The sequence below is a fragment of the Rhodanobacter sp. K2T2 genome (assembly GCF_013408815.1).
Classification (GTDB): domain Bacteria; phylum Pseudomonadota; class Gammaproteobacteria; order Xanthomonadales; family Rhodanobacteraceae; genus Rhodanobacter.
The window spans coordinates 1-57,671 of the sequence record NZ_JACCCA010000001.1 but is presented as its reverse complement, the minus strand read 5'-3'; the positions used below and the strand labels follow the sequence as shown (position 1 = coordinate 57,671).

Sequence of the window (57,671 nt, the reverse complement as noted above, 5' to 3'; positions counted from 1 at the left end):
CGGTGATGTTGCCCATCGCATCGTACGTATAGGCTGTAGTACGCCCCAAGGCATCAGTGACTTTATCGATCAACCCGGAGGGTTCGCGTACATACGTCGTGGTCTGCGCCAACGACGTGCCATAGCCATAGGTATCCGTGGCCGGATAGTGACTGGTCGGGTCGAAAGCCACCTGCTCCTGATGGCCATTCGGGTCCGTAACCAGCGTTGTGATGACGTTGTTGTTGCTGTCGGTGGTATAGCCGAACTGGTAATAAGTACTGTCCGCGAACGTTTGCTTGGTAACACGCCCATTGGTGTCGTATTGATTGGTGACCCAGATCGTGCCGCGCCGATCCTGCATGGTGAGCATGCGATGGTTACTGTCGTAGGTGTACTGCTCCGTGGTCTTGTCCGGATAGGTCACCGTAGCTAGACTACCGGCCGGGTTATAGGCATACCCTACCGTGCGGTTCGCATTGTCCACGGCGCTGGTGACCCGATTGCTGCTGTCGTAGTTGAAGGTGATCGAGCGACCGCTGGGCGAAGTGACCTGATCGATAAGGCCACCGTTGTAGGCGAGCTGCACCTGGTTGCCATAACGATCGCGCATCCATTTCAGCAGATTGGGCACGTCGCTTTGGAAACCGTACGCGCTGCCGTCCTTCAGGGTGATCTGCCAGTATTCGCCGATCGCTGTTCCCGTGAAGAATTGCAGGGTCGCGCCATAGAAGGCGGAGTTAGTGCCGGTGTGCTCCCACACATCCCCGGCCAGCGGCCAGTTCGTCGCCGTGCCGCTGACGAGGTTGAAGGCAATACCCTGACCGCACGGCAACACCAGCTGTGGCGTCGTAAAGTTGTTGTTGCCGTAGAGGTGGATACCAAAGTTGGAATTACTGCCGACCCCAAACATATGCGAATTGCTATCGGCTGAGGTGTAGGCGCGGGTCAGCGACAACGGCATGATGTCGTTGATCGACAGGTCATTCCATTGATGGAACATGATGCCGGTCTGCAAGTCTATCGGACAGCCTTTGCTTTGATTGTTGAGCGTCTGCGCCGTGGCCGCATTAGCATTGGAGAGGGAGGCACCGGCCCCCAATGCCCAGACCAGCGCCACGCCCGGATCCGGTGCCAGCTGTTTGGCATCGGCGGTGATGTGGCCGCCGCCGTACATCTGCCAACCTTCCTTGACGCCATACACCCAAAAATTGCCCACTGCGTTCGGTTTGGCGTGACCATAGTTTGGATAAACCACCCGGATGCCTTTAGACGCCGTCGGCGTCAGACCCTGCACCACCGCATCGCCCGGTTGGATGGTGAAATACATCGGAAAGTTGTCCGGCAGCGGAAACGGCGCGTGGTCGACTGGCGTGGGTACGATGGCAATATGAGTTAAGACATGACCTTCGCGATCCTTGAAAACGGTACCCGCGGGCACGTGCAATTCGAGACCAGGCATGTCTGGATGCGTCAGCACCACTTCGCGACTGGTCGGCGACGGCAGCGTAATCTCGTCGCGCGGCAGCACGCGCGGCAGGTACATCACGTACGGCATGTGGACTATCGTTCGGCTCTTGAGGTCCGCTCCGACGAGGAATCGCCCGTATTGCGTTTCACCGTGGCTGGCAGTGCGTCCGTCCACAAACACCTCCTGCCGTCCTGCCGGTAGACCGCTGAGTACGAAGAGGCCCTGTGCATCGGTACGCGCCTTGAGATCGCCCACACTGACTTCGACATTGGCGACGGGTGTTTCATCGATCTGCCGAACCTGACCGATCAGCGCCGTGGTTCCCTTGGCAAGCGCGGCTTCGCGCTCGCGGGTATCGGGCAGACTCTGATGCGGTCGATACAAGCGCCAGTGCCCGCCGGTAGCATTCGGTGCATTATCCTGACCGGGGTACCAGGCGCCATCGCGGACAACACTGTGTTCGCGGCACAAGCTATCGACCTCTCGATCGATACAAGTTGAGCGGCCATTGCCAGTCATCAAGACCAGCGGCGGCAACGACACCTCATTAGCGACAGCAGAGGAGGGTTGTGGCCGCCCGCCCTGTCCAGCCACGACCACCCCGGTCGCCGTGGCCCGCGCTGTGGTAAAGCCAATCGCTTTGTACGGCACGACAATACCGGTCGCGGTATGTAGCCCCTTCACGAACAAGGTATAGCGCGAGCCTGGATACAGATCATCCGGCAGTTGCACGAAGGCCAGACGCCCCCCTTCGGCACCGGTTACATGAACTGACACTGCGCCCTCGGGCCCCAACAAGGTGACGGTCTTGGGATTCAGCTGGCGCACATCTACAGGTGTGGAGAAGCGCAATGCGAGCGGGCCCTGGATAGGGGCGGCCGTCGCCTCGGCGATGGGCAGACTTGCCACCACGGCAGCGGATGTTGCGGCGATGGGTGTGTCCGGTGTTGCGCCGGTCGGATCGTAGCGCACGGTGGAAGGCACGGCATGACCTTGAACATCCACGCCGCCTTCGATACGTACGGAACCATCGGCCTGCAACTGGGCGCTGCCTTCCAGGCGCGGACCATCGTGCACAGCGGCGAGCACCGTGTTCTGGCGGGACGTCGGTTGCCACAGCAGCGCCCCGGTCGCAGGCACGCCTTGCGCTGACCAGCCCCCGGTCATCAATACCCGACCATCCGTCATCACGGTCAGGGTGTGGCCGGCGCGGGCCGGCAGACCCAGGGCGTCGGCCGGTGCAAAGCGGCCCGTGGACGGCTCGAACCATTCACCAGTACCGCGCACCTGACCGCGCCCATCGATGCCACCCCATAACAGCACCTGGCCGCTGGGCATGACGGTGATGGAAGCAAAACGGCGTACTTCCGACAGCGATACCCGATGTCGCGTCGCCCCATCAATGACATACGCCAGGCCTTGCGCGCCATGGACTTCGAATGTACGGCCGTCTGGCAACAGCGTACGGGTGACTTCAGACGATGCCGGCAGCACATAAGTGTGACCGGCGCTGCTGATACGCGTCGCTAGCGGCAGCGTGCACAGGGCCAGTGCTGCCGCACTCAGCGCCATTACGCAGAGCCCGCTTGCCACCCCCCGCACGCCCCACGTCTTCCCTTGTGCCGTCATCATCGACTCCTTCGAACGATTACGCGTTGGTCAACACGTTCTGACCAAAATGGTATGTTTCGCCTAACACGCTTACTGCGGAACGAGTGTCAGCTGCGCGCCGCCGGGCTGCCCATAACCGGTGTAGACCAGTAGGGTGTAAACGCCCGTGGCCGGCAGGTTTGATAAATTCAGCACCGTGCCCGACCCGCTGACGTCGGCGGACGCGTAGTAGTTTGTCGGCGTGATCGCCCCTGTGTCTGGACGATATACGTCGACATACACAAACTGTCCCGCCGGAAGGTTGACGCCGGACAAGTTCAACGCGACTGCTGCGCCCGCGTTCGCGCTGAAGGTCAAACGCTGCACCTGCCCGGCGCCCAAAGCGACCGTCGTTGGTGTGTTCGCCGCCAGTGCCGGCCCCGTGGCGTCGGATTCGAGAATCGCGTTGAAGCTCATCGTGCTGCCCGCACTCGGCGAATACACCACGACCGAGTCATTACCTCCTGGCAAGTTCCATAACGGGAGTCGGCAACCGCTTCCCGGATCGTCCACGTTGCACATCGTCGAGGCCACATAGTTCCCGTTAACGTCGTACACATCGGCTGTCACGGACGTCGCGCTCGATCCTGCGATCGTCAGCCCATTAAGGGTCAACTCTAGATTGGCGCTTTGATTGGTCGCGAACGACAGGGTGACGTTTTGACCAGCGGTCGTCGTGGCGTAGCTATGCGATGTACCGGTCGTAAGCAGGGTCCCTGTCGCCGCTGCCAGTAAACCCAGCTGGGCCGAGGCCGGCTCGCCATAGCCCGTATACACCCTTACCAGGTAGCTACCGCTTACTGGCAGGCTGGGCAGATTCAGGGCGTTGTTCGAGCCGGTGCTCTCGAAATAGGCATAGTAGGAACTGCTCGAGGTGATCGCGCCGACATCCGGGCGATAAATGTACGCGTAAAGGTACTGCCCTGCTGGCGTCGTGCTTGCGCCCGACATATTCAGGGTCACTGCATCGCCCGCGTTCGCGTTGAACGTCAGGCGCTCCACCTGACCAGCTCCAAGGGCAACGGATGTTGGCGCGTTGAACGTCATGTTCGGTCCCAACGTATCGGACTGAAGCAAGGCTTGGAAGCCGATCAGGCCCGTGCTGCCACCGGGCGTCAACACTACCGAATAGGTTCCACCCGGAAGGTTGTACAAGGACTGCGTACAACTCGCTCCCGGGTTCGATGCCGAACACGAGGCGCTCGCCACCGAACTTCCAGCGGCGTTGTATACGTCAGAGGTGAACGAGCCGCTGATGTTGTTGAACGTCAGCTCTAGGTTATTGCCTGGATTGGCGGCAAAGGACAGATAGACGTTCTGGCCGTTCAGCGCGTTGGCATAACTTTGCGCCCCGCCGTTGGTCGTCAGCGTCCCGGTCATGCCGGGCGCCAGGGTCAGTTGCGCCGAACCCGGCTCGCCATAAACGGTGTAGATCCTCACGAGATAATTGCCGCTGACGGGCAAGTTTGGCAGATTCAGCAGCATGTCCGAGCCGTTGCTGTAGAGCGTGGTGTAGAACGGAGTGCTCGCATTGATCGCGCCCGCATCCGGACGAAACACGTCGGCCTCCACAACCTGGCCCGCTGGGCTCGTGCTCTGGTTCGACAATTTCAGGAACACAGTATCGCCCGCGTTCGCGCTGAAGGTCAGACGCTCCACTTGTCCCGAACCCAGGTTCACGGTGGCCGGAGTACTGGCTGTGAGCGCCGTGCCGACGACATCGGGTGACAATTGGGCGTTGAAACTCATCGTACCGCTTCCGCCCGGCGGCGCTATCACCACCTCATACGTTCCTGCCGCCAGGGCGTAGAGCGGAAGCCGGCAGCTGTCGCCCGGATTATTGGTGTAGCAGCTCGTGGAACCCACGTTGGTGCCGACACCGTTATACACGTTCACCGAAACCGCCGTTGCGCCCGAGCCGGTGAAGGCCAGTCCGGTCACGGCTAATTCGAGATTGTTGCCTTCGCTGGCTGCGAACGACAGATTGACGGTCTGATTGGCGACTGCGGTGGCGTAGTTCGTGCTGGTAGCCGACAGCGCACCTGTCACGCCCGATACCAGCGTCAGCTGCACGGAACCCGGCTCGCCGTAGGATGTATAGACCTTTACGGTATAGGTGCCGCTTGCCGGGAGGTTCGACAGATTCAGGGTACCGCTCGAACCTCCGCTTACGTTAGTCGACGTATAGGCATTGGTGGCCGTAATCGTGCCCGTATCCGGGCGATAGACATAGACAAAGACGGCCTGTCCTGTCGGCGTGGTACTCACGTTGGACAGATTTAGGGCCACCGTACTGCCGGCGGTGGCGTTGAATGTCAGGCGCTCTGTCTGCCCCACCCCCAAGGTGACCGTCGTCGGGGTATTGGTTACTAGAGCGGGGCCGACCACATCGGGGCCAAGCATCGCGTTGAAACTGATGGTACTGCTTGCGTTGGGCGACGATACCGTTACCGAGTAAGTGCCGGCCGTCAGGTTCCATAACGGAAGCCGGCAGCTATTCCCGGGGTTACTCGTATAACACGTGGTCGAAGCGACATTCGTGCCCGAAGGACCGTATACGTTGACCGCGGCCGACGTCGAAGTGGATCCCGTTATCGCGAGTCCGGTCAAGGTCAATGTTAGGGTATCGCCCTGATTAGCGTTGAAGCTCATCATGACATTTTGCCCCGCCGCCGCACCGGCCTCGCTTTGTTGAACGCCGTTATCCGGCAGCGTAGGAGTGCCATACACAGGGGGGGCGGCGGACACATCGGACTCTAGCGTCAATTGCGCGGAACCAGGCTCGCCGTAGACGGTGTAGAGCCTCACGATATAGGTTCCGCTTGCCGGCAGGTTCGGCAGGTTCAACGTGGCGCTCGAGCCACTGCTGTTTGTGGTCGCGTAGGTATTGCTCGACGTGACCACACCCGTGTCTGGACGGTACACATTGGCATAGATCGTTTGACCTGTCGGCGTCGTACTGACCCCTGACAAACTCAGAGCAACCGTGTCGCCGGCATTTGCGCTGAAGGTCAAGCGCTCTATCTGTCCCGTTCCCAAGCTAACTGCCGTTGGCGACCCGACCGTCAAAGCTGGGCCAGCCACTTCGGGTTCGAGCAACGTGCTGAAGCTGATCGTGCTGCTCGCATTCGGAGGCGACACCACCACCGAATAGGTGCCCGCGGTCAGATTCCACAACGTAAGCCTGCAATCGTTACCTGGATTACTCGTAAAACAGGTCGTCGAAACGATATTCGTTCCGGCAGCGTTGGTCACGTTCACGTACGCTGAATTCGCGGAGGATCCCGAAATCGCCAAACCGGCCAACGTCAGGTCGAGGGTGTCACCCTGATTGGCGGTAAAGGACAGATAGACGTTCTGGTTCACCGCACTGCTGGCGTAATTTTGCGATGAGCCATTGCTGGACAGTGTCCCGGCAACGCCGGACAAGAGGGTCAGCTGCGCCGAAGCGGGATTACCATAGGTGGTGTACACCATCACTGTGTAGTTTCCGCTCACCGGCAGCTTGGGCAGATTCACCGTGCTGCTTGGACCGGAACTCGTGACGTAAGCGTAAGGAGAACTGCCGGAAACGATTCGGCCGTTGTCGGGACGGTAGACGTAGGCATACACGGTCTGACCCGACGGCGTCGTGCCTACACCCGACAGATTCAGAGCCACCGTATCACCCGCGTTCGCGCTGAACGTCAGGCGTTCCACCTGGCCCGCCCCCAGACTGATGGCAGTCGGCGTATTGGCAATCAGCGCCGAACCGGTCACATCGGCCTCGAGCAGCGCATTGAAAGCCATCGTGCTGTTGGTGCCTGGTGGCGACACGATGACTGAATACGTCCCACTTGCCAGATTCCAAAGCGGCAGTCGGCAGCTGCCTCCGGGATTATTGGCATAGCAGCTTGTCGACGCGACATTGCTGCCAGCAGCATTGTATACGTTGACTGCCGCAGGACCGGTGCTGGTCCCAGTAATCGTCAGGCCGGTCAAAGTCAATTCCAGATTAGCGCCAGAGGTGGCCGTAAATGACAGATACGCGTTCTGATTGACGGCCGATGCGTAATTTTTCGACGTATCGTTGATGGGCAGAGTACCCGTCACCCCCGGTATCAAAGTCACTTGCGCTGAGCCCGGCTCGGCGTAATCAGTGTAGATCCTCACCGTGTAGGCGCCGCTTACCGGCAGGTTCGGTAGATTCAGCGATGTGCCAGAGCTGGCCGTGCTGACGTATGAGTAATAATTACCCGCGGTGAGCACGCCCGCGTCCGGGCGGTACACATAAACGAATAGCGTTTGGCCGGCCGGCGTCGTGCTTACATTGGCCAGATTCAGGGCCACCGTGTCACCGGCGTTCGCATTGAACGTGAGGCGCTCCGTCTGTCCCGAGCCCAAAGTCACGGTCGTCGCGGTGCTGGCGGTCAGTGCCGGCCCGGCGGCATCGGGTCCGAGCGCGGCATGAAAGCTAATGATGCTATTTGTCGATGGCGGGGAAACCACCACCGAATACGTCCCGGCGGCCAAATTCCACAACGTAAGCCGACAACTGTTTCCCGGGCTGGTCGTGTAGCAGGTCGTGTAGGTGACAAGCGCGCCGGAGGGATCGTAAACGTCAACTGACGCCGACGTGAGGCTGGATCCGGTGATCGCCAGACCGGTCAAGGTCAGGTCCAGGGTAGCGTCTTGATTCGCCGTGAATGACAAATAGACATTCTGATTGGCGAAAGTTGCCGCATAATTTTGCGACGTATTCGTGCTCGACAGTACGCCACCAGCACCCGGCACCACTTCAACCTGCACCGTACCGATCACGCCGCTCCCAGGTGCAATGATGACCTGATAAGTTCCCGTGCTGGTGGTCGGCATGGCACCCAGAGAGATTGGGCCGCCCGTAGTTGTACTGCTCGTGTAACTTGCCCCGGTGGGCGTATAGACGGTGTACGTCACTGCATGGCTTGCCGGTGTCGTCGTGGTGCTAATCACCTCAAAGGTGAGCAGCTGATTGGCGACGGCCTGGAACAGCACACGCTTGCTCTGCCCTTGCACCGAGGTGACTACGGTGGCAGAAACACCGGTGCTTAATGTTGTATTGGTTTCTACGCCTACGGATAACTGCGCTCCCGCGCCATTGGGCGTAAAAGTGGCGAGGTAGGTACCGCCCTTCAGCTGCGGCAGATGGATCGTTGGTGATCCGGACGATAGGTTGCCCTGTTGGATCACTACATTTCCCGGGGCATAGATCGTGTAATTGATGCTGCCGGTCGTGGTAATGGCACTTGCCTGCAAGCTTAGCCAACTGCCAGCGGTACCATCGAAGGTCACCGCGCCGGTCTGGCCCGATGCACCGATGCTCAGTGCAACAGGCGATCCGTTGAGCGCGGCATTGCCGCTGCTGACCACATTGGTTGCATTAAGACCAGTGGGCAGAATGACGATAGGGAGCGCACTCGTCGCCTGACCGTAAGGCGTTTGCACCACCACATGACCGCTGACAGCGTTATTGGGTAGGACGAATTGCAGCTGAGCGTCGGTCGCTGACGACAAGGTCACGCCAAGCCCACCTGCAAGCATGGTCGTATTTCCTGGCACCGGATATAGATGCGTACCGGCCACTGTCACAGTTCCACCAACCGCCGAAAAAAGCGGGGTGACTTGCGCAATGCTCGGCGGCAACCCGGTGCTATCCACCACGAACGACGTGGCGCTTGTTGCCGTTTGGCCACCCACGGTGACCGTGATCGGACCGCTACTGGCACCGACCGGAACACTGGTAACCAACTGCGTGGCCGTTGCCGACATCACGCTAGTTGTGCTGCCGTTGAAGCTCACGCTGTCATTAGCCAGCGTGCTACTGAACCCCTGTCCCTGAATGGTGACCGGGGTACCGACGTTGCCATGCGCAGGACTGAAGGTGAATACAGCAAGTTGCCCCGCCGAGAGTACGCTGCCGATCCGTACCAAGTTGCCTAGAGTGTCGTAAATGTAGGGCGTGCTGGTGCCATCGCTCTTGGTGATAGCCACGAGACGCCCATTGGCGTCATAAACATAAGTATTGGCTGGACTAGCGCCGGTGACTTGCGCCTCAGTCACGCCCAGACACAACAAAAAAAGGCTCCACAGCAGCAGGCGTATGACGACGCGCGCAGAAACCCACCCGCGTAGCGGATATTTCCTTTTCGCGGGCAAAGACATCAAGGCGATATCTTCGACAACCGCTGATCGCTCGTCCTGCGATTCCATACGCACACTCCCTTCAACCAATCCTCAGAAGGATTGATCGGATTGTCGACGTGGTACTCCCTAGAGGGAAATGTCCTCTTTTCCCTACCTGTAGCAAAGCACAGTTTCCTGCGCGTTGACAAGCGCAAAAAGCTCTAGAGCAAGTTCGACAGTATTTCCATGCGGTGATACTTCGAATAAGGTTAAGCAACTTTTGTTTTTGGCTGTGAGTTCCATAAAACGTCACACTGGTGGACGACATCCCCTCGCACTAACCTAGCGCTTAGAAGGAACTTATGAATCGATCAGGATTACTTGCGGGTACGTGGGCTTGTTTGCTCGGCCTAGCCGTGGCCAGTTGCAATCATCAAGCGGCGGACAGCTCGCTTGCCACACCCCCTGCGGCGAGTGCTGCAGCGTCCCCGACCAAGCCGGCTATCTCAGCCGATGACACGACGTGGGGAAATTATCTCGCCGCGCAAGGCCATATCCATGTGAAAGACGTCAGCATGCACCCTTATATTTACGTGATTCCAGGCGGAGACAGCCCGCAGGCCGACACGCGTCGTCAAGAAGAATCCGATTCGATCAGCCATGCGGTCGGCCCTATTCTGATACCCGGCGGATTACTGATCATAGGCGGACCCAGCGCTCAGCAAACCAGCGCTTTCATCACCGCGTTGTCCAAGCAGCTGAAAGCGGATGCACTCAGAGGGATCGTCGTCTTGGTGGTGAGCGAGGCATCCCAGGAAAAGGTCGTTCAAGGCGCGCTCAAACCCACCGGCGCGACGATTCGGTTCGTTGCGTTTTAACGCAGGGGATGTCCGGCCACATCGTCATTGGCGAATCATCAGAACCTGCCAACGAAGACTACTTACGTCGTTCATGATCACTCCACGCGCGCTCGGTCCATGGCTCGTTCTGTTTGTATTGGTCATTGGGGGTGGCTGGTGGGCGGCGCAACGAAAATTAACTACCTCCTCCCCGAATTCGCTCGTCGCGCTGGGGCAAAAACTGTTTAACGATCCGCACCTCAGTGCTGATGGCAACGTACGCTGCGCTTCGTGCCATATTCTCGAAAAAGCATTTACTGACGGTCGACGCGTAGCGATAGGCATCAATGGACGAATCGGTACTCGCAATACGCCAAGTCTGGCTGCCATCGGTGCGTCGACGACGACGTCGTTCTTTTGGGATGGCCGACGTGCGGCGTTAGAACAGGCCGTGCTGGATCCACTGACCAATCCTGTCGAAATGGGGCTCCATGACAACACCGTAGCGGTGGGCAAACTCGTCAATGACGCGGGCTACCGTGCTGCATTTTCGAGTAGCTTCCCGGATGCCGCGCCATTTATCACATCAGCGCACATTGCCGCGGCCTTATCCGCCTATGTCCGTTCTCTGAACCAGCGCGCGAGCGCCTTTGATCGCTATCAGGTGACGCACGATCCCTCCGCGCTTAGCGCTCTAGCGAAACAGGGGTTAATCCTTTTTTCGGGTAAAGCGCAATGTGCCGAATGCCATCGGCTGGATGGAACACCTGTCTCGCTGACTGACAACGCCTATCATCGCACCAGTGCAGAGCCTAGCGCTGTAGAGCAAAATCTGCCGGCGTTGACACAGGCGGTGATTGAACGTTCGTTGCGCGATGCCGATATCGGCCGTCGTGTTGCCACGCACGTTGACGAAGCACAGCTTGGTCGCTTCAACGTCACATTAAATCCCGGCGATATCGGTCTGTTTCGTACACCTTCACTGCGCAACGTGGTGTCAACGGCACCTTATATGCACGACGGTAGCGTGCCGACGCTGGATGAGGCGATCGACCGAGAGGTTTATTACCGGAGCCTGCAATCGGGCCATCCCCTCAATCTGAGCGTAATGGAGAAGCAGGAGTTGAAGGCCTTTCTTGAAGCATTATAAAAGGGCCGCCGAGCATTCTTTGCTCGTTGCATCTCCACCGAAGAAGCCATCAGGATTTGGCGAAGATGATCTTTGAATCAGCGGCGTCGCTGTAGTCACAATCTGCCGGGGAGCTACTCATTCAGCTGCGCGAACTGCTCGGTGAAGCCTATCGCCGAACCCGCGAGGGCTTCCAACGCTTGCAGCACATACAGACCGGAACAATTGCCAGCGGTTAACGCTTTCCAGCAGGCCACTCAGGTTGGGTCGGTCAGGTAAGCATCTTTTCCGACGATGACCAGTTGCACACAACCGAGGTCGATGGAGGAAACGCATTGCCGGGTGCGTTCGATAGGGAGCATAGGCTCAAAACGAGGTGACGAAGGGCGTAGCTTAACCGCCATACTCTCAGCCGATGCGACGGGCCCACTTCAAAATCAGTCCAGCTCACCAGGGCGACAACGATATGCACCTTTCCGGAATGCCTCGACCCCCTCGACGACACCGGCGTTTTCCCGCCGACTGCCGTCCAAGTTATCCCATTGAAGCCATCCGCTCCCTACCTCGTTTGAGCGGGCGCCTCGCCTGGTTGGTGGCCGATCTAGGACAACAAGCGGGTTCAGTCCTCGTGATCTGGGACGAGGCGCTATGGTGCTTGGTGCGACGTCACTCACCAGTAGACGACTTGTCCTCAAACACGTCCTTCGTTGCCTTCGCGGTCTTTTCGATCATGTTGGCGGCTTTAATAGCCAGGCAGCTGACGGAATCTCACAGCCACCTGCGATAACAGCGGCTTATCGGATCGATTGCTAAATCCCCCTCCCCCGCGGAGGAGAGGGTAAACACATCGCGATGGTCGATCAACGACATTAAGCGTCAATCCTCGAAGTCCCGTCTAACGAAATGTCTCTAGTCAACGATACAAAGTCAGCGCGCTTGCCATCTACTGAATGAGACTTTTGCACATAACCGCCCGTGACCGCCGCGCACTGTCGATGAGTCTGATCGCACACTTAGCAGGTCTTCAACGGCGGCGATGTCGGCGGGATGACATGGATGGGGCATTTGCCCGAACCGTGTGGAATGGAAAAGCCCTGGCAATTCGCGGTCCCCGGGGTACACGCCGTGACATAGCTCGATGCATTGGGCTGCTCCTGCCCGCTAAAGCTCGTACCTGATTGCTGCAACTGCCATTGACAGAAAAGTTGACCGTCATAGGGCAGGTAATTTTGGACCGACCAGAGTTTTGTAGACACTCAGTCGCTGATTTGCGCGTAGCGCCGTTCTAACTCGACAGGCGACAGGTCGCCATTTGAACTGTGGCGACGTTTGGGGCTGTAAAACATCTCGATGTCGTCGAACACGTCAGCCCGTGAAGCCTCTTTGGTCGGATAAATCTGCCGTCTGATCCGCTTGCGCTTGAGCAGGCCAAAGAAGCTTTCCACGGGCCCGTTGCCGTGGACGTTGCCTCGACGGCTCGTGCTGGACACAAGACCATGCGCCTTCCGGAAGCTCTGCCAATCATCGCTGGTATAAAACCGAACCTTAGTCCGAGTGAATCAGGACACGAAGTTTAGGCTGGCGCCGCCAGACCGCAGAAAGCAGCGCCTCGCAAGACCAGGTCTGTATCCGCCCGATCACGCATCGCCCACCTGACAAGCCCATTCTCGATCCAGCCAGTGTATAGGAGGCGTGGTTCGCTATTTTTCGAAGGTCGAAGGTTATGTCGGTCGGGCGCTGTCGCCTGCCTAGATCGTGTAGCTACGAACCCGCCTCGCAGGACTCAAGGTTGACTTCGCAACGCACAGTCTACGTTCGGGGATCGTGACCGAGACCAACCGTTGGTTCGTGTCGTAGTCGACGATCATGCAAATGACCGAGCATTGCGCGGTCGCCAGCGCGATGGGTTATTTTCAGGCACGCTCAGCGTCAGATAACCCCGCCACTCGATTGCAAGTATTCGCAGGCGTTTAGCATAGGCCTTCGACTTCAATTCATGAATCCTAGTCGGCCGTTGACTAAGTAACGATCGTCATCTAATCTCACGTAACGATCGTTATTTAAGTTTTGGCACTCATAAACGCACGTCACGTGATAGCAATTTCTTACTGGAAGCCTATAGGCATCTCTAAACCGAGCGTCTTTATAAAGTGAGTGTTCTGCGTATACCGGAGGCCAATTGATGACCAGCCTAGTAGTGGTCAGATCATTGTGGAGTATCTTTTCACGAAGAAGAACTATTGAAAAACCTTTCAGTTTTACCATTTGTAAAGTTTTGTTGTTCGATTAAAAACGTACGGAATGACGATTCTTGAATTTCATTACTTGCTGGAATCAATGTGATGCCGCCAGATGTAGGATCGAAGACATCTCCACTTCCTGAGTTGATTCAGATGATATGGGGATTTATGGCTAGCCAGGCTATTTATGTTGCGTCTTGCCTTGAAATATTTGATTTTTTATCAAATGGTGAAAAGAGTTCTAATGAACTAGCCATAGATTGTGAAGTTAGCGCGGATGCACTGGGTAGGCTGCTAAGCTTTCTCTCCTCGTTAGACTTGTTATTCGAGAATAGTAGCGGGCATTATTCTCTTACTGAACGTGGCGACTATCTACGGTCCGGCCATTCACAATCTATACGAGGTATGGCTTTGCTCTATGGGCAATCTTTTTTCTGGGAACCTTGGGGCAACCTGCTAGAGACGGTCAAAACTGGGAAGCCCGCCTTCGACAGGATCTATGGCGAGGGCTTGTTTGACTACCTTGAGAAAAACCCATCTGCAGCTGCGATCTTCCATATCGCCATGGAAGGTGGCAGCAAGATTAGCTTGCAGTCGGCCCTCGACGCCTACGATTTCTCCATATTCGAGAAGATAGTGGACGTGGGCGGCGGGTCGGGGGCGTTTCTGCGCGGCATCTTGAAAAAGAACACGCGGTCAAAGGGAGTGTTATGCGACTTACCTTCTGTTGTGGAGAGGGTTAAGTCAGAAGATCTACCATCTAGGATTGAAGTAGTCTGCTCCGATATGTTCGTATCAGTTCCCAAAGGTGGGGATGCGTATATATATAAACGCATTCTGCACGACTGGGACGACGATGAATCAGTGCGAATTTTGAGTAACTGCCGCAAAGCGATTGTTCGCCACGGACGACTTTTGGTTATTGAGTCCGTACTGAAACAGCCTGGCCAAGCGGATCCCTCGCGTTGGATGGATATAAATATGCTGGTTATGCTTACAGGACGAGAGCGGACCGAGGAAGATTACCGGCGTATATTCAAAGCAGCGGGTTTTACATTAACGTGTGTGACGTCTATCGGTCGGGAATCGATCGTTGAAGGACGTCCGTATGAGTAAATGAGATGGCCCGGATTTGACGGACCCCTTTGAATGGGGACAATCCCCCGGGAGGTGTCAGATGGTCAAGCGTCAACGGTTCACCGCAGAGTTCAAGCGCGAAGCGGTCAGGCTGCTGATGCTGGCGAACGTCCTGCATCAGAGGTAGCCATGCGCATGGCGATCACACATTGCAAACCTGCGGCGGGACTGATTCACCACACGGATCGGGGCGCGCTTTATAGCTCAGCCAACTACCGTCGCTTGATGGCCGCCGATGGGCTGCTACCTAGCATGAGCCGTCACGGCGACTGCTACGATAACGCTTGCGCAGAAAGCTTTTTCTCCTCGCTGAAGAACGAACTCGTCCATGGTGAGGTCTTCGCGATACGCGACGCCGCGAGAGTCGCCATCGTCAGCTACATCGAAGGCTTCTACAATCGCAAACGTCTACATCAACACTCGGCTATCTAGTGCCCGCTGTTGTCGATGAGTGCTTAATTCACGTGTCCGAAAAAGCCGGGCCACCTCAAAATGTCCCCTCGGCAAAGGCCTGTCTCCTTATAGCATCTCCGAGTCGACGCTTGGAAGCATTTGATACGGCTCATGCAGTTGTACCCGGTCGAGCCCACAAAGTGTCCAATTATGGACTCCCGTGCGCTTAGTGTTGGAAATATCTTCGGGTTCCCGGTCGCTTTCGGCGCAGGCTTTGTTTCATGGCAATCTTGACACCCAGCAGCAAGCTAGGGGGATTATCCACCCAGGTTGGCTACGATCAAGCACGCTCGTCATGCCGATGGAGGGGCATGGACGGTTTGCTACGTTGCTCTATCAGCCGCGGCACCTGCCATTGCTCGGTGTTCAACACTCTGTCACAGGGAACGGACGAGTGCTACTCATTTGCGGGCCGCATATGGGCCAGCCCACAAGCGCGTCGCGTGCTCACCTGCAACCGCTCGTAGATCCATCGAGCGACATTTTGAAGGCAGATTGGCCTCACATTTTTTTGAATCACCTCATACAGGATCTGCTTGCCAAAGGTCAGGTCTTCGACCAATCGCTTGAGACGGCTGTTCTCTCTTGCAGCTGCTGCAGTTCAGCTGCACCCATATTCGCGTACTTTTTAGAGCGTCGCTTCGCTGACGCCCATCGGCAGGCGGACATCGGCTACTTAGGTAGGAGTTCTTCATCTCCTAGAGATTAACTTTGACTCGCTTTTTCGACACGACTAAAAAAAGTAGAGTTACGGTCGCGTCATTCCAGACCCAGAAGGCTCAAAGGAGGAGCAATGAAGAAGTCACGATTTACCGAAGAACAGGTTACCTACTGCTTTCAGCTGGTCGAGTCCGGCACCTAGGGTCTGATGAGCACCCGGTGCTCAGTGAAGTAATAAAGTAACGCCAGCACTGGCAGCGCAAATCCGATCCATGAAGTAAACAGCCAACCAGACTGCGTGAAAGTCCACGCGCCGACGGCAGAGCCCGTGGCACCACCCATAAAAAAAAAGGCGATATATATGCCATTGAGACGGCCTCGGTATTCTGGGGCCAAAGCGAAGATTGCCCGCTGGCCAACCACAAAATTCATCGATACCCCAAAATCGAGCACGATGGCGGCCGCTACGAACATTGCTAGCCGGGTCGAAAAATGGCCCTTTCCATACGTCATCAAGAATGAGAGCGCCACAAGCAAGATCGCAAAACCCGTAAGCAGTCGACTCAGCCCCTTGTCGGCAAACTTTCCCGCAATCGGCGCTGCAATCGCACCGGCAACACCAGCCAATGCAAACCACGCAATGCCAGCTTGCGACAATCCAAATTCCGGGCCGGCCAACAATAGTGGAATAGTCGTCCAGAATAAGCTGAAGGCGCCGAACAGGCACGCGTGATAGAAAGCGCGTCGTCGTAACAGCGGCGTCTGGATAAAAAGCCGTAGCATCGATCTGAGCAATGCGCCGTACGTCAAGCTGGGCTCTGGGCGCCGCGCTGGCAGAAAAAGCATCAGCACACCAGCCAGAACCGCCATGCCAATAGCCGCCAGCAAGAAAACCGTGCGCCATGAGCCGAGATGGGTCAGGAAGCTTGCCGCGGGACGCGATAGCATAATGCCTAGCATAAGGCCGCTAACCACTTTTCCGAGCGCGTGACCACGCGCGGCCGGCGCGACAAGATGTGAGGCGTAAGGCATGACGATCTGCGCTGCGACTGCAGTCAACCCGATAAAGAACATAGCAAATAGAAAGATCGGCGCGTGCTGCGAGATGCCGGCAATGAACAAGGCACATGTACTGGCAATTAAAGCCATGACGATCAGGCTTCGATTTTCAACAATGTCAGCCAGCGGCACCACAAGAATCAGGCTTACCCCATAACCTATTTGGGTCATCGTGACGATTAATCCCGCTGACTGTGGGGACAGACCCAAGGCAGCGCTGATGGGGCCAATCAACGGTTGTACATAATAGAGGCTGGCGACGATCATTCCGCAGGCAATCGCCAGTAGCAAGGTAATCCACCCTGGCAATAATGTCGTCGTTACTCCTGGCTCTAGCCGCTCAACATATTCCGTTTCCATCTAGTGTGTCTCTTCGATGAAGACGGCGATGTCGGCTCTTAACTGTCCGATCTTCATGCCGTCGTCGCCGGCGAACACGATTCCATAAGATGGCTTGCCGGCGATGTCGTCAGGTTTCGTAGATCCAAATGGCCCGACTTGCGTACGATCAACATCGCAAGCTCCAATGATTGCTCGTAGTTGAGCCGCGGATCGACCACCGATTTATATGCATGGGCAAGGTCAGCTTCATTGAGATCGCGCGCACCGCCAATGCATTCGGTGACGGCTTCGCCAGTAAGCTCCAGATGCACACCACCCAATCGGGTTCCTTCCGCGGCATGGATGTCGAACGCTTGTTCCAGCTCACCACGAATATTGTCGAAGCGGCGCGTTTTGTAGCCGTTCGACGTGCTTTCGGTGTTGCCATGCATCGGATCGGTCACCCAAAGAACGCGCCTTCCCGCGCTCTGCACGGCGCGCAGCAAAGGCGGCAACCCGCTGGCAATTTGCGCATAGCCCATTCGGTGAATAAGGGTCAGGCGCCCTGGTTCGTCGCCCGGATTGAGTACGTCAATCAACCGCAGCAGCGTGTCAGGCTCTATCGAAGGTCCAACCTTCACGGCGATCGGGTTGCGTATGCCGCGAAAATATTCGGTATGAGCACCATTCAGGTCTGCCGTACGCATGCCTATCCAAGGAAAGTGCGTCGACAGATTGAACCAGCCTTGGTGACGTGGCACCTGGCGGGTCATGGTCTGCTCGTAGTGCAGCAGCAAAGCCTCGTGGGACGTGAAGAAATCCACGCGTGCACAACCATCAATGGGTCCAGCTAGCGTTTCCATGAAGCGCAGCGAGTCGCCGATATTCACGACCATACGACGATACTCGGCCGCCAGCGGCGCATGCTCGACCCAGGCTAGCTCCCAGTATTCCGGATGACGGAAATCAGCAAAACCGCCATCGACCAGAGCACGCACAAAGTTCATGGTCAAGGCCGAATGCGCGTGAGCCTGGATCAATCGTCGCGGATCAGCGAGGCGCGCCTCGGGCGTAAAAGCCAATCCGTTGACCATATCGCCGCGGAAGCTCGGCAGGATCACGCCATCGCGTATCTCGCTATCGGTCGAACGCGGCTTGGCATATTGCCCGGCAAAACGCCCTACCCGCAACACTGGCATCTTGAGCCCGTGCACCAAAACTAGGCTCATTTGCAGCAGTACCTTCAGCCGATTGGAAATGATCGGGCTGGTGCAATCGGCAAATGCTTCCGCGCAATCTCCACCTTGCAGTAGAAAACTTCGTCCTTCCTGCGCTTCGGCCAACGCATGCTTCAACGCCAGCACTTCACTTGAGGTCACCAGCGGTGGAAGCTGACTCAGCTCAGTGGTTACCTGTGAAAGCTCGTTCATATCTTCGTAGCGCGGTTGCTGCAAAGCGACGCGCCGCTGCCATGAGTCTGGGGCCCAGTCTTTGATCGGGCTCGCCCATGGATAAGGGAAATTCGCTGCAATCGTCACGAGCCATGCTCCCTATTCAAGTGCACATGCTTGTCCGCGCGAGTCGCAATCGGCCCGGTTCATGCGCGTGAAATTAAATAAACAAGCTACGTATCGGTCTTCATCGTTTCGCTCCCTGCAATAATTTCGGCGCTCCTACGTAGGATCGTCTTCCTTATTGATAAAGATAGTCTTGCCCGACCAGAGCTATATTTCGTTCAACTCGTCTTGGTCGCCAGATTCGGATCCAACGCCAGTTTCGGAGAAACTACTGGAACGGTCAGCATCGTGCTCACTAGGGACATGATCAACAACGCCGTAAAGGCATCATTCGAAATGATCCCCTTGTCCAGCAGGATATTCGCGAACACGATAGTGATCAGCGACTTTGTTTGCAGCAGCCAGCCGATGATCGACGCTTCGCCCTCGCCCCACTTCAAGATGCGGCCGGCAATATGCACGCCGATCAATTTGCCCAGCACCGCTGCGATCAGTAGCAAGCCGGCCGCCACAAACACTGTCAAGCCACCGATCGACCAATTGGTTTTCAAGCCAGTAATGAGAAAAAACACCGGCATCATCATCAACAACACGTAATGCCGCAGCAGATCCATCTTCTTTTGATCGAACCAGCGCAGATCAATCACCGCGCCTGCCATGAATGCGCCGACCATGAAATGTAACCCCGCCCATTCCGCGCTGAACGCAACAGTAGCCAGCCAGATAATCGCCGCGAACCAGCGATCAACTTCCGATATGGCTGCCATGAGCTTACGGAAAAGAACAGTCACCAATCCAAAGCTGACCAGAAACAGCAACTGGGTTTTGAGTCGCTCGAGATCGAGCATGACAATCGCCAACACAGTCCAGATCAGAACATCGTCCAAACTGGCATAGCGCAGAACGCGCTGACCAATGGGCTGCCGAAGCAATTCCATCTTCTCCAAGAAAACGATCAGAATCGGCAAGGCGGTGATCGAGCAAGACATGCCTATGGCGAGCGTGAATTGCCAGGTATGCGCCTGCATGCCGATCCAGCCCGGATGCTGCGCAAGAAGAAGTCCCACAATGCACCCTAGCGACAAGGGGACGCCAAGCGCGAGGCCCGCCGTAATGCCGCTCTCACGCCGGTAGCGCCACACATTGCTGAGATCCAGTTCCAAGCCGGCCACGAACACGAAAATCATGACGGCCCAGGACGCTATGCCGTTCAAATTCTGAATCGTGACTTCACTGAAAACCTGCCTGTAATAGTCTTTGAAATACGCCCCCAACGCGCCAGGTCCAAGCAAAATCCCGGTAATGATCTGCACCACTACCATCGGGGCAAAATAGTCGGTTCGAAAATAACGCCAGATCAGGAACGGAATACTGAATATGATCAGCATCGCTATCAAGAATGCTTCTGGCTGCGTGATATGAAATGTCACAACAAACTCCTGTCAGACACCGAAGTCCAAACGCGATTACCCCAAGGTACGGCGCACCCCTCATCGGCACGCCGCACCTATTCAATTAGCAAGGGCCGATAAGCGCCTCCAAAGAACACCAGCGGCTTGCCTTCCGTATCGCTGGAAAATTTGTCGACGATGGCGATAAGGATGTCGTGATCGCCAGCCTCCATCCGTCCCCAACTGCAGCATTCGAAATGAGCCAGCGCCCCCTTGATAAAGGGCACGCCGCTCCCGGTGCTCGAATAGTCCTCCGGGCTCATCACATGATCTCCCGCTCTCGCGTATCGATGAGATATATGTGCCTGATGGTCCGACAGTACGCTTATCGAGTAGCTCTCCAAATGTGAGAACAGTGGATAGCACAGCGATTGCTTCTTGATGCTCCACTGGATCAAGGACGGATCCAGTGACAGAGACGAAAAGGAATTGATCGTCATGCCGATCGGGGCACCCATGTCGTTGACGGCCGACACAACGCAAACCCCTGTCGTGAAACGGCCCAAAGCATTTCGATACTGCTTCTCCCCAAGGTCCATAGCGCCCCCTTCGTATCATCGTATTCGCACGTCCGCATGCCGCTTCTAGCATGCAACCCTTGCTCAGCAGAATTACCCGATCACCGCAAGTTCCGCCGGCTCTTCGTCATACTCATACATATGCATGACCCTTCTCGGATGCACACCGTGCATATCGGGATCGCCGTATTTGCGGAAGTTAAACGGCTTCATGTCTTCGCGAATGAACTTGGCGAGTGCCTCGGCATCATCTTGGCTCACTACGTCGAGCTTCGAGTACTCGATGACCTTGTTGTAGATCGCTTCGAACTTCTTGACGAATTCCTTATCGCCGGCGCTCAACAGAAGATGGTTGAGGTCCATGGCCTTGCCCGCACCGCCCTTCTCCAGGTAGCTCTCGGTACCCATGAAGCAGAAGAAGCAGTAGTTCTTGAAGATCTCGAAGTGCTTGAAGGTCTTGTACATGCCGTCCACCATCTTGGCGACATGGAAATATTCCGTCTTGATGGCTTTTTCGTAATCGAGCAGCAATTTCCGTTCGAAATGCTTCTTGGGGAACATCTGCGTGTGCAGGATGTCTACCAACCGGTGAACGGACATGAATGTTGCCGCCAGACCCGTGCTGAACCACGCATCTAGCCCGTAAGCGGATGCCGGCAACATCGCCCAGCGATCTCCAGCCAGTTCCTTGTTGATAAACTGCAGCCGCTTGGTCTTGATAAACGGCATCAGGGTTTCTCGCCCTTTTAGCAGCTCCGAAACCATGGGGTACTTGTCGATGATTTCCCAGAATTCCGCGCTGGCTTCCTTATCGTTCATCGGATACAGATCAATGTCCAGGTTGACGCCGACACTGGTCACCCCGTTGTCGAATGGAATGAACCATATCCAGCCGCCATCGAAGCAATGATGCTGGGTCGCCCGCGATCTTGGCACCGGCGAACGATCCGCGTAGGCAGGATGCTTTTTGATGGTGTCGTCGAAAGCGCCGATATCCTTGAAATGGGTGAAGATGCATCGGCTCTTGAGCGGCGTATCCAAAGCGTCACCTTCCAGCTTGAGATCGAATTTCCGGCCGATCACGGAATTGAAGCCGGTGGCGTCGATCACAAAGTCTGTCAGGACGGTATAGCTCTCCTCGCCCTTCTTGCAGTCGAGTTCCGCGCATTCCTTCTTGAACACGATGTCTTCCACCGAGGTCTTGTCCGAGTACTCGACGCCATACTTGATGGCGATATGGACCATGCGCTCGTCTGAATAGGCACGGTTGTATTGCGCATCGACTTCCGGCGTCTGGACGATTACTTCCGGAAACGGACCGTATTGATCAGGAGTCGTCTGGCCTTCCTTGTGCACAAAGTATTGGAACAATTCTTTTGGACCGCATACAACATCTTTCTGCGTAGCGATGATGCTGTCGTAGGTCGACATCTGGTCGATTTCGGGAATGTCGTACTTACGGCTGATGTACCGCATCTTCCTGCTCAACGCCGGCGTGCCGGATTCCCCCAACGCAAATCGACGATGTGTCCCTCTCTCGATTAGCAGTACTTCGTAGCCTAGTTTTGCCAGCACCAAAGCACACGCGCTGCCGCCCATTCCACTTCCGATAACCGTTACATCATATTTCTTCATGACCAAGATCCTCGTGACGATTGGCTACACCTATCCGTCTCCGCCGCTTTGCGGCGGAGTTCCGTGATCTCGTAAATAGAGAGTCTGCTTCTACGCGGTCTGCGCTTGCGGCTCCAATTGATCGGCAGCGATCTTCCGGCCCTGCGACTCAAGCCTGCGCCGAAGAATTCCTGACAAAATACCGTCATATACGCCAGCGCGGGCATCCAGCATGCGCATGGCTGCGGTGTAGGTCTTCTCGAAATCCGAACGAGAGCGGATATAGGGAAGGCCCGCGGCGAACCATCCATCACCGTGCGATTCATCCAATTCGCAATGCACTACGAAAAACTTGACCAGCTTCTCGCTCAATCCACGCTTGCGAAGATTCGCCAGAATCCTCTTCTGCTGCGCGGGAATAGTCAGCTCAAGTGCGCCCATACCGCCCAGGCCATACTGCAGACCATCCGCGAACCAGCAAAGGTTCATCTTGGTATTGAGCAGATGATAGGTCTCCGGATTCCAGTCGTCCTCTCGCGCACCGCCGAAGTGCTCCATCAGCGGCTCGAACAGGTTGGGATGCGCCTGCTCAAAATCGCCTTGGCCGAATTCGTCGTGCAGGTTTTCGTACAGTTCCTCGCGCATCTTGAATGGCACAAATAGACTGTATGCAGCAACATGCAGATGGAAACGCTGCATGTTCACTCGATAGTTCGACAAAAAGTAGCGAATTTCCTCATCGCTTAAATCATTTTTGTCGAAATAGACAAACAATTCGTGGTCGGTGACACGATGCTCGTGGATTCGAGCCTTGAGCCATTCGATGAACTCTTCCGCATCGACGATGTGCGCCGGAATATGCGCCTTGGGGGCCATTTCTTTTTCGACATTCTCGATCAGTGAGCGAATCTTCCATTCCAGCTCGCTTCGCGGAGTGCCCAAGGCAAAACCTTCCGACATCAACTTGATATTGAGATGGAATAAGGTTTCCTGCAGCGCGCCCCACAGGGGAGATCTTTTATTGGAGAGAGCCTCCCTAACGATCCCGTCGACTTCGCCGATATATCCTAACGATCGCATCACGTCGAATTTTGCTTGCGGATAGCTGGCCAACTGTTTCATATATAGTCCTTAATAGAAATGAAATAGGGGGAGATAAGCAGCGATTTGACGTCAAACCACTCCCAGTCTGGCCGTCTGTCGCTTCATGACTTCGTCTTTCAATACGCCTTTAATGACTTTTCCCGTCGCTGTCTTCGGAATAACAGCCTCCAGCACAAGGCCGGGAACCTTGAAATCGGGGAGATTCTTCCTGCAATGATCCAAGATCGCCTGTTCATCGACTTCCGCATGGACAGCGCGCTCGTATAACAAAATTATTATTGGCTTTTGCCCCTCACCGTCCATGCCGACGACGGCCACATCCTTTATGCCGGTGAGTTGGCTTGCTACGTTTTCGATTTCAACCGATGAAATGTTTTCCCATCCATAGGGTGTTTCTACGTAGATCAAATCCTTCATGCGATCCTTTATTTCCAGATAACCATCCGGATGCACCACCGCCATGTCGCCGCTATGGAACCATCCATCCTTGAAGGCATTTTCTGTTGCCCGCAAATTGTCGAAATAACCTTGCGCCACGGTGTTGCCAGCCATCAGCACCTCGCCCAGCGTTTCGCCATCCCATGCCACATCGCGCATGTTCTGATCGACAACCCGAAGACCGATGCCTGCATGAATCCCTGCTATACCCTGGCGTATACGCAGCTTCATTTGAAGCTCCTGGGGTAGGTAATTCCATTCGTCGCGCGCCTCGCAAACTACAAAAGGTCCGCAGGTTTCATTCAAGCCGTACTGATGAATCAGATCGACGCCCAGCGCCTTCATGGCTTTGATCAGGTGCGGTGTCGGGCTGGCGCCGCCGGTCAAGACCGTCACCCCGTGCAGTATCGACGCGTTGAACATCTCGTCCGTCAGATGGCGTACCAGCCGCGGCGAACCCGCAAGATGTGTAACATGATTCGACACAATGCCGAGCTTCAGCGAGGCCGGCGTCAGCTGGATCGCCTGTTCGTCAACAATTTGCCTTGCCCCAACAGCGACTGCGGCCCACATATGTCCCCAGCCATTAACGTGGAACATTGGTAGGGACCAGTAGTACACCGATGACGAAACCAGGTTCATCATCATCACTTCGCCCAAGGCATGCAGGTAGGCCGCGCGGTGGCTGTAAATCACCCCTTTCGGATCGCCCGTTGTTCCCGACGTGAAGTTGATGGCGATCGGATCGTTTTCCGAACGAATATATCGATCGAGCGGGATAACGGAATCGTACCTATGCTGCTCGACGTCGAAACACCGCGATTTGGTGTCGATATCATTTGGCTCCGACGACGCGTCAAGCAACACCACAATGTGACTGGACAATTCCTTGAAGAGCTCGCGATGCTGACGAACAAGTGAGCCGCTCGCCAGGATCACGCGTGCTCCGCTGTAGAGAATCTGCTTACGGATGTCCTGCGAGGGAAGCCACGGATTGAAGGAGACAATGATGCCGCCGACCGCAGGAATGGCGTAATGCGCTTCGATGGATCGCGTGGAATTATGGGTAAGAAGCCCCACCCGGTGACCATATTCGATACCCAGGCTTCGCAATAGCGCGGCCATGCGCCGGGCACGAAGCAACAGTTCTCCAAAACTTATATCGCCGTTACCTGACGTCACCGCTACCTTATCTGATAGATAACGGCCGCATCGCTCCAGGAATGTAAGCGGAGTCAAATTCACAAAGGAGTGCGTATTCTTCACGTCGTTTCCTCTCGATCCATCAAATAGAAAAAACTCTTCGAATAGCGATTATTCGGTGCTATCTAGGTAATTTTCCGGCGATCCTCCTTACGCCTTCCGCAGCGCATGCTTCATCCTTATCGCCACCGGGAGCACCGCCGACACCCAACGCAGCGACGATCGCGCCATTCGCCTTAATCGCGACCGCTCCGGGCAATAAAGCGATGTTGGGGATGGTTAAAAAGGACGGCTCACTCGGTTTTCCGTTGAAGGCGGCGGCGGCCTGGGAGCTGGTGTCAAATTTAAAAACCGGCCCTAGCGTCACGACCGTATAAGCCTTGCGGAACGCGGTGTCCTTGGTGTGAACCGTGCTACCGTCGCTCCTTAACAGGATGCGCATCTCACCGCTCATATCGACTACCGCGGCGCCAACGTGATATCCGCGCGCTGCGCAATATTCAATCGCCCCTTGCGCCGCTTGCAACGCAAGATTCAACGGGAGCTCATATTGTTGCTGTGCATGTACTTCGCCACCGAGCGCGCATAAGGCTACCGCCAACCATACCAATCGATTCATTTGCCACCTCTAAAAAATAACGGCTTATTTGACGAGCAATGACATCTTATGAAGAGCATGACGATTGAACAGACCGCTAAGCGCTTAAAACGGATCCGTACTTGCATCGATCGATTCGATAAATTTCACCAACACAGCCTGTGCTTTGGGATCGAATAGCGAATCCGTTTGTGCCGACAATCCGGCACTGCGATGATTGACATCGGAAACAACACATCTCAGCGTTTCGCAGGCTCCGTTGTGGTAATACGGCTGTAGGTTGTAGGTCCCCAGGATGGACGAGATGCTGTAGCCCGATCCCTTGCCGTCGCCGTTGAAATCGAAGCCAAGTGCCTTCAACCCGCCAGAATCCGTCTCTACACCGCCAATCGCTGGATAGCCTTCGATTGCATTTCCGGAGCCGATGACGTTCAAGTTGTACGAATTGATACTTTTCAAGTATCGGTACAGGAACTGCGATTGATTGGCGCCACTGGACGCGGCTTCCATCTCGATATCGCTATCGGCCGGCGGTGAGATGAAGTCCTTGGAACTTGCGCTCCACTTACCACTGGAATGACAACTGCTGCATCTGGCGCGCTGAAAAAGTTGCCGGCCCGCGACGATATCCGCTTCGTCGACACCGCCAACCGGATCGCCTCCGCGCATCAACAACTCCTGCTTCGTCAGCGGGCGGTTGGGAGTACGAATGCCGTAATGCTGCCATTCTTTCATTGCATCTAGTCCCGGTACTTCGACCGTACTGCCTGGCAACTCAACCGTCGGCTGGGGTCTGCCCGCATTCGGCACCGTGAAAGCCGTCATGATGCATGGAGCTTCGGCAAAGTCGTGCCACTGGCCTATGACCAATCCATGGTCGGGATCGATCGTGCTTTCGGTAACGGAGGGATAACCCGGCGTCACCACGCAAGGCAAAGCTTCGGTCAACGGACCGGGACCTGAGACATTCCGCGTGTTGAAGTCGGCGTCCTGCACTTCGTCGAAGATCGCCGAAGCGTCGATGATGCGCTGATCAAGCGGATTTCTCGGATTAAATGTGCCATTGAGAGCCAGGGTTTTTCGCGGGCCGGTATTGAATTGCCAGATCACTCCATCAGTCAGTCCTACCGGATGGCAGCTCGCGCAGCTCTGCCGCCCTTTCTCGGACATGCGATTCCTGCTTGATCCAATTCCTGAGGGATTGACGAAGTTGCCGCGCGAAGAAAAGAACAACTCCGCGCCGACCAGTATCTTCTCGGCTTCCGAACCCGGCGTCGGCAGGCTTTCTATTTGAATAACCTTAACGACTTTGTCGGCATCGAGATCGACCACCGACACATTGCGCGACACATAATTCAACACATAGGCAAAACGGCCCGCTTTATTGATGACCAGGCCTATAGGATTCTTGCCAGCATTCTCGCCGCTAGTTGCCAGCACATCTGGATCATTGAGATCGATATAACGGGTGGTTGTGCCATTGACGGTAAAGCCAAGCGCACCGTTATCGAGCACTCGCAGCTTCACCAGCAGATCGCTGCCGCCGGAAGCCACATAGGCATAGCCGCCACCGCTCTGCGTGGTGAAGGCAATCGCATCCAAGTTGGCGAAATAAAGCTCTTGCTTGCCGGACTCGGGAACCCTGCCACCCAAGTGAAGATTAAGGTCGCCAGCGTCGCTAGGCTTGCCTTCAACGTTATCAATCGCGTTAACGAAAGCCTGCGTATCAGTCTTATAATACAAAGGACCGGAAGGAGACGCTGCAATATTGGGAAGATATGCGGCCTGTCCACGTATCACAATGCTGTGCAGCTGATTAGGAAACGCGTAGGTAGCATTCCCTTTCGTATCAAGAAAACCGCTGTTCTGTGGCGCCATGCGGACTACTACCGGGTTTGCCAACGCAGTCGCCGCTGTGCTCCAGGTGTCCACGCTTAGTCGGCATACGACGCCCTCTTTCCCCATATCGTCGCGCTGCACGCCACCGGTTGAGATGAACGAAAGGTAGCGCGTAACTAACAAATAGCGGCTGTCACCAGTGATGGCCAGCGCACCCGGCTGAAAGTGCCTTTCATGATTGGGTTGATTGCAGGCACTGTTCCTCAGGTCGTAAGTACCCAGGATGCGTTGGTCTTTGGCATCAATCCAGGTAATCGTGTCTTGGCTGCGGTTTGCGACAAACACTCTTTTGCCGTCGGGCGAGACCACTACGCTTCTCGGTTCCGACCCGGTTGTCAGTCTGCCGTCCTGAGCTGCGCTCCGATCCAACGCAGCGAAAAATCGATTAGGGTCGGCATTAATCACTTTGATCACGGAAATCGTGCCATCGGCAGAGTTAGCCACATAGGCGTATCGTCCATCAGGCGATACGGCTACGCTCCTAGGGTCCCTACCTACCGCAATTGTTGCAATCAATCGCTGGGTGTCTGTACGAACGACTGTTACGCTATCGAAGTCCGGATTCACCGACCACAGAAATAAGTCGTCCGAACTAAGTGCTATCGGACTCGAATAACTCGACCTCAAGCCACCGAGGTCAGTTGAGCGGGAGCTCTGTGCATAAGCCGAAAACACCATCGTATGCAACGCAACGCCTAACAACAACGCATAGCGGCTGACTTTATGCACAACACTTATATATGCCTGAAACATATGGCTAATCCCTTTAAGCCGAATAAGTTTTAAATGCCTACATATCATCCAGCGAGATCCTCCCGCCATGCATGGCAAAGCGTGCCCGCGCCTTGCGCAACCATCACCGCAATGTTCGGCTTTTATATAGCCCCCAAAAACCCTCAGCTTCGGACAAAGTCGTCATTATTCCGAATGACTATCAATCCCTGCCTCGAATAACCCCCAAATTCCGTTCGCGATCTGCGAATCATGCTGCCATGATCCGTACTATTAAGATTTACGTATGAAACTAAACAAACATCACCGGTTACTAATATGTTACCGCCGGATCAGCTAGGCAACTTACATAAATATGCTATTCAAAAAAGGATTACAGATTAATCAAAAAGAAACGATTTGGATTGCATTACATAATTCTCGATGTTACGATCGAATTACATGAAACGCATCAGTTCACTATTTAAAATAGAGCACACCTACAAAGTGCTTAAGTTGCAGCCTATGGCGCATAGAACGATGCTTACTGCTCTTCAGCAACCATTTTTCGAACGCAATAAAAGCAGCACCATTACAATGAATGGGCAAATCCAAAAAATCCATCCCCGTCGATGGCCGTTGAAGCCATCCACTAATTTCCCATGGCAACATAACTATCGTTATCCGATCTTACATAACGATAGTTATGCTGTCAACAATATCTACGACTGAATCTACAGCGATTTGCAAGCCATGGATTATAGAGACGAACAAAAGAAGTTGACGCGTCAGCGCATTGTGGACGCCGCAGGTCGCGGTTTTCGCAGAGGCGGCTACGGCGGCATCGGCGTGGATGGGCTGGCGAAAGAAGCTGGCATGACCTCCGGTGCGTTCTACGTGCACTTCGATTCGAAGAAAGCGGCATTCCGGGAATCGATGCTCTTGGGGATCGCCGAGTTGCACGATGGCGTGAAATATCTGCAAGCCGAGCACGGTGCCGCGTGGTGGCCCGAGTTCGTGCGCTACTACCTGAGCGTCAAGCGCACCTGCGACCTTTCTGATAGCTGCGCCTTGCAAAGCTTGCCGCCGGAAGTCGCCCGACTAGACGACTCACTGCGCGAGGAATTCGAAGCCGGCCTGCGCCGCATTGCCAAGACCATCGTGGAAGGCCCTTCGTCACCGATGACACCTGCAGACGAATATGCTGCTTGCGCGGCCCTGGCCTTGCTCACAGGCGCCGTCACTCTGGCTCGCGCCGTTGCCAGCGAGGATCTAGCCGAAAAGATCGCGCAAGGCGCTCTGCGCGTATTGCTGCCGACATCAGCAAAGAAGAAAATAGTGGCGGCGAAGAAGAAAAAGAAATAATGGACTCGCTGCTTTTATCCTCAAGTATTGAGCCTGCGTAAGCTCGGTTACCCGGACTTGATCTGGGGTAACACAGCATCCCAAGCTAAGCCCTCGCTGTGCAGTTCAGCATCCACTGCACGCCAAATTTATCGGTGAATTTTCCGTAGTAGTCACCCCAGGGCTGCACCGCCAGCGGCGTCGTGACATTGCCTCCTTCCGACAACCTATTGAAAAGGAGCTCCGTTTGCGCCCGATTTTCGAGCATGAAGATCATGGCTGAGCCCCTCATAGGCTCGGCATCGTCATTGTCCGAGGCAAATAAACTGACGCCCTGCCCCGTAAATTGGGCATGCATGATTTTTCCGCGCATCGCTTCCGTTCGCACCGGCATGCCGTTCTCGCCGTGGCGGACCATGGAGACGACCTTGCCTATACCGCACTCGGTATAAAACTGCAATGCTTCTTCGCAGTGCACCGTAAAAAATAGATAGTTTGAAAGTTGCATCGCCGCCTCCGTTTATAAATACACCGCAAACTCGTTATTTAGGAACGGCTGCATCTTGTTCGACGTCTCAAGCCATTCCCGATACGGATCGCTGCGTTTGACGATACCGCTGCCCGCGTAAACGCGCACTTCATCACCGGTCATTCTCGCTGTGCGAATAGCCAGCGCAAAATTGGCGTCATCACCTAAAGTGAAAAAGCCAAAGCCACCGGTAAAGAAACCGCGCTCGATCTGTTCGTGACTGCGTATGCGCGCTCCACTCAGTAGCACGGGTTTCCCCCAGATCGTCGCCGGTGGATAAATCGTGGCCAGCAAATGAAACACGTTGATGTCAGGTCTAAGCTGACCAGTTATGGTGCTTTTGAGATGCTGCACATAACCAAGATCGAGGACGCCTCGCGATTCAAGCTGCTCGATTGACTCGGGAATGCATACGCTACTCAAATTATCGTAGAACATGCGTGCCGCGGTCTCATGCTCCTCGATTTCCTTACCATCGCTAAGCAGCTCGTTACGATAGCGCTCGCTCTTGTCCTTGAAGTTAGAGCCTTTTCGCGTTCCCGCCAATGGTTCCACCACAACTTTTTCGCGCTGCTTCTTTACCAGCATTTCGGGCGAAACCCCGACCCATGCATCACCACCGGACCATCGAAAGACGTATTCGTAATGAGCAGTTTTATTGCCTGAGGCAGCCATCTGCAACAGTTCGAGAGGCGAAAGCTCGGATTGGTGGAACAGCCTCACCTCGCGGCAGATCACCACTTTGTCTAGCGCTTCTTGCGAAAGCTCGCCTATAAGATCTACCAGGTTATCGATGTACTCCCTGCACTCGGGTATGTCCCTGCGACGACTCACCCTAAGCTGGCTATTGGGCGATATGTCGCGTGGTAGGTCGACGATAGCTCCGCCGGGATACGGACATTCCTCGCTGTCGAAAAAACTGAATTGACACTCTTCGGCACTCACCCGGCACGTTATGCGCGGTATGGTGAAGATCAGCGGCTCCTCCAGGTTTTCCGGGTGAGTGCCGCATCGCCATCCGCCAAGCAGAACGGTTGAAGTCGGCAATCGATAATGCCCTGAGAGAAAGGAACGCAGTTCGTCGATAAAGCTCGCCGCATGGCGAAACACTTCCTCGTGCAAATCGCCGCCGTCGAGCCGATAGGTAGATTCACGCTCGACGACATCCCGATGCATGAGCCGCATGCGAAGCGTGCTGCCCTCCTTGTGCGTCTCGACCTGGAACTCACTGCCTACCCCGATGATCGAGAGCGTTTCTTCTGGCGATACATAACTGAATAAGCCAAGGAATTCGTTTGACAGGCCCGGGTACAGAATCTCATACCGTTGCGCGATGGCTGCGCCGACGACACCTGTCGCCAGATCCGGGTGTGGATTGTTGAAAGTGTGGTGCTGCAGCGTAGTCACTGAATGCCCCTGTATGCTCGCGCCAGATCGCTACAGACATGAAGTACCTGGAGGAAATCGAGCCGCGAAGCACGCGATGCAACACCCTTTCCATGTTGTATTTGCGTGGCATGTTCAATTTCCAGCCGCAGGCCAGCCAACACACTGCCCTCGTCGGCGTGCAGCAGCGCGGTATGTTCGACCTCCGCGATAACATCGTCTATCAGCGGGCAGGTCGCGTCATGTCGGTCCACCGAATTTACCCACCATGGATCGCACATCCATACCGCCGGCGCCGCCGCTTCTCGCAACACCTGTATTAGATGTCTCAACCCGCTCAATTGCCTCCCAAGGCTTGTCACCAGCACGATCTTGCCCGGTTCCCGGGTAGGATTGAGTTGCATGTAGATGTCGAGAAGCTGTGCTGCCGAAAGTTGCGGACCAACACGTATCCCTATCGGGTTGAGCACACCCCGCAGAAATTCCAGATAGCTGCTGCCAGAAAAGAGATTGATGCTCTCGAGCCATAGCAAATGCGCGCTAGAGGCATAAAATCCATCAGAGATGCTGCCACGACGGACCAGCGCCTCCTCGAAGTGCAGGTTCGCACCTTCGTGTGAGATGTACGGCTTGAATTTACCGTGGCGAATCGCCCTCAGTGCGTGCAGCGAAGCCTCGTAGGCCATCAGCATGCGGTTGGCGTTCGGGCTGCGTCCGAGCGGATCTGGCGAAACTTCATTCACCATGTCCCCGTAGTAACTCGTCATCGTGATGCCGTCGATGACTTCAGTCGGGTGCACGCAAGATCGCGCATAATTGCCGGCAAGCACACCGATCGGCAGCACCGGCATGTCGAGCATGATGGTCAGATACTTGTGCACCGATTCAAGGTTCTTCACCTGTTCGCGCACGAGACCGGAACTGACATCCTCGAAACACTCCTCGGCATTGCCAAGCTGAAGGGCAAACACCCGACCCTCTGCCGCCGCTCGCAGCTCGACCTTAAGCGCGTGCACTTCCGCCACGTCCACTAGGCCCGGCAGGCGCGACAAGCTCGTCACGACCGTGGCGAGGTTCTCCTCCTGCGGGTATGAGGGCATATGCTTTGGTTCCTTTTCACGCCACCCGTGCGGAAGCCATCGGTCGTGTTCCTGCGACTCATGACTATTCATATCCTTTCGCCCTTATGGAGAAGAGTAAAGAGTGGATCGCGTGTTAGGTCGGATCGATCAGAAGGTGGCGCCGCCGTCGACAACGAGGTCATGCAAGGTGATGTGATTTGCCTCGTCGGAAAGCAGGAACGCGACAGCCTTGGCGATATCCTCAGGTTCTGCAATCTTTTGCAAAGGGATACCTGTTCGATACAAATTCTGATCGCCGTCGATCAGCTTGCGGTGCCGTTCATCCGTATGCCCAGCCATTGCTGCCAGCATGGCCGTATTGGTCGAGCCAGGAGAAACAACATTGCAGCGGATACCGTGCTTGCCAAGTTCAAGGCCTATGCATTTAGTAAGCATCGCGACGGCAGCTTTCGACGCGCAGTACGCCGACATGTTCATACGCGGTGTCGCAGCCGCATTGGACGCAATGGTGACAACTACGCCGCATCCTCGCAAAATCATCCGGCGGGTGACGCTATGCGATACGAAAAACGTACCATGCACGTTGATGTTGAATGTATCGGCCCATTCCTTTTCCGTTACGGCCTCGAAGGAACGCGGAAACAGCACGCCGGCGCCATTGACCAGGCCATCAATCGGGCGCTTGCTTTCGATATGGTCCACAGCTGCATCGACGCTATCCCTTTGTGAGATATCAACTGCAACAGCCTCCATGACGGGGCCGGCTTTATTCAGCTCGATGGATAGCTGTACCAGTCGCTCTCGATGGATATCCAACGCGTAAACAAACGCTCCCTCATCAATCAGTTGACGGGTCACAGCTTCGCCAATACCCTGCGCAGCGCCGGTCACGACGATCGTTTTCCTTGCGAATCGTTGTCGCATTGACCACCCCTATTTTTATCCCGCACCTTTGGGCGACGCTTCGCCGCAACTGATTCGTTTAGCTTTCACAAAACTTCCCAGCGAAGCCAATGTTCATTACCTGGGATGACCGCAAAATAACCAATGTTCGTTTTTAAATACGAACATTAAATGTGCCAAATAATCGTCACAATCAAAAAATGATATTTCAGGATGTTACATAACGATCGCTATTCAGTCAACTCGAACACCACATCAGCTGACGACAAAACACGTCCCGAACAATGCGCAACGTGACGCAACGCCATCTCATGATGATTCAACGAAAAATCGCCTAGTGCGTCCGAAACGAAGAACGGTTTGATATCCGCCATAAATGCATCCGTCGCGGTAACCAGGCAACCGATATGCGCATATACGCCGCAAATGATGAGCTGGGTGCGCTGGTGTTTCCGTAACCGATCCAGTAAATCGCTCCGAGCGAAAGCGCTGTAGCGATGCTTTACCAGCACCTGGTCTTTCCCTTCAACAGGCGCTAGCCCGCGCACAATGGCCTGCGCCTCGCCTTCGCTCGGCATCCCAGCACCCCAGAAATCCAACAGCAGTCCTCTGCTTTCCGCGGCTTGTCCGCCGGGCTGCGCGGTATAGAAAGTGGGAATTTCAAGCCGATGGCATGCCTGCCTAATGACATCGATGTTCATCACGATCCGGTTGACGAAATCGGTCGACTCGTAGGGCTTTAGAAAATAATTCTGCATATCATGGACTAGCAACGCTGCATTGTTTGCGTCCACTTTCCATGGAAGTGGCGTACGAGCAAGCGCAACATCGGTAGGTAGCTCGTAATGTTTGATCTTAGGAATAGCCATCCGTGCCCTCGTTATCCTGAATTTCGTTCTTTCAATCAGATTGAATTGTTTTTGGCCTATAAACAAACTTTCCCGTATATTTTGATATAAGCATATCCATCATTAACCAGTCACCTTGGCGAAAACCATGGCATCAACCTTCGCTCTGCAGAAATCCGAACTTATCGATAAAGCACATGCGTCGATGGAGCAAGTGTTTGTCGATCAAACATGGACCCTGCGTCAAAAATTGGCCTTGACTTGTCGCATTCTGTTCGATGCCGGCCACAGCTCGTCACTGTCCGGACAAGTCAGTGCCCGCGCCGTGCCTAACGGCACGTTCTGTACCCAACAGTTCGGCCTGGGACTTGATGAGATACGTGAATCGAATCTTGTTCACGTCAACGAAGACCTCGAAGTGATCGACGGCAGGGGCATGGCAAATCCAGCTAATCGGTTTCATGCCTGGATCTATCGGCACCGAGCGGATACAAACTGCATCGTCCACACGCATTCTCCACACGTCTCGGCGCTATCGATGTTGGAGACTCCTCTGGTGGTGTCGCACATGGATTTCTGCCCGCTTTACGACGATTGCGCATTCCTGTCGTCCTGGCCTGGCGTGCCGGTCGGAAACGAAGAAGGTGAAATCATCACGCTCGCACTCGACAACAAACACGCGGTACTGCTTGCCCATCATGGTTACCTGGTTGCGGGAAGAACCATCGAAGAAGCATGCATTCTTGCACTTCTGATCGAGCGCGCCGCTAAAGCCCAGCTACTCGCCATGGCCGCAGGAGAAATCAAACACCTTGCTCCGGAGCTTGCATTGGAAGCCAGGACCTGGATGACCACTGAGAAACGCTATGCGGCAACCTTTGCCTATTACGTCCGCGCTGCCCTGCGCCATCACGCCGACTGCTTGACCTAGATCACGCAGATTAAGCTCCCTGCCCGTGGGTGGCGCTCCGCCCACGGGCAGGGAGCATTGCAAAACACACGCACAACTTCAGCTACTTTCGTTGATCACTCATCAATACATCGATCGATGCTTGCATAACCCTCCTAGCTAAAATTATCGGGGCATTCCGCTTCGGTGGATAAGAACAACCCAAAATAGGAATATCCATCCGGCTCATCACGAGCCGCTGCGCTCAACGTTGGGGAGGAACATCAACCTCGGTCGTAGCGATGGTCGTAAGACCGTGATTGTTAGAAGCGATATAGGTAATCGTGTAGTACTGCTCAGTACCGCTCTTATTCGAGAAATCAAGATCAAAGCTGTAATCCGGTTCGCCGATATGCGCGTTCCGCACCGACTTGTTGATGTCGACATTCTTGTCCGAAGAAACAATGGACATCAATTCTGCATGCGACGACGGATCGCTGTAGTCCTTGAGATGGTGCTCGATGAAAACGTGCCTGAAGTCGTGCATAGCGCTAAGTGAACTGCTCCCCGCCACGTGGGAATACACATTGAAGATCGGACGCGGCGTAAAGGTCAGTCCCCTAGCCTCCGACAATCCATCCGGATTTCCGTCCGCGATGATGCCCAGGAATTTACCGGTGACACGGTCGTACTCCATGACCTGGTTAGTACCGGTGCTGACTACATACAAATTGCTGTTAGGGCCACCGAAGCGAATCGCGTGCGGATCGACAATGCCGCCGTATCCAGGCGGAACGAATATATCCATGAAGGCCAGGGTCTTGCCATTGAAACGCAGTACTGCGTTGGTCCCCGCGCTCCCTACATATAGATTACCGTCGGGACCGAACTCCAATCCAATCGGTTGAACCAGATCGCTGGGATTCGGAGGTGCGATCGCACCGAGAAACTTCTTGGTCTGCAGGTCATAGTGCAACACGCTGTTGGTGCCGCCGCTGGCCATGTACATGGATGTCTGATCGAACGTTTGCATGAAGGGCTGGGTTAGGCCGCCGTCCACTTGATCGTGAGTGGCGAAGACATCGATGAACTTGCCATCGCTGTCGTAGCGCAATATCTGATTTAAGGTCGAGTCGCCAACGTACACCTTGTTATCTGGTCCAAAATTCGGGGCCGAAGGTGAGATCAGCCCCCCGTTGCCCTTGTCAATGTACACACCTTTATACGCACCGCTATACCCATCGAAACGCAGCACCTGCCCCGATCCGGATGCAGAAAGGAACAGGTCACCGCGAAAGCCGATCTGCGATGCGACCGGTCCGGATACAGCGGCAATCACGCCGAGAAACTTGCCGGTATCCTCGTTGAACGACATGACTTGGTTGCTACCAAAGCTGCTAATGAAATAGGTCGCGTAAGGGTCATTGGAGTCGTTGCAATAGCCTGCTTGAGGAGCTATGCAAGCTCCCAGCAAAGCCGTGGCTATCAACAGCGAAAAGGCTTTCCGCCCGGGGCTAGCCACAAATCCTTCAACATATGAAGCAACTAGTGAAAACATAAACATCACCTCCTGTGTGGGGAAAATTTTGTCTGTTTTTCGCAAGAGCGGCTGCGACGCATCAGCTCGCTGGGCCAGCCCCTTTCAGCTTTCGGCCGTACTTGTCTACGGTAGGCAACACTTGCCCATGCGTGACTTGATGTCTCGCATAACGCTCATTTCAATGTGCCCCCACTTGCGTTATCCCCCTAGAAGATAACGATAGTTATTTGACTATAGATAACGATTTACATCTAGTCAATAGAAAATGTGCACTAAAAATCAGATTGGCGCGCAAGATTAAAAAATCGACGTTTAGATCGTGACAATTGATGATTCGAGAGCTTTTGGCCATATCACCGTAATGTGGATATGCCTTCATGCCATCGAATAAAAACAACATCTGGTAGATCAGATGGATGTTGTGATACGCATCACATGGCTTGTATACGAAATATTTACACCTGTAGCATATTTTGCGGCATTCAAAGCAGACTACGGAACATTTCAATAAGGTGGATGTGACTGTATCCATCGTGTTTCAAGCACAAAAAGTATCAAATTGCAGTCCATTAGCAGGCTGTTGAGAAACACCCATCCACGGGCTCCGCGATAGAAGGGTAGATCGTGAACCGACGGCGATGACCTTTCGTGCCGCCGGCCTGACGCACGCCACTCATGTCGGCGAGGGTTGCCACCACTCGCCGATACCGCCAAGTCGGATGAGGTTGTAGGCCGCAAAATTCCAGTGCACCCACGCGCTGACCTTCGCCAAGCCGATCCACGGCAGCTTGCGTAGGTCGCCGATGGTCTTGGCCCAGCCGAAGCCCTGCTTTATGCGTTTGCGTATTTGAAGACTGATGGCGTAGCCCTTGCCGCGCGCCGTGCGTCCGTCGATACCGCTACGCCGCCCGTTGGCGGTGTTGCGGGCGATGTGCGCCGATCCCGCGCTGTTTCAACTGGTCAACGAAATCGTGCACGTCGTAGCCCTTGTCCGCACTCAACGTCACGCCGCGATGCAGGTGCGCTTCGGCCAGTCAAGGCGCCCTCACGCTCTCCGGTGCCCGTGGCATGAAGCACATCTACGCCTACCAGCAGGCCGTTGCGATTTTCCATCAGGGCATTGGCCAGATACGCCAGACGCGCCTGCTGGCCCTGGCCCTTGCGGGCCAGTCGCGCATCCTGATCGGTGGTCGAAGCATGTGTATCGTTGCCGCGTTTCTGACCACGGAAGTCACTGCCATCGCCGTCGTGCAAGCCATCCTTGGGGCGGAAACTGCGATGCGAGGCTCAGGCTTCCAGCAAGCTGCCATCCACCGAAAAGTGCTCGTCGCTGACCAGATCATTGAGTCTTGCTAGCAAGACCATGCTGGTGAAAAACCGTTGGGCGATCTCGGCATCGAACAACCGATCCCGATTGAACGAAATGGTGGAGTGATCCCATACCGTGTCGTCGATGTTCAAACCCACGAACCAGCGAAACAGCAAGTTGTAGTTCAACTGCATCAACAACCGTTCGCTGCGCACGCTGTAGACCACCTGCTGCAAGCAGCCGCTCGAGGGGGAATCGATGCGCGTCCGACAGCGGCGTAACGTGTAGCCAGCACCTCGTCGAGGTCCTGCAGGATCGTATCGACCAGCACTCGCAGCTTGCGGATCGGGTGATCGGTCAGAACGCGTTCGCCCACCGGAACATACGAGAAAATGTCCAACTGCTGGATATCTGCCCCGCGCACCGCAACTACCCAATCATTGATGAGGGCTATCATTGTCGCGACTGCGAGGCGTTTTTCAACAACCTGTTAGAGGAAGCCACAGGAGGATCCATGCGAACTACTTATAATCATAAAACTCTCTTCACTCGCAATATGTGTGGACTGAAGACGCGCCGACTGCCCACACAAACGCTATTGTTCGTCGCGATGTTATGCGTGACATTACTTTTTGATGCGAGATTTTCGCATGCTTCGGAAGTAGCCGCGGTCCAGCCGATCACTCGCTCAATACTTGAACGACGGCCGATACTCGGCACTAATCTGGAACGGGAAGTCATCCTCGTCGCCTTTCAACCGGGGGTGATCGCGCCGCCACATCACCATACCGATGCAGGCTTCAACTACGTCATCGAAGGCACGGCTGAATCGGGTTACGGCAACGAAACACCCAAGCTCTATCATGCCGGCGAAACGTTCCTGGATCAGGCCGATGTGCCGCACACCGTTTTCATGAACCCCGAAAAAAACAAAGTGCTACGGTTTCTGATCGTGGCCAGCGTCCCGGCTGATAAGCCTTATACCATAGTGCCCTAGCCGAATATTTCGGGCTAACTGATCTCACAAACCAAAAGCCCATGACTGGCGTTGCCACTGGCTCAGCAAAAGATGATGCTTGTGTTGCCGCCAATCAGAGATCAGGCATTTATTGCCAGCGCATCGACCCCCTCACTGCTGTAAAGGAACACCGACTTCCGTCGTGTTGGGCTAAGTAACCGTGTAATCGCTGAGACGAATCCGTATTTTATTAGCATCGAATATTTGTATTAGCTACTATCCATTCCGTCAAAGTGCTTCACAACGGTTAACCTGACTTTAAAGCTGATAAATAATTAGACGAAGCCCTACAAAAATTCACACCTCAGCTAGGGATCGAGCATTGGAACAACTTGCTAACTAGCGAAAGGCCTCATACAGGGGGCCTTTCGCAAGATGCTTGCAACTTATTAGGCGGCCGGAGCGCCACTCGTCAGCTGTGCATTGGTCAACGCGTGACCAGCAATGCCCCACGCCCCATCCACAGCATGTACGACATTCACCCAGATACGATCCTTAGGTTGTTTACCCTTGGACGCCTCATGGACGATATCGGTGGCTTCTTCGATATAGCCCTGCTGGATTTCACGGGTCGCAAAGGCAAACCCCGGAACTTTCCATTCGATAAACACGACCGGGCCTTCCATCGACCCAGAGAACGTATGGTCCTTGGGCACCACGTGGATCGAACCGACGATATTGCGCTTCAGATCCAAATTTTCAGACTGTCCATGCCACTTGAGCATGCAATCGGAGAGACGGGAAAACGTTGCCTTTTCGGTTCCTTTCGGCAGAACGCCTTCGGTGAGGGTCAGTGTGAGCGGCATGGGAGTCTCCCGATAGTAGTTAGGGACACACACAATGCGTGACCCTTACGAGCGCGTACATAACGATCGTGATTTCATCATAAATAACGATCGTTATTTAGTCAACTAACGGCTGGGACGTGGTTCAAGTGTAGGCCGGCACAACTCTACAGTCTCGGTCTTGCTATCAAGCCGCATGATCGTCTCCTGTTCTGTCGTGTTGAAACGACGAAGCCTGCTGGCGACGATCTGATCTCGAACATGGTGCGTCTCACATCAAGGAGAAACGCCCCGTTCGTCGGTTCCACCACACATTGCAACATCGGCTAGGCCACTCAACGGGCGGTATTGAGGTAGTCTCCCCTACCCGCGATAACGCTTCCTAATCGACACTGATCGTTGCCTTTTTTTGCTGCCTGTGCCAGGCCGTACAACGTGTGCTTGGGAATCTCGATGCGGGTGGCCACATCCACCACCGTAAAGCCCCGCTCGATGACATGCCTCACCGCCTCGGCACGGAACTCATCCGTGTAATGTTTGTTGCTACTCATAAACACCACCGTCATTGCCATGAATTATGGCGTCCGTATGTCTACGAAAGGCTGGTGGGTCCATTGCGACAATTAGCATGTGTTGGACGTCTTGTTTGGATTGCTCGAAGAAGCGCGCTATTGATGGCACGGTTTGCGGACGGGAATAAACGAGCAACGGATTTTAAAGTCGAGGATTATTCAACGTCTTGGACGTTGCAAGCACCGTACGATTACGACCATCGGCTTTCGCTTGGTAAAGCGCACGGTCGACGCTCTCCAGCGTAGCGTCTAGGCCCTGGCTCGAGCCTTCGACCAGGCCGGCCGAGAAGGTCAAATGTAGCTCCACGAGCGCTTCAGGCGCACGCCGGCGGTCGCCCAAACTGGAACGAATGTTGTCGATGAAAGCCATCGCCTCATCGACCGAGATGCCAGGCATCAACAACAGGAACTCTTCGCCACCCCAACGACCGAGCTCACAGATGCGTGGCAAGAGGGATTGTGCAACTGCTGCGAAGTGACATAACACCTGATCTCCCAAGGCATGACCAAACTGGTCGTTGATGCGCTTGAAGTGGTCCAGGTCAATCAGCGATATACACAAAGGGCGTGGCTGAGCGGTTCCACCTTGGCATGCTGCTGACAACCGTTCGCCGATATAGCGTCGATTAAACAGACCTGTAAGCAGGTCATGCGCCGCGATGACTTCCAGGCGAGCTTTGGCCACCTCTAGCTCGGTGCGCTGGGCACGCACCTTCAAACGCATCCGACTAACCTCGCTGAGCAGAAACGCCATGCAAGGCAGGCAGATAACGGCAAAGACGAAGTGCAACGCTTCGGCGCGCGGGTCGAACTGCTCGGGATAAAAATAGGCCAGCGATGCCATCATCGCACCGAAGCCGATCACGCTAAACCAAGCCAGTAATCGGGTTTGCCGCGGACTCATGGCCAGGAAGCCAAAGAGCGGCAACAGTGCTACAAGCAGAAATGTTAAGGCGCGCACTGGACCAACGGTTGGGTAAGCAAAGACCAGTGCGGTCACGGCAAATAGGTTCTGCGGCATCGTCAAAGCCGGATCGCGCAGGCGACGGCTCCAGCCACTGCGCACCAGCAAGTAAAAAACCACCGGACCAGCCAGCATGTAGATCGTCAGCCAGAACGCTAGTTGCAGATCACTGAAGCCGAAATACACAGTCAAACGCACTGCCAGGATGCTTATCAGATAGACCAGCATAGCCATTACAGTGCGTTCAACAGCCATCCGCATCGAGGCATCGCGACCAAGCACAAGACCATGCATTTCCTCCCCCACGGCAATGGCCCACGCCCGGCTCATGGGTACTCTACCGACACGGCTTGCTCGCTCATCACGCGATCACGCCCAGCATTCTTGGCACGGTAGGCTAGGTGGTCAGCGCGCTCGACTACTTGATCGGCGGTTTCCCCCTGTTGCCATTGAACCACGCCGACAGAGATCGTGACTCTTAGTTCGGGACGGTCTAGCCACAAGGTATCCCCGGTCATGTCCATGCGCAGACGCTGCAACACCGCGGTCGCCATGGGCAGGTCGGTATCTGATAGCAGCAACAGGAACTCTTCGCCACCCCAACGCGCGATCACATCGGTCCCGCGCAAACAGCGCAGGGCCTGTTCTCCGAAACGGCGCAGTGTATCGTCGCCGGCAGCGTGACCGTACTGATCATTGATCCGCTTAAAATGATCCAGGTCAACTAGGGCAATGCATGTGAGAACCGATTCGCCCTGCAATCGCTCCTGCTCACGCGCCAAACGCTCGACCATGAAACGACGATTGAACAAACCAGTCAGCGCATCGTGGCTGGTAAGCAGCTCCAGCCCAGCCAACGTTGCTTGTAGCGCCCGGCGTTGCTCATGCATGCGAGCCCGCAATTGCTCCACTTGTGCAGCGACGATTGACATGGTGGGCACCACGGCAACCAAGATGAGAAAATTGATCACCTCTTGTCGCGGGTCGAAGATTGCGGGCCAATGCGATCCGACTAATGCCATCGTACTGCCATAAGCGGTCAGCGTGAACACTGCAAGCCAACGTCCCTGCGATGGCGTTAGCGAAAATCTTCCGATCATGCCAAATGCCATGACCAACGGAACAAGTAACAGCGTGAGGGAGCGAAAAGCCGGAGTGAGTATTGCGTAGGCTATGCACATGACGACAATGGCGCACATCATCTGCAGCATAGTCATTTCTTTATCAGTCAAACGACTGTCTAGTTCGCAGCGAATCACTATATAGAACAGACTTGGGTTTATCAGCAAAATAAGCGTAAATACGCGAGCTCGGCCGAAATCGGTCAGCCCCAGCACGACACCGAACCATACCGCCAACACACACGCCAAGTAGATAACCATGGTCATTAAAGTGCCGATAATACGTGCGCGCTGTGCTGATACCGAACCCAGCACCAAGCGGAGGGTGGCGGCTTTAATCCGATACAGATAACGTGCCACTGGTTAAGCGACCCCTATTTAAAAGACCGATCTATCTTGTTTAGACGAATCAAAATATATACAGGCTATCGGCCAATGAGCGCAGGACTTTAAGTAGGCAGCTGAAAAGGTTAGGCGACATACTGGCTCAAAGTTAGTTGCCGGTAGGCAGCGACCGCTCACCCGCCAGAGAAAGCGCAAGCTTATGCGCTGCGAGCGCTGCATCGCTTTGCCCAAGCGCTTGGTAAACACTGGCCTGAACCATCGCCGCACGCATGTCAGTCGTCGCCCACGGCGCAAGTGTGCCGCTGATTGCCATTGCCTGATCAATATGTCCCGCCGCCAACGCTTTAGAGGCATAAGATTGTCCGACATCGACCAACAATTCGGGCACCCCCAATTGTTGGGCGCGGTTCATGATGGTCGCAAATTTTTGCAGTGACAACTCCGTCTCGCCCTCAGCAGCGATTTGTTCGGCTTCCGCCAATTCGATATAGATTTCAGACCAATCATCGGGCGTCTTCGTGGCAACCCACTCACGCATTGCCCTTGTTTCGATGCGAGCCTGTTTAATCTCTCCACTCCCTCTAAGCGAACGAATGAGGACCAACCATGTTTGTGCGTACGGAATATCGCTTGCATCTTTCAGCGCTGGCATCTTTGCTGCCGCAGCAGCGTTGAACGCCGTTTTATAGTCACCCTTAACGAGAGCGATGTTTGCTTGAAGCGCTTGAGTTAAAGCTAGTAAAGTTTTGTCAGTGGCTTCACTCTCTTTTAAAATCGAATTAACCATTATTTGCGCTTCCTTGACCCGTCCAACATCGGCCAACGCTTGCGCTCGATGAAGGCTTAGCCAAAAGCTGATGGGTCGTATTTTCACGAAAGACGGTGTCGGCCAAAAACTATCCGTCGTTTTCAAAACCTCTCCAAAGTGGAGTAACAGCCTTTGGTCGTTGGCTATGTCAATGGATACGGTAAGCATTGCCTTATTTCCACCGATCCTCGAGAACTCCTCATAGGATTTCTTGAGAAATGACATCGACGCTTCAAGTTGGCCGCGGTCGGTCAAAATAAGCCCTGTTTGGTAATCTGCTATGGCGGCACCCTGCAGATCTCCCGCTCTGGCATAGCTGACTCTCGCGCGGCCTACGTCGTCTGAAGCCTGCACAAAAAGCTGAAGAGATTTTTCCACTTGCGCGCGGAAGGCGTACGCGTAGCCGAGATAGATTTCGTTACCATTTCCCTGTAGCAGTGGAACTGCTTGGTCAAAAAACTTCAAAGCCTCCTCTTTTTCCCCCTCATACTGAGCGTGCCCGCCGAGAGATTCAAAAATTTGTCCGCGAAGGACCTCCGTCTCTGGCCGCACAGGCAATTGCTCCAGCAATGCATGAAGGTCTCTCCCCGCGGTCCCGTAATCCCCCGCATCCATTTTCAGTAGTGAGTCGTAGTACCGAATGACCGGTAGATTTTTTACGGACGGCGGCGCTTGTTCAATAAGCCGCTGGGCAAGATCTTCTTGCGCAGAAAGGCGCGCCGTTATGATGCGCTGAACCAAAAGCTGCTGAGCCACCGGAGGGTCGACGTTCTTCAGTGGCTTGAGGCCGAATCGAACAAGAAGCAGATCCGCAGCAATATTGCCAGCGGTTAAAGCATCGTCAGACACCGCGTGGACGCGCACCGTTTCATGAGCTGAAGTGCGTGCGTCCAGCTCTACAATCCACTTGCCGTTGGCAAGTGAAACGCGTGGATTAATACGCATTGATACGCCCAATCGTTCGTCTGAGAACGCATCCTTGCGAATGTCACCGACTTTTACATCGAGTTGGCTTACGACAATCTGACTTGCCATCGTCGGCATTTTTGCGTGATTGAGCCGATCCGAAATGAGCGCCATAAGCCCCAATTGAAGCCATTGCCAATCGTTCGGCGCTTTCACTTCTGCAGGTAACACAACTGCTAGGCCGGTGCCCGTTGCAACGACGGGCAAGAATGCTGTGTCCTGATAGCGACGATGTAGAAAAACAAGAACAGCAATCGCAACGGCGACGACAAGGGAGGTGGATAGCGCAATCTTCGTTCGCGTACGAACTGTGTAAAGATCCCGCCATTTCGTTGACGATTTAGGTGGCTGCCGCGCTGCGACCTTGTCTTTATCCAACGAACCATCGAAGGGACTAACCTTGTTCGAAAAATCAGAGGCAATCGCCACATCGAAACTCTTCGGTATGACTGCCGTTGGTATCATCCATCGATAGCCGACACGGACAATCGTTCGAATGGCGCTCTGCTTACTACCGGCATCATCCAATTCACGGCGTAAACGGACAATCGTTTGTGCCAGAAGATTTTCGCTGACGTCTGTGCGCCCCCAAACAGCAGAGATCAACTCATCTCGGCCAACAGGGCGTTCTCTATGCTTGATTAGATAGGCCAGACAGTCGAATGCACTGGCGGGCAATGCAATGAACACATCTCGGCGTTTCAACTCTCGCGCTAAAGGATCTAGCGAAAAATCGCCGAAAACATAAAGTTGAGCTTTCATATCAGCACGTTAGCTGATCGTTCACCAACACGCTACGTGAGCCATTTGTGAACCGCTCCGGTTTTTGAGGAGGCTCCAACTCTTGAAAAGATAGAGCCACGAACAAGTCGGCAAATTCTCCCCAGAAGTCCGCGAGTGCGCCGTGCTTATGCTGCAAGAGCACGAGGCTGATGATGGTTGCAGTCGACCTAGTCGCTGGCAGTTTAATTTACGGCCTCGCCTTGAAGTACATCGGTATGGGTCAATCGCACCATGAGCGGCCTTGAGTCCATCAGCATAGCGGTTGTGTTGTCAGGCAGCTCAATAAACTCAAGGAGATCCTGCTGCAGGGGAGTGTTGAGCTGGTTGGTTACCAGCAGAGGAATACGCAGCTTATCGGTGGTATCGATGCTAACTATGTTTTCCAGCGCGTCGACCACAAGGCCATATTTGTGCCCGCAGTGTTCGACGATGAGGATTTTGCTGTTGGCGAGGTTCTCCGCCTCGTCCATGCTGTAGTGGATCCGAAGGTCGACAACCATGATCAGTGCCTGTCTCAGGTTCAGCACGCCGCGAACGTAGGGTGGAGCGCCCGGTGGACGCACCAGGGTCGCGTCGTAATCGACTACTTCGCGAAGCTGTTCAATACGCAGACCCATGAGTCGATCAAGCCGAAACGTTATCCAGGTCTCGCGTATGCGCTGGCACCGATTTTCGACTTCGCGCTGTTCGCTGTCTGCCACTAGATAAAGATCACGGTGGCCCTGAATTATGTCAGTCATGAATGGGGCCTCCAGCAAAGCGGGCGCGTTGACCATCAAAAGGTCGTCCATGCCGGAATCGGGACAACTGATGCAGCCGGCGAATAAGCCCTCCTCGCCTCGGATAGTCGGCATCGGCAGCAGTTGTGTATCAAGGTAAGCAACAATGCTGCCGACGTTATCGACTAGCAGTCCGAGGTAAGCATCACCCTTGCGCAGTACAAACACCCGGCGTGGATCTTCTCCATCCTCTCCGTTCGTCGGTTCGGCGCCGTGACTTTTCAGTCCAAGGAAGCAGGCGAAGTCTACAACTGGCACCGGGCGACCGCGCAGTTCCAGCCATCCCAAGCAGCGCTCGTTACCGAGTACCGAATGCTTCAGTTCCGGCAGTCGAATAATTTCTTGGATCGCTTTCATCGGCACCGCCATCTGCCGGCCGCCGCTCTGAAAAGATATCGCCTTATGACGGTTGCCGTATGTCATTCGCCGTTGGTGAGCTTGCTGTAACACATCGGAATTGAGTAATTGCGGTAAGCCCGGCAGACGCGCCAATGCGGAGGCGGATAAGACCTGTAGGATGCGATCGTCGAAGAGAAAAGCGCTTTCGATCAGGACCAACGATTCGCTGTCATGGCGTGATGGCACTACCTCGTTCGTCGCTAGTTTCAACATCTCACCGATGCGATCGAACAGCAAGCCCAGGCGCGCTTGGCCAGAAATGACCAAAGCGATCCGCGCCTCACTGTTGTCCGTGCTATCGGGTAAACCGAGAAAGCGGCCCAGGTGCACGATGGGGATCAACATGCCACGCAGATTGAACAGGCCCAGCACATGCTCCGGGGCGTCAGGTATCTTGACGATGGTGCCGGGGAAGGTCACTACTTCCTGCAGCGCATCGATAGGCAGCGCCAGCTCGAATTCGCCTAGGTGAAATGAACCAAATAGCTTGACCGTGTTCGGCGCTGCGGGCGTGTCTGGGAGAGCCGAACGGTCCATAGCGGGTTCCTCTAATTGATACGTTCGAAGGTACGCACGACATATTGCTGCGTGTCGCAATGGATGCTCAGCTGACGACCACTGATGCCACCTATTTCGGTATGCACCACACGGATCCCCGCGTCCGCCAGCAGCTGCTGGGCCATTTTTGTGTTCTGCTCGCCGATCAATCCGTTGGGGGTTAGCCGGCGCTGGTACACCATGCAAGCACCGCCGGCCACAATGGCTTGGAGCTGGTTGTAACAAGAAGGCGAAGCACCGATCAGCTGCAATAGCGAGGGCACGGCATCCGTCACATACTTTGCTGATGGTTGCGCCGCTTGCGTTTGAGAATACGGCAGCAGGCAGTGTGCCAGGGCGCATAGGTTGCGCTCACGCCAGAGAAGACCGATGCCTACGCACGAGCCAAGCGTACTGCGCAACACCTGCGGCGCGCTGCCAGTCCGTACTTCGCACATTTTCACGTGGATATCGTTCCCATTCACGCCGCGGTTCGCTCGTTTTGGTAAATCAGCGGCTGTTGGTAGTTAAAGCCGGTGCGGATACGGTTGAGGGATTCCGATTCGCCCACTATGAGTACCGCCCCTGTGGCCATCGATAGCCGGACGTTCTCCAGCACCGTTTCCTGTCCGGCCCTATCAAAGTAAATAAGTACGTTACGCAGCAGGACCAGATCAAAGCACGCAGGATCGACTAGCCCCTGGTAAAGATTGTGTCGGCGGAAGGTGATATGGGTGCGCAATGAAGGCGCAACGGCGCATGCCGTGCCGTCACTACAGAAGTACTTTTCCAGCATCGCTGGACGCGCCTTTTTCAGACCCTCCACGTTACGGCCGAAGTATTTTCCCGAGCAGCCTACGTCGAGTACGCGTTGAGCGATGTCAGTGCCTAGGATGCGGTACTTAAAGTCGGGATGCTTTTGGTGAAATTCTTCAAACAGCATCGCCGCCGAATAGGCCTCCTCACCGGTGGACGCGGCAGCAGACCACACCTGCAACGTGACGCCCGCATGGGCGGCATGCCATGCGGGCAAAAATTCTTGCCAGAGGTAATTCCAGATTCTTGGCGTACGAAAGAACGAGGTCTCGTTCGTCGTAACCAGGTCTATGAAGTGCCCTACTTCGTCGGCCGAACTGTCCAGCACCGCGAGGTAATCGCTGTAGTTGGACAGTGACAATGTCTGCAATCGTCGTCGCAGGCGTCCGTGCAGAAGCGTCCACTTCCGATCGGCCATGTCGATGCCCGTGTGTCGCCGCACCTGGGCGAACAGTGCCCGTCGAGTGTCCATGTCCACCGCAGCTTCTATAGCTAGCATGATCTGCTCCGTCAGTTCTCGAAGTGGTTGACGGTGGCGCTTAATTCCCCCGCACCTTCCATCAGATTTCCACACGCACGGGCGATGTTGTCGCAGGTCGCGGCAGTCTTTTCCGTCTCTTCGGCGATCTGCTGTACCGCCGTCGCCACCTCACGGGCAGCCACCGCCTGTTCGTCAGCGCCGCACGAAATTTCCGCCATCGCTTGCGTGGTACGAGCAACGCCGAAGACGATCTTGTCGAATGCCTCGGCTGCCTGTCTGGAAATTTCGCCACCTTGCGTGACGCGCTTGACCGATTCGTTAATCAGTATCGAAATCTCCTTCGCCGCCTTTGACGACCGCTCGGCCAGCTTGCGCACCTCATCGGCAACGACAGAGAAGCCCAGCCCGTGTTCGCCCGCGCGGGCCGCCTCGATAGCCGCATTGAAAGCAAGCAGATTGGTCTGACTGGCGATCTCGCTGATCACTTTGATGATCTCACCAATGTCCTCGGAGGACTTGTTGATCAGCCCCATGGACTCGATCGACTTATCAATCGCCTTGGCGCCGCGCTCGGCCTCCTGCTGCGTATCCTTGGCCAACTGGTCCGCGCCCCGTGCATTACTAGCGATGGAGTTGATCGAAGCCGTTAGCTCTTCAATCGTTGCATTCATTTCTTCGACAGTAGCTCCCAGCAGTTGCGCACCACTGGCCATGGAATTGGACTGCTCGGCGATTTCAGTTGATGCATGGGCGAACTCGCCAGCACGGCGCCTGACCAAATCCTCCAACTCTCCCTGAGCAGTGATATCCGAAGCGAACTTGACGACCTTCTGCAGAACCCCATCCCCGTCAAACATAGGGTTGTAGCTTGCATGTAGCAAAATTGGCTGGCCTCCCTTCCCTACGCGGCGATAGCGGCCAGAGTCGAAAACGCCGCTGCGCAGTTTTTCCCAAAAAGCAGCGTACTCGCGGCTCGCGGCATAGTCCTTATCGCAGAGCATGCGGTGATGCTGACCAACAATTTCATCGAGCCTGTAGCCAACCGCCGCGAGAAAGTTCTGGTTAGCCGTAAGCATATTGCCATCGAGATCGAACTCGACTATCGCTTGCGACTTGTCCAGCGCGGCCATCTTGCTATGAACTTCCGCCGCCGCATTTCGCGACGCGGTGATATCGGTCGCAAATTTAATTACCTTGTACGGCACGCCTTCGCTGTTTAGCACGGGGTTATACGAGGCGTTGAGCCACACCATCTCACCGTCTGCCGTGATGCGTTTGTACTCGCCCCTTTCGAAGTTACCGTTGGCCAGCCGCGCCCAGAACTTTGTGTAATCAGCGCTAGAGGCATAGGCTGGATCGCACAGCATGCGATGATGTTTTCCACGGACCGCTTCGAGCGTATAGCCGAGTATGTCCAGGAAGTTTTCGTTCGCATCGATAATGTCACCGTTCATATCGAATTCGATTACCGCCTGGACCCGATGAAGTGCGTCGTTGAAGGCGGATATTTCCTTCATTTCCAACGACAGATCATGTATTTCTTTATTCATGGCATTTCCTTTAAACCAATGTGTTTGGGGCCCTGAACATGGCCTATGAGATAAATGCATCCATGTCGAGATGAGCCCATGCCGCTCGATCCTCGCGTGCAACGATGTGGTCGTCGCAATCGTTTTGAGCTAAATCGAGGGTTATTCCGTGCGCGTAACTACGCGTGCGAATGGAATACACGACGCGTAAGCACGGATTCACCGCCGACGCCGACGCCAATTGCGGTCGTTTGATCACGATGGCTAAACGCTGGGACGCCAGCCTCACCAGGGATCCGATGGGGTACACACCGATCGTGCGTACGAATGCCTTGAAAAGCACGGGATCAAAATGCCCCGTCCAACCCGCCATACGGTGCAACGCGTCGGCGGGATCCCAGCCTTTTTTGTAAATTCGGTCGCTCGTTACCGCGTCGTAGACGTCACAGATCGAGACCATTCGCGCAAGCATGGGAATGTCCTCGCCCTTCATCCGGTCGGGGTAGCCCGAGCCATCGAATTTCTCATGATGGCGGAGGCAAGCATCCAGGACACCAGCATCGGTGGCATCTTGCGAATGCAGCATTTCATAGCCCATCGCGGGATGTTCGCGCATATAAATCCACTCCGCCTCGCTGAGTTCGGCCGGTTTGTTGAGGATTTCTAGGCTTATCCTGGCCTTCCCGAGATCGTGTAAAAGGCCAGCCATACCGCAGCGACCGATCTGCTCTTCGTCGAAGCCCACGCCTCGTGCGAATGCCATCATCAGGCAGGCAACGGCGACCGAATGCACGTACGTGTAATCGTCGACTGATCGCATTCGCGCCACGCTTAGCAGCGCCGAGGGGTGTCGTGTAAGCGTCAGCGACATGTCGCTGACAATTTGCGTCGCCGTCCGCATATCGACCGTTTCGGTAATACGCGCGTTCGAAAAAATGTCCGCAACCACGTCCTTGGCGTGGAGGCAGACCTTTGAGGCTTCTTCCAGTTCGCGCTCGAACGGCATCGGCAGGCTGGAGGATTCGCGCCTACCAGGATCAGCCGCAGCTACCGTTGTGCTCGGCTGCACCGCCTCACGCGGTCTGTCAGCGTGAGCCGGTTCCGCCACATCCAGGCCGCGTGCCGTATCGATCCATATTCCTTTCAAGCCGGCCGTGCGCAGCGCCTGGACCTCTTCGCTCGACCGAATCAGAAAGCGCGGCCGCCAGAAAGGATTTTTGAGCCAGGAACCTTCCATGCGACCGACATACATGCCAGGTATGAGCTGTTCAAATTTTATTTTCTTCAACATCGGGGCACCGCCAAACGACCAAACCTCGTCGGCGTCGATGGATACGCTCAGCCTTAAAAAGAGGCATTCGGAAACCATGCGAACGGGATCGTATTTATATGACGGCTTAAAAATCAGTCACTTAAACGCACAAAATCACCTCACCCGAGCTGAATCCCCTCCAGCTTGGTGCGGTTATTGCCCCCGCTGGGCACGACTGTTGCCTGTTTACTCCTCGGAGATCGCGTTCGGTCGCGTTGATTTGTGCTGCTGCGACCTTCATTTTTTTTTCGAGCTGCCGATAGCTCTCTAGAGCACGGCGGATCTCAAGCTGATGAATCATCAAAGCTATTCCTTCAGAGGGTTTCTTCTTAACCCGCTCTCCAGAGAGCTCTGGCACGATGGGGAAGCGATTCCACTCTCCTCCAGCGCGTTCGACTGTCTTGTCTATCTTGTAGAGCATCGCGAACGCCCTATCGGGCGCGACGAACTTATTTCGGCGGTATGGGCAAGAGCTGATGTGAATGACAGTCTGTTGGCTCAAACTATCGTTCGCTTGCGGCGCGCCCTGGGCGAAGACGGTAAGGAGCAGCAAATCATCCGGACAATTCTCCGGGTCGGATACCGTTGGATCGCCGATACCGTGGTGCACGCGGGTCCGCCCGCGGCCGAGCTGACGACCAACCGCGCCACCTTGCTGCCGTCGACATCCAAAGCACTACCCATCGGGACTGACGGCCCCCCGGCGTACCGATTTCCTCCAATGCGCCGCCATGTTCGGATCATTGGCACGGCCGTAGCGGCTATCGTTCTTTCCGTGTGCTTCGCCTGCTTCGCGCTTGCGCATCGTCAGCTGCCAACGTGGTCCATGAGTCCCGCAAAACGCTCGTTGACGGTAGTGTTACCCGCAAAGGTAAACGCGCCGGCTCAATGGAACTGGCTCGGTTTGGGAGTGATGGCACTGGTGGCCGACCAGATCAAGATCGGCGATGTCCAAATCGTCTCGAATCCGACGGTTCTAGCCCTGATGAATAACGACCATCAGCTTACGCCGCAACAGATCTTTTTCAAACCAGAACTGGGTATTTCAACGACGATTCAGCCCACGGTGTTACTGAAGAATGGTATCTGGACAGTTCGCCTTACGATTGGTCGAGCTAACGAAGCTGGTGATGATGTGCAGGCAGCATCGGCGAATGTTCTGCAAGCCGCTCACGACGCCACGTACTTGCTGCTCGCGCGCATAGGAAAAACACGCAGCGATGGGCGCCAGAGCCCACCAGTCGCCAACTGATTCCTATAACAGCGGCTAATCACGAGGTATCGTCGGAGTTGAAGCCCCAGTCTTCATTTCGAGACTTCGCTTTATCCGACATACGCGCTGAAAGTTTTTCTCGCATCTCAAGCACTTCCGATAGCCGGTAAGGGAATGTTTGCCCGATTGTTTTCATGTTGAATTGCGACGATGACAGACGCCGATATTTCGCAAGGCTTTTCCTGACATGACACGCACGCTGTCACGCTCCGGGACAATGTCTGAATCTGTCTTTGCGTTCGTTATCCAGCGAACCCGAGAGGTCTTTTGCACCACCTCGTAAACGCCCTGCTCTTCGCTGACGTGGGTGTGCGAACTGCGCGTTGGGTTGAGCTGCTGCGATTCCACCTGGCGGATGATGTCGCGCACGGCGCGTGCGTCGTTGAAGATGGCGTGCCCCAGCAGCGACAGTGTGTGGTCGGCTAGTTCGGTGTCATGGCTGGCGGTGACGACGTCGCCGTGGGCCACAATCATGTCGATCAGCTGGTTGAGTGTGTCGACCTGGTCCAGGGTGATGCCGAAGCGGTAGCGCTCGCCCGTGTCGTAGGGCATCGCTTCGGCGGCTTCGGGTTTTGCGTAGGCGCCCTGCTCGGCCTCGCGTTCGGATCGGTAGGCTGGAAACGAGAGGTTATCCAGCACGAAACCCAACTGCTCCGCCAGAAATTCCAGGCAGATCGCGACCTGCTCCGCGTTGATTTCGGGGATCCCTTCGTGCTCTGCATCCGGCGTGCGCGGTTGCGCTATGTGCGAGAGAAACTCGGCGTAGTCGCGCAGTTTCTGCAGTCGGAGCTGGCTGTTCTCCGGTAGAAAATAACCCCTCGTTTCCCGATCGTTTGCATCGAACGTCGACATGTTCGCCTCCTCATTCCGTCGAAGTGCCCGTGCACGGCATGACGCCGGACGGGAAGTCGGGAGGTTCGAAACCGCAAACAGTCGGCGGGCTTATTCCCCTTGCGGGTGTTGTATTCGCCGCCCTCCCGACGCAGGCATCGCGTCGGTTGCACCTACAAAAAACGTAGGTACAAAAAACCCACCGGTTTGTCGGAGGTGGGTACCGCTGTTTGAGGAGTTTCGACGCTCCTTGAAATCGAGTCTGCTATCGCTGCTCGACCGTGTCAAGAGAGCTTGGGAAGCGCGACGACTCTTGCGCGTGCGAGATTGATCTGAGGTCATTTCTCAGTAAGAAAAAGCGAATTCTGCAGTCGCATCTTCTTACCGCTCGTCGGTCGAAACCGAATCAAGAAACACTATGAGTTGTTTAGGCCGCTACTGATTGGGGGATAAGGTGCATTCTTAGTCGAACCCCTTCATCACCTGTACCCACAGGCGGGTCTTGGTATTCACGTTGGGCAGAATGTCCGGCGTGTTGCCGATGGGCTTGGCCACCGACGCCGAGGCAGTCCAGCTGTGTGGACCCGTCCAGCTCAGACCGAGGCCGGCACTGCTGAGACGGCCGCTATTGATGCTTCGCTCGAACGTGTCCTTGTAGACCGCCACGCGACCGGTGTCGCCGAACAGCTTGGCCTGCCACTGTCCCGTCACGCCGGGTATGGTGAAGTTGTGTCGGTATTCCAGGGAGAACAGATTGCCCTGCGAGCCGGCCAGTACGCCGACGTCGTAGCCACGCACGGTGCTGGGGCCACCGAGGAAGAATTGCTCTGACGTGTCGAGGTTCTTGCTCGCCCATTGCTGGGTGAAGCTTGCGTACAGCGCGTCGTCATCGCCCAGTTTCTGCAGACGGGACAGCGAGAAGGTGTACTTGTTGTACGAACCCTGCGTGCGTGCCGTGATGTAGTCGATGAGGTTGGCGAGACCGTTGGTGTAGTCGATGTCGCCGTGCGACATGCCGAGGTTGTAGTTGATGATGCCGTGCGCATCGCGCTCGTCGCCGGCCAGCGTGGCCACCCACACGTTGGCCTGGCGATCGGTGTCGATGCCGACGAGGCCGATGTCGTCCTTCAGCAGCTTGCGGTCGAACTCGATTTGGCCGTACAGGTTGGCCGCGGTGTTGCGCACGATGGGCTGGGTCAGCGTGAGGCTGCCCACCAGCGCCGAACCGTAGGCATCCAGTGGCGACAGCTCATCCTCCAGGTTGTAGTGCAGCGACGACACGCCGGCGCGCAGCGTGGTGCCCTGCCCGTTCAGCAGATAGCGGTAGCCGCCCTGCACGTAGTTCATGCCGCCGCCCGAGCTGGCCGCGCTGAAGTCGAGCAGATCGCCTTCGTGCAGCAGGCCGTTCACGTCGAAGCTGCCGGTGGCGCGCGCGCGGCCGGTGTATTCGTTGCCGTAGTCATCCACGCCCAGTGTGCCCGTGTAGCGCGGCGCCGAGGTCACGTCCACCACGAGATCCGACGTGCCCGACGCGTCACCGGGCTTGATCGCGGAGCTGACCTGCGCACCGGGGATGTCCGACAACAGCAGCAGGCTGCGTTCCAGCGTGTCGTTCGACACCGGCTGGCCCGGCTGCAGCGGCGCCAGGGTGGACTGCAGTGGGCCGTCCTTCACGGCGCTCTGGTTTTGCAGCACGACCTTGCCATAGCGCGCCTCGACCACCGCGAGCTTCACCACGCCGTCGGCCAGGGTCTGCGCCGGCACGTACACGCGCACCAGCGGGTAGCCGGCGCGCAGATAGGCTGCGCTGATGACGTCGGCCAGATCGCTGAGATTGCCCAGCGTCAGCGCCTTTCCCTCGTAACCGATCACCAGCGAACGCAACTGCTCATCGGGTAGCAAGGTATTGCCGGTGATCTGGATGCGCTTGACCATGAAAGGCCGCGAATCGGCAGCCGGCTGCTTTTCGGAATGCAGCATGTGCAGATCGAGATCGGATGGCGGCACCGTCGAAGGCTGCTGCGGCGCCTGCTGCAACAGCAGGCCGCTGCTGATGCCGCCGGTGCTGGGGATGCCGGTGGGCACGGATTGGGCATGCACCGCGCCTGACAAGGCCAGCGACATCATGGCGGCCAGCGTGCCGAGGCGCAGTACGGGACAAGACTTGGTGTTCATGGCTTTCACTTGAAGAGGGTTGACTGAAGAAAAGTGAATCGTTCGGGACATGCGGTTCACTTCCCTTACGGCAGCGCCTGTGCTGGCGGGCGCACGCCGCCATCGATCACCTTCAGGGCCAGGCCGGAGCTGAAATCGCCGCGCGACACGTTGCGCTCCACCGGGCGATGCAGCCGCTTCTTGTTGCCGATGAAGGTACCCACGCTTTCCTGCGCGGCAAGGCCGTAAGGCGTGGCGAGTACCTTCGAGTTCAGCACACTGTCCACACTGGCGAGGGTGCCGTTGCTGATCCCGAACGCCGACGCCTGCGCGCCGGTGATGTTGGCCTGGGTGTATACGGTCGGGCTTGCCAGCAGGTAGTTGCCTGCGTCGGCACCGCTCAACTGCACGCCCGTGACCGTGACCAACTTGTCGCTGCCGATAGTGGGATCGGAGAAGTTGGCCGTCCCGTAGCCGAACTGCACGGAGTCACCCGCCACCACGCCAGGGCTGCCCAGCGTTACCGTGTCCAGCGTGTTGCCGTTGTAGATTTTGCTGGTGCCGGTGGCGTCGGCCACGAGGGTCTTGGGCGTGATGCTGAGCGTATCGACACCGCCGACCAGGGTGTAGTTGCCGGCCAGGCCACCGTTGCTGCCGTCGGACAGTGTCAGCGAACCGAGGCTGGTGAATAACTTGTCGCTGCCGACGTTCTTGTCGCCTACCTGTCCCGTACCGCCAAGGTTCACCGTTTCGCCATTGATGCCAGTCAACAGGCCGCCATTGCCGAACGCACTGGCAATCGCATTCGTCGTGCCGTCGTATACGCGAGTGCCGCTGAGGTCCAGCACGTACGGGTTGATGGTGCCGACCAGGCCCGAAGGTTGCACGATGATGTAGTTGCCTGCATCGGTGCCGCCGATCGTCATGCCGGTGGTGACGCTTTCCGTGCCCGCATTCGCCGAGGCGAACGTGCCGGTAGCGTCGTTGCCCAGCGCAACGCTGTCGCTGCCGAGCAGCCCCTTCAAGGTCGAACCAGCAAGACTTGCCGTGGTGTTACCGTCGTAGGTCTTGGTGCCTACCGTGGTGCCGGCGACCGTCAGCGTGGCCGGCGTGATCGTCAGCGTGTCGGTGCCGCCTACCAGCGTGTAGTTGCCGGCCAGGCCGCCGTTACTGCCGTCGGCCAGCGCCAGTGTGCCCAGGTTCCCGAACGGCTTGTCGGTGCCCACGTTCTTGTCACCCACCTGGCCCACACCGCTCAGCACGACCGTCTCGTTGCCGACCAGGCCGCTGATCGCCAGCAGCTTGGCATTCGCATCGGTGTCCGCGTCGTACACGCGCGTGCCACTGAGGTTCAGCACGGCCTTGTCGATATTCGCCGTCGTCGTCGCCGTGTTGTTGACCGTGTAGTTACCCGCATCCGTGCCATTGGCCGTGATACCGCCCACCGTCACCGTCTTGCCGGTGCCGGCATTGGCATCGGAGAAAGTGGCCGCGGTATCGGCGAAGTCCACCGTATCGTTGCCGACGATGCCGCTGCTCGTCAGCGAGGTCACGACCGCCGTGGCATTGCCGTCGTAGGTCTTGTCGGCTGCCGTCGCCGCGACCGTGATGGCCTTTGGCGTGATCGTCAGCGTGTCGATGCCACCCGCCAGCGTGTAGTTGCCGGCCAGGCCGCCATTGCTGCCATCGGCCAGCGCCAGGTTACCCAGGCCCGTCAGCGCCTTGTTCGTGCCGACGTTCTTGTCACCCACCTCGCCCGTACCACTGAGTACTACCGTCTCGTTGCCTACCAGGCCGCTGATGGTCGTCAGCGCGCCGGCATCCGCGTTGGTCGTGCCGTCGTATACGCGCGTGCCGGCGAGATTGAGGATCGCCTTGCCGACGTCGAGCGCACCGTCGACGTAGCTGATGGCGTAGTTGTTGCTGCTCAGGCCGTTCGCGGTGATGCTGTAGTTGCCGGCGTTGATCGCACCCTGCGACGTGCCGCCATAGACAAGGCTGCCGCCCAAGACACTCGACGTCTCGTTGTTGACGAGGCCGGTGTAGGTCACCCCGTTGCCGCCGGAATAGGCCAGCCCGTCGTAGGTCTTGCTGGCATCTTGCGCGGTGACCGTCAGCGCCGCCTTGCCGACGTCGAGCGTACCGTCGACGTAGCTGATGGCGTAGTTGTTGCTGCTCAGGCCGTTCGCGGTGATGCTGTAGTTGCCGGCGTTGATCGCACCCTGCGACGTGCCGC

At 55.7% G+C, this 57,671-nt stretch carries 38 protein-coding genes and 3 pseudogenes (1 of these 41 running past the window's edge); 9 read left to right on the top strand and 32 right to left on the bottom strand.

Annotated features, from left to right (window positions below):
- Nucleotides 1-3,079 carry the 5' portion of an RHS repeat-associated core domain-containing protein gene (locus HDE78_RS00205; protein WP_179476516.1) on the bottom strand. Its footprint begins 2,333 nt before the window's first position, so the window shows 3,079 of its 5,412 coding nt (coding positions 1-3,079); its start codon is at nt 3,077-3,079; its stop codon lies off the left edge, out of view.
- 72 nt (nt 3,080-3,151) lie between these two features.
- Nucleotides 3,152-9,328, bottom strand: a complete 6,177-nt coding sequence (locus HDE78_RS00200) for an IPT/TIG domain-containing protein (RefSeq protein ID WP_179476515.1) — start codon at nt 9,326-9,328, stop codon at nt 3,152-3,154.
- A gap of 275 nt (nt 9,329-9,603) precedes the next feature.
- On the opposite strand from HDE78_RS00200, the gene HDE78_RS20775 reads away from it, so the two are divergent.
- Both HDE78_RS20775 and HDE78_RS00190 read left to right on the top strand, forming a co-directional pair.
- Nucleotides 9,604-10,119 (top strand): hypothetical protein, encoded by a 516-nt coding sequence (locus tag HDE78_RS20775; protein WP_218861879.1) that lies wholly within the window; start codon nt 9,604-9,606, stop codon nt 10,117-10,119.
- Nucleotides 10,120-10,192: 73 nt separating this feature from the next.
- The gene (locus tag HDE78_RS00190; RefSeq protein WP_179476514.1) at nt 10,193-11,230 is read left to right on the top strand and encodes a cytochrome c peroxidase; all 1,038 of its coding nucleotides are present in this window, start codon (nt 10,193-10,195) and stop codon (nt 11,228-11,230) included.
- Nucleotides 11,231-12,465: 1,235 nt separating this feature from the next.
- On the opposite strand, the pseudogene HDE78_RS00185 reads toward HDE78_RS00190, so the two are convergent.
- Nucleotides 12,466-12,836, bottom strand: a pseudogene (locus HDE78_RS00185) (IS3 family transposase); the annotation flags it as partial.
- Between the two features lie 715 nt (nt 12,837-13,551).
- On the opposite strand from HDE78_RS00185, the gene HDE78_RS00180 reads away from it, so the two are divergent.
- Both HDE78_RS00180 and HDE78_RS00175 read left to right on the top strand, forming a co-directional pair.
- On the top strand, nt 13,552-14,565 hold the full coding sequence (locus tag HDE78_RS00180) for an acetylserotonin O-methyltransferase (RefSeq protein ID WP_255457587.1): 1,014 nt from the start codon (nt 13,552-13,554) through the stop codon (nt 14,563-14,565).
- A 186-nt stretch (nt 14,566-14,751) separates the two neighbouring features.
- Nucleotides 14,752-15,023, top strand: a pseudogene (locus HDE78_RS00175) (integrase core domain-containing protein); the annotation flags it as partial.
- A gap of 874 nt (nt 15,024-15,897) precedes the next feature.
- Here HDE78_RS00175 and HDE78_RS00170 read toward each other — a convergent pair.
- The 9 genes from HDE78_RS00170 to HDE78_RS00130 all read right to left on the bottom strand — a co-directional run bounded on the left by HDE78_RS00170 (nt 15,898) and on the right by HDE78_RS00130 (nt 28,099).
- Nucleotides 15,898-17,118 carry an MFS transporter gene (locus HDE78_RS00170; protein WP_179476511.1) on the bottom strand — a complete coding sequence of 407 codons (1,221 nt, stop codon included), beginning with the start codon at nt 17,116-17,118 and terminating at the stop codon, nt 15,898-15,900.
- A 53-nt stretch (nt 17,119-17,171) separates the two neighbouring features.
- Nucleotides 17,172-18,617 (bottom strand): 3-deoxy-7-phosphoheptulonate synthase class II, encoded by a 1,446-nt coding sequence (locus HDE78_RS00165; RefSeq protein ID WP_179476510.1) that lies wholly within the window; start codon nt 18,615-18,617, stop codon nt 17,172-17,174.
- 197 nt (nt 18,618-18,814) lie between these two features.
- Nucleotides 18,815-20,026 (bottom strand): cation:proton antiporter, encoded by a 1,212-nt coding sequence (locus tag HDE78_RS00160; protein WP_343205628.1) that lies wholly within the window; start codon nt 20,024-20,026, stop codon nt 18,815-18,817.
- A gap of 77 nt (nt 20,027-20,103) precedes the next feature.
- Nucleotides 20,104-20,586 carry a flavin reductase family protein gene (locus HDE78_RS00155; protein WP_179476509.1) on the bottom strand — a complete coding sequence of 161 codons (483 nt, stop codon included), beginning with the start codon at nt 20,584-20,586 and terminating at the stop codon, nt 20,104-20,106.
- Nucleotides 20,587-20,658: 72 nt separating this feature from the next.
- Nucleotides 20,659-22,200, bottom strand: coding sequence for a tryptophan 7-halogenase (locus tag HDE78_RS00150; RefSeq protein WP_179476508.1), 1,542 nt, complete (start codon nt 22,198-22,200; stop codon nt 20,659-20,661).
- Nucleotides 22,201-22,290: 90 nt separating this feature from the next.
- On the bottom strand, nt 22,291-23,301 hold the full coding sequence (locus HDE78_RS00145) for an iron-containing redox enzyme family protein (RefSeq protein WP_179476507.1): 1,011 nt from the start codon (nt 23,299-23,301) through the stop codon (nt 22,291-22,293).
- 51 nt (nt 23,302-23,352) lie between these two features.
- Nucleotides 23,353-24,987: an AMP-binding protein gene (locus tag HDE78_RS00140; protein WP_179476506.1), complete on the bottom strand. Its 1,635-nt coding sequence runs from the start codon at nt 24,985-24,987 to the stop codon at nt 23,353-23,355.
- Between the two features lie 58 nt (nt 24,988-25,045).
- Nucleotides 25,046-25,543 (bottom strand): heme-binding protein, encoded by a 498-nt coding sequence (locus HDE78_RS00135; protein WP_179476505.1) that lies wholly within the window; start codon nt 25,541-25,543, stop codon nt 25,046-25,048.
- A gap of 84 nt (nt 25,544-25,627) precedes the next feature.
- Nucleotides 25,628-28,099 (bottom strand): beta-propeller fold lactonase family protein, encoded by a 2,472-nt coding sequence (locus HDE78_RS00130; protein ID WP_255457585.1) that lies wholly within the window; start codon nt 28,097-28,099, stop codon nt 25,628-25,630.
- A 495-nt stretch (nt 28,100-28,594) separates the two neighbouring features.
- Here HDE78_RS00130 and HDE78_RS00125 point away from each other — a divergent pair, with 495 nt between their 5' ends.
- Both HDE78_RS00125 and HDE78_RS00120 read left to right on the top strand, forming a co-directional pair.
- The gene (locus HDE78_RS00125) at nt 28,595-28,864 is read left to right on the top strand and encodes a hypothetical protein (RefSeq protein ID WP_179476503.1); all 270 of its coding nucleotides are present in this window, start codon (nt 28,595-28,597) and stop codon (nt 28,862-28,864) included.
- A 21-nt stretch (nt 28,865-28,885) separates the two neighbouring features.
- A complete protein-coding gene (locus tag HDE78_RS00120; protein WP_179477082.1) occupies nt 28,886-29,497 on the top strand; it encodes a TetR/AcrR family transcriptional regulator in 612 nt (203 codons plus the stop codon).
- 85 nt (nt 29,498-29,582) lie between these two features.
- Here the strand turns inward: HDE78_RS00120 and HDE78_RS00115 are convergent, their stop codons facing one another.
- The 5 genes from HDE78_RS00115 to HDE78_RS00095 all read right to left on the bottom strand — a co-directional run bounded on the left by HDE78_RS00115 (nt 29,583) and on the right by HDE78_RS00095 (nt 34,245).
- The gene (locus HDE78_RS00115; RefSeq protein ID WP_179476502.1) at nt 29,583-29,984 is read right to left on the bottom strand and encodes a VOC family protein; all 402 of its coding nucleotides are present in this window, start codon (nt 29,982-29,984) and stop codon (nt 29,583-29,585) included.
- A 12-nt stretch (nt 29,985-29,996) separates the two neighbouring features.
- Nucleotides 29,997-31,412 carry a chorismate-binding protein gene (locus HDE78_RS00110; protein ID WP_179476501.1) on the bottom strand — a complete coding sequence of 472 codons (1,416 nt, stop codon included), beginning with the start codon at nt 31,410-31,412 and terminating at the stop codon, nt 29,997-29,999.
- A complete protein-coding gene (locus tag HDE78_RS00105) occupies nt 31,409-32,563 on the bottom strand; it encodes a 3-deoxy-7-phosphoheptulonate synthase (RefSeq protein WP_255457528.1) in 1,155 nt (384 codons plus the stop codon). The genes HDE78_RS00110 and HDE78_RS00105 overlap by 4 nt, the downstream gene beginning before the upstream one ends.
- Nucleotides 32,564-32,620: 57 nt before the next feature.
- Nucleotides 32,621-33,397 (bottom strand): 2,3-dihydro-2,3-dihydroxybenzoate dehydrogenase, encoded by a 777-nt coding sequence (locus tag HDE78_RS00100; RefSeq protein ID WP_179476499.1) that lies wholly within the window; start codon nt 33,395-33,397, stop codon nt 32,621-32,623.
- Between the two features lie 209 nt (nt 33,398-33,606).
- On the bottom strand, nt 33,607-34,245 hold the full coding sequence (locus HDE78_RS00095; protein WP_179476498.1) for an isochorismatase family protein: 639 nt from the start codon (nt 34,243-34,245) through the stop codon (nt 33,607-33,609).
- 127 nt (nt 34,246-34,372) lie between these two features.
- Here HDE78_RS00095 and HDE78_RS00090 point away from each other — a divergent pair, with 127 nt between their 5' ends.
- Entirely contained in the window at nt 34,373-35,155 is a 783-nt protein-coding gene (locus tag HDE78_RS00090) for an aldolase (RefSeq protein ID WP_179476497.1), read from the top strand.
- A 223-nt stretch (nt 35,156-35,378) separates the two neighbouring features.
- On the opposite strand, the gene HDE78_RS00085 is transcribed toward HDE78_RS00090, so the two are convergent.
- Both HDE78_RS00085 and HDE78_RS00080 read right to left on the bottom strand, forming a co-directional pair.
- On the bottom strand, nt 35,379-36,671 hold the full coding sequence (locus HDE78_RS00085; RefSeq protein WP_179476496.1) for a hypothetical protein: 1,293 nt from the start codon (nt 36,669-36,671) through the stop codon (nt 35,379-35,381).
- Nucleotides 36,672-37,326: 655 nt separating this feature from the next.
- Nucleotides 37,327-38,386: pseudogene (locus HDE78_RS00080) on the bottom strand (IS5 family transposase).
- On the opposite strand from HDE78_RS00080, the gene HDE78_RS21195 reads away from it, so the two are divergent.
- Nucleotides 38,312-38,959 carry a cupin domain-containing protein gene (locus HDE78_RS21195; protein ID WP_345776011.1) on the top strand — a complete coding sequence of 216 codons (648 nt, stop codon included), beginning with the start codon at nt 38,312-38,314 and terminating at the stop codon, nt 38,957-38,959. The pseudogene HDE78_RS00080 and the gene HDE78_RS21195 overlap by 75 nt on opposite strands.
- A 410-nt stretch (nt 38,960-39,369) precedes the next feature.
- Here HDE78_RS21195 and HDE78_RS00070 read toward each other — a convergent pair whose 3' ends face one another.
- The 10 genes from HDE78_RS00070 to HDE78_RS00025 form a co-directional block, all read right to left on the bottom strand.
- Nucleotides 39,370-39,786 carry a 4-oxalocrotonate tautomerase gene (locus tag HDE78_RS00070; RefSeq protein WP_179476494.1) on the bottom strand — a complete coding sequence of 139 codons (417 nt, stop codon included), beginning with the start codon at nt 39,784-39,786 and terminating at the stop codon, nt 39,370-39,372.
- Between the two features lie 314 nt (nt 39,787-40,100).
- Nucleotides 40,101-40,337, bottom strand: a complete 237-nt coding sequence (locus HDE78_RS00065; RefSeq protein ID WP_179476493.1) for a transposase — start codon at nt 40,335-40,337, stop codon at nt 40,101-40,103.
- A 142-nt stretch (nt 40,338-40,479) separates the two neighbouring features.
- Nucleotides 40,480-41,631, bottom strand: a complete 1,152-nt coding sequence (locus HDE78_RS00060) for a GGDEF domain-containing protein (protein ID WP_179476492.1) — start codon at nt 41,629-41,631, stop codon at nt 40,480-40,482.
- Nucleotides 41,628-42,782: a GGDEF domain-containing protein gene (locus HDE78_RS21190; RefSeq protein WP_179476491.1), complete on the bottom strand. Its 1,155-nt coding sequence runs from the start codon at nt 42,780-42,782 to the stop codon at nt 41,628-41,630. Before HDE78_RS21190 ends, HDE78_RS00060 begins: the two co-directional genes overlap by 4 nt.
- Before the next feature lie 133 nt (nt 42,783-42,915).
- Nucleotides 42,916-45,303 carry a transcriptional regulator gene (locus HDE78_RS00050; protein WP_179476490.1) on the bottom strand — a complete coding sequence of 796 codons (2,388 nt, stop codon included), beginning with the start codon at nt 45,301-45,303 and terminating at the stop codon, nt 42,916-42,918.
- Nucleotides 45,304-45,506: 203 nt separating this feature from the next.
- Nucleotides 45,507-47,039, bottom strand: a complete 1,533-nt coding sequence (locus tag HDE78_RS00045) for a chemotaxis protein CheW (RefSeq protein ID WP_179476489.1) — start codon at nt 47,037-47,039, stop codon at nt 45,507-45,509.
- An 11-nt stretch (nt 47,040-47,050) separates the two neighbouring features.
- Nucleotides 47,051-47,497: a chemotaxis protein CheD gene (locus tag HDE78_RS00040; protein ID WP_218861943.1), complete on the bottom strand. Its 447-nt coding sequence runs from the start codon at nt 47,495-47,497 to the stop codon at nt 47,051-47,053.
- Nucleotides 47,498-47,520: 23 nt separating this feature from the next.
- Nucleotides 47,521-48,354 carry a CheR family methyltransferase gene (locus tag HDE78_RS00035; protein ID WP_179476487.1) on the bottom strand — a complete coding sequence of 278 codons (834 nt, stop codon included), beginning with the start codon at nt 48,352-48,354 and terminating at the stop codon, nt 47,521-47,523.
- An 11-nt stretch (nt 48,355-48,365) separates the two neighbouring features.
- Nucleotides 48,366-49,886 carry a PAS domain-containing methyl-accepting chemotaxis protein gene (locus tag HDE78_RS00030; protein ID WP_179476486.1) on the bottom strand — a complete coding sequence of 507 codons (1,521 nt, stop codon included), beginning with the start codon at nt 49,884-49,886 and terminating at the stop codon, nt 48,366-48,368.
- 43 nt (nt 49,887-49,929) lie between these two features.
- Nucleotides 49,930-51,234 (bottom strand): HD-GYP domain-containing protein, encoded by a 1,305-nt coding sequence (locus tag HDE78_RS00025; RefSeq protein ID WP_179476485.1) that lies wholly within the window; start codon nt 51,232-51,234, stop codon nt 49,930-49,932.
- A gap of 235 nt (nt 51,235-51,469) precedes the next feature.
- Between HDE78_RS00025 and HDE78_RS00020 the strand changes: the two genes are divergently transcribed.
- On the top strand, nt 51,470-52,429 hold the full coding sequence (locus HDE78_RS00020; RefSeq protein ID WP_179476484.1) for a transcriptional regulator: 960 nt from the start codon (nt 51,470-51,472) through the stop codon (nt 52,427-52,429).
- Between the two features lie 153 nt (nt 52,430-52,582).
- Here HDE78_RS00020 and HDE78_RS00015 read toward each other — a convergent pair whose 3' ends face one another.
- From HDE78_RS00015 to HDE78_RS00005, 3 genes are all read right to left on the bottom strand, one after another.
- Nucleotides 52,583-53,302 (bottom strand): hypothetical protein, encoded by a 720-nt coding sequence (locus HDE78_RS00015; protein ID WP_179476483.1) that lies wholly within the window; start codon nt 53,300-53,302, stop codon nt 52,583-52,585.
- Between the two features lie 441 nt (nt 53,303-53,743).
- On the bottom strand, nt 53,744-55,456 hold the full coding sequence (locus HDE78_RS00010; RefSeq protein ID WP_179476482.1) for a ShlB/FhaC/HecB family hemolysin secretion/activation protein: 1,713 nt from the start codon (nt 55,454-55,456) through the stop codon (nt 53,744-53,746).
- Nucleotides 55,457-55,521: 65 nt separating this feature from the next.
- On the bottom strand, nt 55,522-57,671 hold a 2,150-nt coding region (locus HDE78_RS00005), incomplete at its 5' end, for a YDG domain-containing protein (protein ID WP_218861873.1).

Coding starts and splice junctions, on each gene's coding strand:
- HDE78_RS00115 (WP_179476502.1), bottom strand. CDS start 29,984: ATGCAACTTTCAAACTATCTATTTTTTACGGTGCACTGCGAAGAAGCA.
- HDE78_RS00035 (WP_179476487.1), bottom strand. CDS start 48,354: ATGCTAGCTATAGAAGCTGCGGTGGACATGGACACTCGACGGGCACTG.
- HDE78_RS00150 (WP_179476508.1), bottom strand. CDS start 22,200: ATGAAGAAATATGATGTAACGGTTATCGGAAGTGGAATGGGCGGCAGC.
- HDE78_RS00040 (WP_218861943.1), bottom strand. CDS start 47,497: ATGTGCGAAGTACGGACTGGCAGCGCGCCGCAGGTGTTGCGCAGTACG.
- HDE78_RS00085 (WP_179476496.1), bottom strand. CDS start 36,671: ATGTTTTCACTAGTTGCTTCATATGTTGAAGGATTTGTGGCTAGCCCC.
- HDE78_RS00190 (WP_179476514.1), top strand. CDS start 10,193: ATGATCACTCCACGCGCGCTCGGTCCATGGCTCGTTCTGTTTGTATTG.
- HDE78_RS00100 (WP_179476499.1), bottom strand. CDS start 33,397: ATGCGACAACGATTCGCAAGGAAAACGATCGTCGTGACCGGCGCTGCG.
- HDE78_RS00095 (WP_179476498.1), bottom strand. CDS start 34,245: ATGGCTATTCCTAAGATCAAACATTACGAGCTACCTACCGATGTTGCG.
- HDE78_RS00015 (WP_179476483.1), bottom strand. CDS start 53,302: ATGTCGACGTTCGATGCAAACGATCGGGAAACGAGGGGTTATTTTCTA.
- HDE78_RS00125 (WP_179476503.1), top strand. CDS start 28,595: ATGAAACGCATCAGTTCACTATTTAAAATAGAGCACACCTACAAAGTG.
- HDE78_RS00025 (WP_179476485.1), bottom strand. CDS start 51,234: ATGGTTTCCGAATGCCTCTTTTTAAGGCTGAGCGTATCCATCGACGCC.
- HDE78_RS00060 (WP_179476492.1), bottom strand. CDS start 41,631: ATGAGCCGGGCGTGGGCCATTGCCGTGGGGGAGGAAATGCATGGTCTT.
- HDE78_RS00180 (WP_255457587.1), top strand. CDS start 13,552: ATGCCGCCAGATGTAGGATCGAAGACATCTCCACTTCCTGAGTTGATT.
- HDE78_RS00120 (WP_179477082.1), top strand. CDS start 28,886: ATGGATTATAGAGACGAACAAAAGAAGTTGACGCGTCAGCGCATTGTG.
- HDE78_RS00200 (WP_179476515.1), bottom strand. CDS start 9,328: ATGGAATCGCAGGACGAGCGATCAGCGGTTGTCGAAGATATCGCCTTG.
- HDE78_RS00090 (WP_179476497.1), top strand. CDS start 34,373: ATGGCATCAACCTTCGCTCTGCAGAAATCCGAACTTATCGATAAAGCA.
- HDE78_RS00020 (WP_179476484.1), top strand. CDS start 51,470: ATGAATCATCAAAGCTATTCCTTCAGAGGGTTTCTTCTTAACCCGCTC.
- HDE78_RS20775 (WP_218861879.1), top strand. CDS start 9,604: ATGAATCGATCAGGATTACTTGCGGGTACGTGGGCTTGTTTGCTCGGC.
- HDE78_RS00105 (WP_255457528.1), bottom strand. CDS start 32,563: ATGAATAGTCATGAGTCGCAGGAACACGACCGATGGCTTCCGCACGGG.
- HDE78_RS00010 (WP_179476482.1), bottom strand. CDS start 55,456: ATGAACACCAAGTCTTGTCCCGTACTGCGCCTCGGCACGCTGGCCGCC.
- HDE78_RS00130 (WP_255457585.1), bottom strand. CDS start 28,099: ATGGTGTTTTCGGCTTATGCACAGAGCTCCCGCTCAACTGACCTCGGT.
- HDE78_RS00050 (WP_179476490.1), bottom strand. CDS start 45,303: ATGAAAGCTCAACTTTATGTTTTCGGCGATTTTTCGCTAGATCCTTTA.
- HDE78_RS00065 (WP_179476493.1), bottom strand. CDS start 40,337: ATGGCAATGACGGTGGTGTTTATGAGTAGCAACAAACATTACACGGAT.
- HDE78_RS00030 (WP_179476486.1), bottom strand. CDS start 49,886: ATGAATAAAGAAATACATGATCTGTCGTTGGAAATGAAGGAAATATCC.
- HDE78_RS00155 (WP_179476509.1), bottom strand. CDS start 20,586: ATGGACCTTGGGGAGAAGCAGTATCGAAATGCTTTGGGCCGTTTCACG.
- HDE78_RS00135 (WP_179476505.1), bottom strand. CDS start 25,543: ATGAATCGATTGGTATGGTTGGCGGTAGCCTTATGCGCGCTCGGTGGC.
- HDE78_RS00145 (WP_179476507.1), bottom strand. CDS start 23,301: ATGAAACAGTTGGCCAGCTATCCGCAAGCAAAATTCGACGTGATGCGA.
- HDE78_RS00070 (WP_179476494.1), bottom strand. CDS start 39,786: ATGCCGCTCACACTGACCCTCACCGAAGGCGTTCTGCCGAAAGGAACC.
- HDE78_RS00045 (WP_179476489.1), bottom strand. CDS start 47,039: ATGGACCGTTCGGCTCTCCCAGACACGCCCGCAGCGCCGAACACGGTC.
- HDE78_RS00170 (WP_179476511.1), bottom strand. CDS start 17,118: ATGGAAACGGAATATGTTGAGCGGCTAGAGCCAGGAGTAACGACGACA.